This is a genomic window from Phaeodactylibacter xiamenensis (assembly GCF_000759025.1).
GTDB lineage: Bacteria > Bacteroidota > Bacteroidia > Chitinophagales > Saprospiraceae > Phaeodactylibacter > Phaeodactylibacter xiamenensis.
The window spans coordinates 1-57,671 of record NZ_JPOS01000006.1; the positions used below are offsets into that span (position 1 = coordinate 1).

The 57,671-nt window shown below is 51.5% G+C and carries 44 protein-coding genes, 1 tRNA gene and 2 pseudogenes; 26 read left to right on the forward strand and 21 right to left on the reverse strand.

Going from position 1 to position 57,671, the window contains the following annotated elements:
• Positions 1–391 (forward strand): annotated as a pseudogene (locus IX84_RS33225) (hypothetical protein); the annotation flags it as partial.
• A 63-nt stretch (positions 392–454) separates the two neighbouring features.
• Complete coding sequence (locus IX84_RS02230) at positions 455–2,020, forward strand: T9SS type A sorting domain-containing protein (protein ID WP_044216222.1); 1,566 nt, start codon at positions 455–457, stop codon at positions 2,018–2,020.
• 8 nt (positions 2,021–2,028) lie between these two features.
• Here IX84_RS02230 and IX84_RS33230 read toward each other — a convergent pair whose 3' ends face one another.
• Positions 2,029–2,184, reverse strand: a complete 156-nt coding sequence (locus IX84_RS33230; RefSeq protein ID WP_160213623.1) for a cyclodeaminase/cyclohydrolase family protein — start codon at positions 2,182–2,184, stop codon at positions 2,029–2,031.
• Positions 2,185–2,436: 252 nt separating this feature from the next.
• On the opposite strand from IX84_RS33230, the gene IX84_RS02235 reads away from it, so the two are divergent.
• The 3 genes and pseudogenes from IX84_RS02235 to IX84_RS02240 all read left to right on the forward strand — a co-directional run bounded on the left by IX84_RS02235 (position 2,437) and on the right by IX84_RS02240 (position 5,220).
• Complete coding sequence (locus IX84_RS02235; protein ID WP_044216224.1) at positions 2,437–2,943, forward strand: T9SS type A sorting domain-containing protein; 507 nt, start codon at positions 2,437–2,439, stop codon at positions 2,941–2,943.
• A gap of 96 nt (positions 2,944–3,039) precedes the next feature.
• Positions 3,040–3,909: pseudogene (locus IX84_RS34470) on the forward strand (YCF48-related protein); the annotation flags it as partial.
• Between the two features lie 69 nt (positions 3,910–3,978).
• A complete protein-coding gene (locus IX84_RS02240) occupies positions 3,979–5,220 on the forward strand; it encodes a T9SS type A sorting domain-containing protein (protein ID WP_238578219.1) in 1,242 nt (413 codons plus the stop codon).
• A gap of 617 nt (positions 5,221–5,837) precedes the next feature.
• Here IX84_RS02240 and IX84_RS02245 read toward each other — a convergent pair.
• Positions 5,838–7,514, reverse strand: coding sequence for a gliding motility-associated C-terminal domain-containing protein (locus tag IX84_RS02245; RefSeq protein WP_044216235.1), 1,677 nt, complete (start codon positions 7,512–7,514; stop codon positions 5,838–5,840).
• Between the two features lie 92 nt (positions 7,515–7,606).
• On the opposite strand from IX84_RS02245, the gene IX84_RS02250 reads away from it, so the two are divergent.
• Positions 7,607–8,911, forward strand: a complete 1,305-nt coding sequence (locus tag IX84_RS02250; protein WP_044216236.1) for a flavin-containing monooxygenase — start codon at positions 7,607–7,609, stop codon at positions 8,909–8,911.
• Here IX84_RS02250 and IX84_RS02255 read toward each other — a convergent pair.
• Entirely contained in the window at positions 8,871–9,422 is a 552-nt protein-coding gene (locus IX84_RS02255; protein WP_152604886.1) for a 2OG-Fe(II) oxygenase family protein, read from the reverse strand. The two genes, IX84_RS02250 and IX84_RS02255, sit on opposite strands and share 41 nt — an antisense overlap.
• 28 nt (positions 9,423–9,450) lie before the next feature.
• Between IX84_RS02255 and IX84_RS30575 the strand changes: the two genes are divergently transcribed.
• Positions 9,451–12,426 carry a M1 family metallopeptidase gene (locus IX84_RS30575; protein ID WP_052515697.1) on the forward strand — a complete coding sequence of 992 codons (2,976 nt, stop codon included), beginning with the start codon at positions 9,451–9,453 and terminating at the stop codon, positions 12,424–12,426.
• A 23-nt stretch (positions 12,427–12,449) separates the two neighbouring features.
• The gene (locus IX84_RS30580; RefSeq protein WP_052515698.1) at positions 12,450–15,482 is read left to right on the forward strand and encodes a M1 family metallopeptidase; all 3,033 of its coding nucleotides are present in this window, start codon (positions 12,450–12,452) and stop codon (positions 15,480–15,482) included.
• Between the two features lie 68 nt (positions 15,483–15,550).
• On the opposite strand, the gene IX84_RS02270 is transcribed toward IX84_RS30580, so the two are convergent.
• Together IX84_RS02270 and IX84_RS02275 are read right to left on the reverse strand one after the other, a co-directional pair.
• Positions 15,551–17,140: a PspC domain-containing protein gene (locus tag IX84_RS02270; RefSeq protein WP_044216238.1), complete on the reverse strand. Its 1,590-nt coding sequence runs from the start codon at positions 17,138–17,140 to the stop codon at positions 15,551–15,553.
• Entirely contained in the window at positions 17,133–17,495 is a 363-nt protein-coding gene (locus IX84_RS02275) for a PadR family transcriptional regulator (RefSeq protein ID WP_044216239.1), read from the reverse strand. The genes IX84_RS02270 and IX84_RS02275 overlap by 8 nt, the downstream gene beginning before the upstream one ends.
• Before the next feature lie 204 nt (positions 17,496–17,699).
• Here IX84_RS02275 and IX84_RS02280 point away from each other — a divergent pair, with 204 nt between their 5' ends.
• From IX84_RS02280 to IX84_RS02290, 3 genes are all read left to right on the forward strand, one after another.
• Positions 17,700–18,833 (forward strand): T9SS type A sorting domain-containing protein, encoded by a 1,134-nt coding sequence (locus tag IX84_RS02280; RefSeq protein ID WP_044216240.1) that lies wholly within the window; start codon positions 17,700–17,702, stop codon positions 18,831–18,833.
• 79 nt (positions 18,834–18,912) lie between these two features.
• Complete coding sequence (locus tag IX84_RS02285) at positions 18,913–19,410, forward strand: hypothetical protein (RefSeq protein WP_044216241.1); 498 nt, start codon at positions 18,913–18,915, stop codon at positions 19,408–19,410.
• A gap of 8 nt (positions 19,411–19,418) precedes the next feature.
• Positions 19,419–20,333 carry a Ppx/GppA phosphatase family protein gene (locus IX84_RS02290; RefSeq protein WP_044216242.1) on the forward strand — a complete coding sequence of 305 codons (915 nt, stop codon included), beginning with the start codon at positions 19,419–19,421 and terminating at the stop codon, positions 20,331–20,333.
• A gap of 5 nt (positions 20,334–20,338) precedes the next feature.
• Here IX84_RS02290 and IX84_RS02295 read toward each other — a convergent pair whose 3' ends face one another.
• On the reverse strand, positions 20,339–21,304 hold the full coding sequence (locus tag IX84_RS02295; RefSeq protein WP_044216243.1) for a D-2-hydroxyacid dehydrogenase: 966 nt from the start codon (positions 21,302–21,304) through the stop codon (positions 20,339–20,341).
• Between the two features lie 320 nt (positions 21,305–21,624).
• Positions 21,625–22,095 carry a hypothetical protein gene (locus tag IX84_RS02300; RefSeq protein ID WP_044216244.1) on the reverse strand — a complete coding sequence of 157 codons (471 nt, stop codon included), beginning with the start codon at positions 22,093–22,095 and terminating at the stop codon, positions 21,625–21,627.
• Positions 22,096–22,343: 248 nt separating this feature from the next.
• Here IX84_RS02300 and IX84_RS02305 point away from each other — a divergent pair, with 248 nt between their 5' ends.
• The gene (locus IX84_RS02305) at positions 22,344–22,937 is read left to right on the forward strand and encodes a CvpA family protein (RefSeq protein ID WP_044216245.1); all 594 of its coding nucleotides are present in this window, start codon (positions 22,344–22,346) and stop codon (positions 22,935–22,937) included.
• Here IX84_RS02305 and IX84_RS02310 read toward each other — a convergent pair.
• The 5 genes from IX84_RS02310 to IX84_RS02330 all read right to left on the reverse strand — a co-directional run bounded on the left by IX84_RS02310 (position 22,934) and on the right by IX84_RS02330 (position 26,077).
• The gene (locus IX84_RS02310) at positions 22,934–23,752 is read right to left on the reverse strand and encodes a mechanosensitive ion channel family protein (RefSeq protein ID WP_044216246.1); all 819 of its coding nucleotides are present in this window, start codon (positions 23,750–23,752) and stop codon (positions 22,934–22,936) included. The genes IX84_RS02305 and IX84_RS02310 overlap by 4 nt on opposite strands.
• Positions 23,753–23,814: 62 nt before the next feature.
• Positions 23,815–24,204 (reverse strand): hypothetical protein, encoded by a 390-nt coding sequence (locus IX84_RS02315; RefSeq protein WP_044216248.1) that lies wholly within the window; start codon positions 24,202–24,204, stop codon positions 23,815–23,817.
• A 50-nt stretch (positions 24,205–24,254) separates the two neighbouring features.
• On the reverse strand, positions 24,255–25,001 hold the full coding sequence (locus IX84_RS02320) for a tetratricopeptide repeat protein (protein ID WP_044216250.1): 747 nt from the start codon (positions 24,999–25,001) through the stop codon (positions 24,255–24,257).
• Positions 25,002–25,150: 149 nt separating this feature from the next.
• Positions 25,151–25,657: a hypothetical protein gene (locus tag IX84_RS02325; protein ID WP_044216251.1), complete on the reverse strand. Its 507-nt coding sequence runs from the start codon at positions 25,655–25,657 to the stop codon at positions 25,151–25,153.
• Positions 25,658–25,690: 33 nt separating this feature from the next.
• Positions 25,691–26,077 carry a ribonuclease P protein component gene (locus IX84_RS02330; protein WP_160213627.1) on the reverse strand — a complete coding sequence of 129 codons (387 nt, stop codon included), beginning with the start codon at positions 26,075–26,077 and terminating at the stop codon, positions 25,691–25,693.
• 160 nt (positions 26,078–26,237) lie between these two features.
• Between IX84_RS02330 and IX84_RS02335 the strand changes: the two genes are divergently transcribed.
• The 3 genes from IX84_RS02335 (at position 26,238) to IX84_RS02345 (ending at position 29,105) form a co-directional block, all read left to right on the forward strand.
• On the forward strand, positions 26,238–26,480 hold the full coding sequence (locus IX84_RS02335) for a DUF3276 family protein (protein ID WP_052515699.1): 243 nt from the start codon (positions 26,238–26,240) through the stop codon (positions 26,478–26,480).
• Positions 26,481–26,568: 88 nt separating this feature from the next.
• Complete coding sequence (radC, locus tag IX84_RS02340; protein ID WP_044216254.1) at positions 26,569–27,267, forward strand: RadC family protein; 699 nt, start codon at positions 26,569–26,571, stop codon at positions 27,265–27,267.
• Positions 27,268–27,335: 68 nt separating this feature from the next.
• The gene (locus tag IX84_RS02345; RefSeq protein WP_044216256.1) at positions 27,336–29,105 is read left to right on the forward strand and encodes an ABC transporter ATP-binding protein; all 1,770 of its coding nucleotides are present in this window, start codon (positions 27,336–27,338) and stop codon (positions 29,103–29,105) included.
• Here IX84_RS02345 and IX84_RS02350 read toward each other — a convergent pair whose 3' ends face one another.
• Together IX84_RS02350 and IX84_RS02355 are read right to left on the reverse strand one after the other, a co-directional pair.
• Positions 29,106–30,056 (reverse strand): succinylglutamate desuccinylase/aspartoacylase family protein, encoded by a 951-nt coding sequence (locus IX84_RS02350; RefSeq protein WP_044216257.1) that lies wholly within the window; start codon positions 30,054–30,056, stop codon positions 29,106–29,108.
• 121 nt (positions 30,057–30,177) lie between these two features.
• A complete protein-coding gene (locus tag IX84_RS02355) occupies positions 30,178–30,645 on the reverse strand; it encodes a GNAT family N-acetyltransferase (protein WP_044216259.1) in 468 nt (155 codons plus the stop codon).
• Between the two features lie 560 nt (positions 30,646–31,205).
• On the opposite strand from IX84_RS02355, the gene IX84_RS34405 reads away from it, so the two are divergent.
• The 6 genes from IX84_RS34405 (at position 31,206) to IX84_RS02385 (ending at position 37,905) form a co-directional block, all read left to right on the forward strand.
• Entirely contained in the window at positions 31,206–32,990 is a 1,785-nt protein-coding gene (locus tag IX84_RS34405; RefSeq protein WP_044216261.1) for a S8 family serine peptidase, read from the forward strand.
• A 146-nt stretch (positions 32,991–33,136) separates the two neighbouring features.
• Positions 33,137–34,183 carry an oxygen-dependent tRNA uridine(34) hydroxylase TrhO gene (gene trhO, locus IX84_RS02365; RefSeq protein ID WP_044216262.1) on the forward strand — a complete coding sequence of 349 codons (1,047 nt, stop codon included), beginning with the start codon at positions 33,137–33,139 and terminating at the stop codon, positions 34,181–34,183.
• 124 nt (positions 34,184–34,307) lie between these two features.
• Entirely contained in the window at positions 34,308–35,462 is a 1,155-nt protein-coding gene (locus tag IX84_RS02370; protein WP_044216263.1) for an LLM class flavin-dependent oxidoreductase, read from the forward strand.
• A 252-nt stretch (positions 35,463–35,714) separates the two neighbouring features.
• Positions 35,715–35,948: a hypothetical protein gene (locus tag IX84_RS02375; RefSeq protein ID WP_063978244.1), complete on the forward strand. Its 234-nt coding sequence runs from the start codon at positions 35,715–35,717 to the stop codon at positions 35,946–35,948.
• On the forward strand, positions 35,929–36,345 hold the full coding sequence (locus IX84_RS02380; protein WP_044216265.1) for a putative toxin-antitoxin system toxin component, PIN family: 417 nt from the start codon (positions 35,929–35,931) through the stop codon (positions 36,343–36,345). Before IX84_RS02375 ends, IX84_RS02380 begins: the two co-directional genes overlap by 20 nt.
• Before the next feature lie 12 nt (positions 36,346–36,357).
• Positions 36,358–37,905, forward strand: coding sequence for an SLC5 family protein (locus IX84_RS02385; protein WP_044216266.1), 1,548 nt, complete (start codon positions 36,358–36,360; stop codon positions 37,903–37,905).
• Positions 37,906–38,926: 1,021 nt separating this feature from the next.
• On the opposite strand, the gene IX84_RS02390 is transcribed toward IX84_RS02385, so the two are convergent.
• Positions 38,927–39,193, reverse strand: a complete 267-nt coding sequence (locus IX84_RS02390; protein ID WP_044216268.1) for a hypothetical protein — start codon at positions 39,191–39,193, stop codon at positions 38,927–38,929.
• A gap of 148 nt (positions 39,194–39,341) precedes the next feature.
• Between IX84_RS02390 and IX84_RS33885 the strand changes: the two genes are divergently transcribed.
• On the forward strand, positions 39,342–44,222 hold the full coding sequence (locus IX84_RS33885; protein ID WP_081968571.1) for a PKD domain-containing protein: 4,881 nt from the start codon (positions 39,342–39,344) through the stop codon (positions 44,220–44,222).
• 150 nt (positions 44,223–44,372) lie between these two features.
• On the opposite strand, the gene IX84_RS02400 is transcribed toward IX84_RS33885, so the two are convergent.
• Both IX84_RS02400 and IX84_RS02405 read right to left on the reverse strand, forming a co-directional pair.
• The gene (locus tag IX84_RS02400; RefSeq protein ID WP_044216273.1) at positions 44,373–45,497 is read right to left on the reverse strand and encodes a Fic family protein; all 1,125 of its coding nucleotides are present in this window, start codon (positions 45,495–45,497) and stop codon (positions 44,373–44,375) included.
• Positions 45,498–45,677: 180 nt separating this feature from the next.
• The gene (locus tag IX84_RS02405) at positions 45,678–46,598 is read right to left on the reverse strand and encodes an oxidoreductase (RefSeq protein ID WP_044216274.1); all 921 of its coding nucleotides are present in this window, start codon (positions 46,596–46,598) and stop codon (positions 45,678–45,680) included.
• A gap of 115 nt (positions 46,599–46,713) precedes the next feature.
• Between IX84_RS02405 and IX84_RS30585 the strand changes: the two genes are divergently transcribed.
• Entirely contained in the window at positions 46,714–47,481 is a 768-nt protein-coding gene (locus IX84_RS30585) for a DUF3667 domain-containing protein (protein ID WP_052515700.1), read from the forward strand.
• Positions 47,482–47,677: 196 nt separating this feature from the next.
• Here IX84_RS30585 and IX84_RS02415 read toward each other — a convergent pair whose 3' ends face one another.
• Positions 47,678–48,127, reverse strand: a complete 450-nt coding sequence (locus IX84_RS02415; protein WP_081968572.1) for a hemerythrin domain-containing protein — start codon at positions 48,125–48,127, stop codon at positions 47,678–47,680.
• 65 nt (positions 48,128–48,192) lie between these two features.
• Here IX84_RS02415 and IX84_RS02420 point away from each other — a divergent pair, with 65 nt between their 5' ends.
• Together IX84_RS02420 and IX84_RS02425 are read left to right on the forward strand one after the other, a co-directional pair.
• A complete protein-coding gene (locus tag IX84_RS02420; protein ID WP_044216277.1) occupies positions 48,193–48,603 on the forward strand; it encodes a carboxylesterase family protein in 411 nt (136 codons plus the stop codon).
• Between the two features lie 6 nt (positions 48,604–48,609).
• The gene (locus IX84_RS02425) at positions 48,610–49,431 is read left to right on the forward strand and encodes an alpha/beta hydrolase (RefSeq protein WP_044216279.1); all 822 of its coding nucleotides are present in this window, start codon (positions 48,610–48,612) and stop codon (positions 49,429–49,431) included.
• Between the two features lie 66 nt (positions 49,432–49,497).
• Here IX84_RS02425 and IX84_RS02430 read toward each other — a convergent pair whose 3' ends face one another.
• Complete coding sequence (locus IX84_RS02430) at positions 49,498–52,974, reverse strand: fibronectin type III domain-containing protein (RefSeq protein ID WP_044216280.1); 3,477 nt, start codon at positions 52,972–52,974, stop codon at positions 49,498–49,500.
• A 447-nt stretch (positions 52,975–53,421) separates the two neighbouring features.
• Between IX84_RS02430 and IX84_RS02435 the strand changes: the two genes are divergently transcribed.
• A tRNA-Gln gene (locus IX84_RS02435) sits at positions 53,422–53,493 on the forward strand.
• A gap of 539 nt (positions 53,494–54,032) precedes the next feature.
• Here the strand turns inward: IX84_RS02435 and IX84_RS02440 are convergent.
• Positions 54,033–57,140: a type I restriction endonuclease subunit R gene (locus tag IX84_RS02440; protein WP_044216281.1), complete on the reverse strand. Its 3,108-nt coding sequence runs from the start codon at positions 57,138–57,140 to the stop codon at positions 54,033–54,035.
• Positions 57,141–57,255: 115 nt separating this feature from the next.
• Positions 57,256–57,636: a GxxExxY protein gene (locus IX84_RS02445; RefSeq protein ID WP_044216282.1), complete on the reverse strand. Its 381-nt coding sequence runs from the start codon at positions 57,634–57,636 to the stop codon at positions 57,256–57,258.
• Positions 57,637–57,671 lie beyond the last annotated feature (35 nt).

The following is a 57,671-nucleotide window of genomic DNA, read 5'->3' on the forward strand; positions in this document are numbered from 1 at the left end:
CCGCGCGGCGGCCTTCGCCCGTGGCCTGCTCAATACCTTCTACGGCTACGACTACCGCATTGTACCGCAGTCGCCAAATGTGCAGGGGCTCTATACCCTGCCCGGCAGCGGGCCTGCCACGCAGCCGCAGGAACGGGCACAGCCCTTATCGGCACTGCCCAACCCCGCCCGGGAGCAGGTCGCTTTCCGATACCAATTGCCGGACCCGCAGCAGCCTGCACAGTTGCTGATTTACGATATGCAGGGCAAGCATGCCGCTACGCTACGCTGTGGCCTAGGTACCGTCCAGCAAATTTGGCAAACTGCTGGATACCAACGCGGGCTGTACTATTGCATCCTACAGCAGGGGGGCTACCGCTCTCCCGCATTGAAAGTACTGCTGATTGACTAACTATTCTATAGCGCCGGTTTTAGTAAGGCTGCTAAAACCGGCGCTCCAAATTTCCCCTCTATTATGAAAAACTTTCTTTGGCACCTGTTACTGATATTGTGCAGCACTACATTTGCACAAACCACTACTTTTAACAAAAGAATAGATACAGGATACCCTTTTCTGAATATCACAGAAGTTTTGCCTACTGATAGCTGCTACTATGCTACAGGAGTAATTACCCATGAAACAGATAGTATCTTTTCTGTTGGCCATCTTTTTTTAAAACTTAGCCTTGAAGGAGAAATCCTATGGCACAAAAAGCTCGGCACCCCACAGAAATCCTATGAATCCTGGGGGTCAGGCCTTTTTTCAACGGATGAATCCAGTTTCGTTACCATGGGGATTACTAAAGATTCAATCCCCAAAATCGCGCTCATTAAATACAATGGAAATGGGGACACTATATTCACGAAAGAGTACATCAACCCTTTCTATCCGGAAGAATCTTTTATCTCCGCAGCACAAAATGTCAGCCCTTATAAAAACGATGAGATTTCACTTATTTCAGGGATTGATGCCGATCCAGATGGGGGCAATTCCGAGATATACTGGCTACGCCTGAACGCAGCAGGGGAAATAATAAATAGTTTTATTTACGCCGCACCGGAGCACAATACCCCTGAATCACAAACCATAGATGAAAATGGGAATATCACCATAGGCGCCTTTAGCCATAACATCGGCCAAGTCAACCAAAATTTCACCTGCCAGGCTCAAATCCTACAGATAGACAGTTTAGGCAACCAAAAATGGCTGTACAAGACCCCAGCTAACCAGCTTTTTAGCTCCGCACGCTCCCTCCTCCCCACCCCCGACGGCAGCCTCATCGTCGGAACCGGTAAAGGCGTGGAGACGGCCATCAACAGCAGCAGCGGCCGCGTAGACTGGAACCCCTGCTTCTTCAAGCTCAATGCCGATAGGCAGATGGAGTGGACCAGGGGGTTTAGGGGCGAATTCCCGTGGACTAACTTCTCCATGGTCAAAATCGTTGAGGCTACAGACCAAAGCGGGTACCTTGGCATCAGTTGGACCGCAGAGACGGAGTCTATTGGAGAGCTTAGGAAAGGCACCTGGCTCATGAAGGCCTCCCCACAAGGCGACAGCCTTTGGGTGCGCTACTTCACGCTTTTTGATGAGGAACCGCTTGCCCCCGAGCCCATGGACCTCAAAGCCACCCCCGATGGCGGCTACATCGTCTGCGGCGCTATCGACCCGCCCGATGACGGGGGCGTCCACCCATTGCGCTACGGCTGGCTCCTCAAGCTCGATGAGCACGGCTGCCTCGTGCCCGGCTGCCACCTGCCCAACAGCACCGCGCCGGAGCCCGGCACACCGCCACAGCTCGCCCTCTTCCCCAACCCCGCCCGCGATTTTATCAACTTTGAGCTGCGCGGTGCCCGCCCTGCCCCCGATGGGGTGTTCCGCATACTTGATGTGCAGGGGCAGCTTTTGCAGACTATCCCGGCACAGGAAGCCTTGGGTACGGTAGTCGTGCCCGTGCACGATTGGGCGGCGGGGGCGTATGTGGTGCAGTACCTGGAAGGCGGGCAGCTCAGGGCAACGGAGCAGTTCTTGAAGGTGGAGTGATAACCACATCACCCCACATGCCGCTCCACCAGCCCAATTACTTCCTGCTCCAGGGCATCCGCCCTCGCAGCTATAGATTGAGCCGCTGAGAGTTTGGCTTCCACCCAGGCTTTGTCCTCGATATCACCGGCATTGATGCGGACATTGAGCCAGGCACCGTGCACAGCTGCTCTTCCTGCGCATTTTTTTGGGAGCGCTCTCTTCCCTAAAGAAATACATCACGCTATATTTGATTGGTAAAATCAGCTCGTCCGGTATTTTTCACAACCCCAAACAAAGCTAAACCAAACGTTAATTAACCTAAACTTATTCCGCCGGAATTGGCACTATGTCGTTTTTTGCCTACATTGTAATCACAGCGCGTTCCAGCTGCTTGCTCAAATGCGCTCTTTGTAACTAAAATCCCTTCACACTTTATGCAAAATCTATCTTCCATTTATCCCCCCGCGTTAAGTATTATTGCCTTATCCTTTGATAAACTCGTAAGCGGCAGTGCAGATTTATCCGGGTTTAGCCTTGATACTGCTGCACTACAGCCCATTGCTTATATGGCAGACGGGACGAAGCAAAAGATCACGCTTTCCATCCGTTCCGGGGGGAAGCTGGGCAATGGTTTCTTGCAGCAATCGGATAACACTCCGCTGGAAGAAAGCAACGAACAGAAATCAGCATTAGGTGCACAAGTGTTGGTTTCCCCTAACCCTTTCAGTCAAAAGCTGCTGATCGACCTTGGGAGTACTCCTTCAGGCGCACAAACCTCAGTTACTATTTTCAACAGTATTGGCCAGCAGGTCTGGCAATGGCAGGGCTCAGCAGATGGAACACTCGAGGCTTCCACTTCAACCTGGCCGGATGGCGTGTACTACTATCAGGTAAAGATAGGTGAAGACTTGACTTCTGGCAAGGTTATTAAAGGCCAATAAAACTTTAATATAATTTAATTGCCCAGCCCCACGGCACATGCGGGGCTGGGTATATATCCTTTTATTATGCGTACCATATTCCTCACTTTACTGATAATGGCCAGCATAAACAAGGGCAAAAGCCAATGCTGGGAAATCATTTACGATGGAGGTAATAATATTGTTTTTACAAACCTTGAAGTCTTAAATGACTCCGCATTTTGGGTAGTTGCCACACTTGTAGAACAAGGGCAAAGCCTAGGGCTAAGAACAGAAGACAAAGGGGACTCTTGGAGCATCGTGACTTGGCCAAGCTCCATTTCTCACCCATATTCCATTGAACTCATTAATCAGAACTCCGCTTTTATTGGGTCCTTTAAAAATAGCGTATATAAAACAGAAGACAAGGGCTGGTCATGGGATGACGTAGACCTCCCCCAAGAGGGAGGGGGGACTGTAATCCGTTACATTGTTTTTAACAACGAAAACGAGGGGTGGCTAACTGTTGACAAAGGCTCTATTTTTCATACTCAAGATGGAGGGGCAAATTGGGTAGAAAAAGGAAACAATGTAGAATATGGAATTCCTTCTTTCAGAGGTTTTCAGGCTGTAACGGATAGTGTCCTCTATTTTTATGGCTGGCATGCATTCAGCAGCGCTAATTCAGCCCGAATATGGAAAACTATCAACAAGGGGGATACATGGAATACTTTGAATTTAGGACTACCTACAAGTGAACTGGATTTCTTCTTTCTAGATCAAAACACTGGATGGATTCCATGCCAAAACAACACAATCTGTAAAACAATGGATGGAGGGGATACTTGGTCAGAATATACAGTTACAGACAACTCTGAAACTTACGGTTTCACAACCCAATTTACTAGCAATAGTATAGGCTGGGTAGGAGGATGGATAGCTGATTCTCCCAATTTTTTAATCCCGTTTATTGCGTACAGCGGCGACGGGGGCGAAACCTGGGCAAGGCAACATTTATCAATTGATACGTCTTATGTTTTTGACTATGAAAACGACAATAGAATAAGAGAACTCCAAATGGTCAACGACACACTGGGTTACGCTATATCAGGCAGAAGGCGTATCTACCGCTACCGCGGGCGCGCTGCCGAATGCGGGCCTGCCCCCGTATTGCTCGGCACTAACGCCTTGTCCCCCAGCTTCTCCTGGGCTGCCGCCGAAGGCTGCTTCGATGGGTACTATTTCCAAATAGGCAGCAGCCCAGGGGAGGATGACCTCCTGCCTCCAACTGATGTCGGGCTCGACACCTTTTTCCACGCTACGGCACCGCTCCCTGAAAACACCACCGCATACGCCACTGTGCGCCCCTATAACCACCAATTTGGGCCAGCACAAAGCTGCGAGTCTACCGTTTTCCTAACCCCGGACTGCCCTCCAGCCCCTGTCGTCATCGATACCGGCTACTGTGCAGGCAGTCCATTGCTGTGGGGGGACAGCCTCATTAATGCGCCCGGCACCTATACCTTCCCTGCACAGGCGCTAACGGGCTGCGACAGCACCACCGTGCTCAAAGTAGAAGCCTATGCCCCGGATACCAGCTTAATCGATACTTTTTTCTGTAGTGGCAGCGATGGGCTGCTCTGGGGGGACAGCCTGTTGCCACAGCCAGGGACATATATCTTTGCCTACCTCAATGCACAGGGCTGTGACAGTACCGTACAGGTTTCACTAGCCCTTACCAACAGCAGCTTAAGCGCCATAGACACCTTCTTTTGCGAAGGGGAAGCCTTTTGGTGGGGCGATACCCTACTGCCCGGGCCGGGCCTGCACACCCTCGCCTACCGCTCCGCAGAGGGCTGTGACAGTACCCTGCAAGTCACGCTCCAAGCCCGGAACAATAGCTATGTTGAGCTGGACACTGCTCTTGTGCCAGGAGCTGTTTTCATGGGCAGCGCCTTCTATACGGACACTACTTTCACGCAGTTGCACCCTGCCGCTAACGGCTGCGACAGCCTCACCACCATCCACATAGAGATCATCTCCAATACCAGAGCTGCAGCCCAGCCTTCGCCCTGGCGTTGTTACCCTAACCCTGCCCGGGACCTCCTCTGGGCGGAAGGGCCTTCACCTAATGCCCGGCTACAGTTATGGTCTGCCGGAGGGCAGCGGGTTGGGCTTCCCAAGCATAGCCCCCCTACGCCTGAAGGGGCAGGGCGGTACAGGTATGCTTACAACATCTCCCATTTGCCGCCGGGGTTGTACTGGCTGCAGATCACCTGGGAGAGTGGGACAGCTTTGGAGAAGGTGGTGAAGATGTAATAGCCTGGTACGACCAGGGCGCTGACCTGGCTAGTGCGACTAGACCGAAATAGTTGACAGTCTTTTCACGCTTGAGCGCTTACTAGCGTTGGGCGTTAACTGTCAAGTATCTACGGCTCAATCCACTAGAAATATATTATATAGATTGCCCGTTATTTAATACTTGACAGACCACTAAATGCTCCGGGGCGTTGTAGGGCTCAAATGCCTTTAGCTTGCCCTGGCCCGCCTCGTACTGCAGGCCGCCTACATCAAAAAACACTTTCAGCAGCCGGATTTGGGGAATTTGGATGGGATGGAGTTGTAATTATACTGACGATTAAGTGGTTTGCCACAGCAAACCTACTCAATGCTTGCCCGTGTCTCCTCACTTGTGGGCTTTGGCCACTGGAGACTATACTTAAAGGCAGGAGGGTCAGCATTTACGCTGGGAAGTGGCTCGCGCTTGCCCTGACAAGCTGCGCTTCGTCAGTGGCCGATGTCGCAAATCCAAGATCCCAGACGATGAATGTCTGGATCAACGACCCAGACGATGAATGTCTGGATAGTGACCCGACATTTATCGTTCCCCGTGCTGGCCGTCAGCGCCAGTAGGTGACCACTTCGTATTGCGTATATCACCGTACCAACGTCACATCCCCCTGCAAAGTCTGCACTGCTTCCTGCCGCTCTACCTGATACTGCATGAGGTAGAAATAGACCTCTGTGGGCGCAGGCTCTCCGTCCTGTTCGCCATCCCAGGGCAGGGCGGCGTCTGAAGTTTCATAGACGAGATTGCCCCAGCGGTTGTAAATGCGCAGCAGAAAGTTTAGGAAGACCGGTTCTTCACAGTCACTCAGCGGGCCAAAGGTATCGTTGGTGTTGTCGCCGTTTGGGGTGAAGGTATTGGGCAGCGCAATCATACAGATACTGGTGTCACAGTCTATGGTCGCAATGGCGATGGTATCCGCAACCGTCTCGCAGGCTGTGCTGATAGTCAGGGCGTACAGGCTGTCCAGACCCACTTCGATCTCCGTGGCCGTATCGCCCGTAGACCAGGCGTAGTCTGCATCGGGGAATTCCGGGACGGAAAGCGTTGCCGGTTCATCTTCGCAAAGGGTCAGGGTGTCCTGCTCAAAGGCGAATTCGAGTGGCTGTGTAGCAAAAATATGGTCGGAAAAGTTGGGCAGGCCGGAATAGGGGATATCCTCACTACCCGGCAGCATATAAACATCCGGCATAAACAGAGGCTCCTGTGTATCGGGGCATTCCAAAATGGATAGGGTTGGCCCATCGCTCAGAAAAAAATCGCGCTCCAGTAAGTAAATATTACCATCCACCGCCATTTGCATTTGACCGGTCAGGCGTTTGTCCGGTAGGTTGACGATTATTGAACGGCTGTCTTCCACCTCCTCCGATTCCAAATCGTACTGCACCATTACGCGGCCAGCGGGTGTGTTTTCCACAAAATAGAGAAATTGGCTACTTGGCGAGAAAGAAGCGGCGTCCCGGCTGTGGTCGGGCATAGGCGTCAGGTCGATGATATTGGCCGTATCAATTTGCCCGGTGGCATTATCGAAGGGGAAAACGGTGCCCGCACAGTGCAGCCACTGCCCGTTGGGCGAGATATCGAGCTGTCCCGTAATCGTGCCGTCAAAGGGGAAAGCCAGCGTATCCGTAACACCTTCGCTTGTAAGAGGGAAAACCAGGAGCTGATTGTTCTCGGGAACGGCATCCACAATAACGACCCAGTAGTCGGTCCCATTTTGGTGAATAGTGCCCGTGAGGCCTTCGAAAGCGGGTACGTACACCCGTTGGTCGGCTACCGTGACGCCGCCCAGCCCGCCATTGAGCGCCATATCTACCTCAAAGTAGGATAAGCCCCGACCCTGCGGCTGCCCCGGCACGCTACCGCCAATGTCAAACTCCACTTCTTCCATCGTGAACAGGTAGTACACCTCATCTGCCCCCGGCTTTGGCAGTATCAGGGCGGACTGCGCTGCACTGAACCCACCGCCTTCGGTGCCGCCCATATCGTACATAAATTCATTGTTACGGTTCCAGATTTTCCCGGAGGTCTGCCCAGATTGCTCCGGGTCCCGGCCACCCCCATTGGTGTAGAAGAGCACATTGCCCTCCGCATCGGAGACAATAGCGCAGCCTTCAAAGGTTTCCATAGCACCTCCAGGCACCTGTACGGGATTGCCACCGGAGAAGTCCAGCCCGGCAGCTGCACCAAAGTACCAGACCGTACCTGCATTCTGGGCAGAGAGCAACAATGGGGACAACAGAAAAAAGCAGAGTAGTTGTTTCATGGTCATTTTCGCGTTTATGGCCACAAAGCTACGGTATATTCCCGTTGCACTCTTCGAATTCTGCTTATATTAACCGTCAAAAATCAGGCAATATGCCAAAAAGTGTAGCGATTATCGGGGCGGGCTGTTCGGGCCTGGCCGCCATTAAGAATATGCAGGATGCCGGTCTGACGGACATCACCTGCTACGAGAAGAACGATCAAATCGGCGGCAACTGGGTCTTCACCGCCGGGGAGTCCCACTCCAGCGTTTGCGAAACCACCCACATCATTTCTTCAAAAGAACTTTCTGCTTTTGAGGGCTTCCCTATGCCCAGCCACTATCCGGACTATCCTTCGCATAAGCAGGTACTGGCTTATTTTCAGGATTATGCAAGGGCGTTCAATCTGGAACAGTACATACAATTCAATACGGCTGTTGAACAAGCGGTTGAGCTTCCTAACCACCGGTGGCAACTCACCCTTAGCGATGGCACCGAACGCACCTTTGACTACCTCCTGGTCGCCAACGGACACCACTCCGTACCCCGCTGGCCCGATATACCGGGTACTTTTACCGGAGAGTATATGCATTCCCACAGCTTCAAGACCAATAGCCCCTTTGCGGGAAAGCGGGTGCTGGTCATCGGGGCGGGCAACTCGGGTTGCGACTGTGCCGTGGAAGCCAGCCGGGTCGCCGAATCCACGGCCATCAGCCTGCGCCGCCCCACTTACATCATCCCTAAATTTCTCATGGGGAAGCCCACCGATACGTATAACGCTTTGCTACAGCGTATTCCAGGTTTCCTTCGGGCGCCCATACAAAAGCTCAGCCTTCAATTACAAATCGGCAAATATGAGCGCTACGGGCTGAAGACCCCCGAATACCCGATCACAGCTGCTCACCCCACCCTCAACTCGGAACTCCTTTACCGCATCCGGCACGGGCGGGTAAGCCCCAAAGCCGGTGTGGAGCGCTTTGAAGACCAAACTGTCCACTTTTCTGATGGCAGCAGCGCGGAATTTGATACGGTCATTGCCGCAACTGGATACAAAATTGCCTTTCCCTTTTTCGAGCCGGGGCTGTTTGACTTTGAAGATGCCTACCGCATTCCGCTCTACCTGCGCATGATGGCGCCCGGGCACCCCAACGTCTTTTTCATTGGGCTGGTGCAGCCGCAAGGGTGCATCTGGCCCTTGTCTGACTTACAGGCCCAACTGACGGCCTTGCACATCACAGACAGGTGGCCGTTGCCGGACAATCTGGAACAACTTGCAGAAGCCGAGTGCGATGAAATCGAGCAGGAGTTCAAACAAGCCCGGCGACACAGCCTGGAGGTTCATTTCCACCCCTTCGCCGAAAAAATCCGGGCGCAAATCAGAGCCGCCGCAGGTAAGCGACCTGCCGTACCTGTATAGGAAAAGAGTTGACCTCGGGGATGTCCTCCCCTTCGAAGGTTTGGTTGCCGGTAGTACGGATGGCTTCGAGTTTCCCGGAGATGATTTCGTAGGTCATCACGCCCTCTTTTACTTCAGCTGTACTCAGCAATAAGCTGCCCATCACATCAAACCGGCTGTACATTTTGCCATTGAGCAGATATACATCCATTTCAATGGTGTTTTGCTCATCGATTTTATACCAGCCCATTTCCGGGCGGACCGGCTTAAGCAGATAATCCCGAAGCCCTTCTTCTTTATCCGCTCCGTAGATGATACTGTAGGTGTAAAAGGAGTCTCTGGGCAGAATGTGCAGTTCCATCGGCAACTCCTGCTGCTTGCCCTGCAGGCTGTAGATTTCCAATGTGCCTCCCCATTTCCCAATCCATTCCTGAGGCAGCCCCAGGCTATCTGACGTATCCTGAGCGGCAAGCGGCTGACAAAACGCGAGGAACAATAAAACAGTACTGATTGATTTCGCTATCTTCATCATTCATTATTTAATGCCCACAAGATAACGTATGCGTCTCAACTTCCTGATCCCAATCCTGCTCGTTGGTACTTTTAGCAGTGCTGCTCAGGCCCCCTACTTCCAACAGCAGGCCGACTACCGCATTGATGTCCGCCTCGATGATCAGGCGCATGTACTGCAAGGGCACCTCAACCTCATTTACCACAATAATGCCCCGAAAGCACTCGACACCCTCTACTTCCACCTCTGGCCCAATGCCTACCGCAATCAGCAAACTGCTTACGCAAAGCAGGCCCGGCGCATGGGCGAGACGGACTTCCACTTTGCCCGTAAAGATCAGCTCGGCGGCATAGACTCCCTCAGCTTCACCGCGGATGGCGAGGCCGTAACCTGGAGCTACCACCCCGAGCATATTGATATTGCCATTCTGGTGCTTCCCCAGTCGCTGCCCCCGGATGCACAGGTGGAAATCAACACCCCATTCCGGGTGGATTTGCCCTATATCTTCTCCCGCCTCGGCCATGTGGACCAAAGCTACTCCATCACACAGTGGTATCCCAAGCCTGCCGTGTATGACAACGAAGGCTGGCACCCCATGCCCTACCTCGATATGGGCGAGTTTTATTCGGAATTTGGCAACTACGAAGTCAGCATCACCCTGCCGGAAAACTATCAGGTGGGCGCCACCGGTACTTTACAAAATGAGGCCGAGCGCCAACGCCTGCTCGCACTCAGCCGGCAGCCGCTTCCTGAGGATGCAAACAGGGCTTTTCCACCTTCCGCAAAAGCATTCAAAACCCTGATGTACACGGCCGAAAATGTGCACGACTTCGCCTGGTTTGCCGACAAGCGCTTTCAGGTGCGCCACGATACAGCTACCCTGCCTTCCGGCAAAACCGTGGAGGCCTGGGCGTTTTTCGCAGCCGAAGATCAGGACTACTGGGACAAAGGGGCCTTCTACGTCAAACGGGCACTGGAGTTTTACTCCGAAAAGGTTGGGGAATACCCCTATCCGCAAGCTACGGCCGTGCAGACTACCCTGGGCGCAGGCGGCGGCATGGAGTACCCTATGGTCACCAATATTGGCGGGGGGGGCAGTGCCGAGTCGCTGGACATGGTCATCACGCATGAGGTAGGGCACAACTGGTTCTATGGCATCCTCGCCTCCAATGAGCGCGACCACGCCTGGATGGATGAGGGGCTGAATAGTTATTATGAAGAGCGTTACCGACAGGCGTTTTACCCTCAACCGGAAAGGCAGCTACCCCGGCTGTTGATGGGCAACTCCGGTATTCCTGAAGAAGAGCTGCCCTATCTGATTCAGGCCCGGCGCGGGCAGGATCAGGCTCCCGATACTCCCGCAGAGGCATTCAATCCGGTCAATTACTACATTGGGGCCTACCAAAAGCCGGCACAGAGCTTTCGGCTGCTGGAAGGTTTTCTCGGCAAGCCCACCTTCGATCAGGCCATGCAAGCCTACTATAAAACCTGGCAATTCCGGCATCCGAAGCCCGGAGATTTACGAAAAGTGTTGGAAGCCGAGAGCCAAACCGAACTAAGCTGGCTGTTCGACGGGCTGATTGGCTCCAATGCAAAGGTGCGCTATAAGATAAAAAGCATCTCCTCCACCGGTCGGTCTATCAGCCTGACTGTGCGGAACAATGGGCAAAGTGCACCGCCCCTGCCCATAGGGTTAGGCACGCGGCGGGAAAGCATCAGTCAGATTATCTGGAAAGAAGGATTCACCGGTACCAAGACTTTCAGGTTGCCCAACCGCGGTAAGGGGCTGATGCTCGACCCGGAACGGCGCATCCCCATGTACAACCGCAGGCGTACCGCTAACTTTGCCCGGCCATTCCACTTCAAGTGGCTGGCAGGTGTACCCGATGATGAGCGCCCTACGCTTTTCTGGAGCCCCCTGCCGGGGTATAACTATTACGACCAGAGTATGGCGGGGCTGTTGTTGCATAATGTCTCCCCACTCGCCCAGAAGCTGGAGTGGATGGTGATGCCATTTTACAGTACTAAAGGCCAAACAATTGTGGGCCTACTTGGATTACGGTATAACTTTTTTCACTTGAACAACAAATGGCTACAACGTACCTCCTTTGCAATCAATGCACGTCAGTTTGGCCATCAGCCAGCAAATGAATTCATAGGCGTACCCATGTACCAGCGCCTGGCTATATCCGCAAGCCTCAACAGTAAACCACTGGGCCAACGCGGTCTTACGCTCAATTTCAAACCTGAAATTATCTTTCTGGATACCGAAGCCTCACAAATCGATCCTGATTTTGGCTGGTTTGCTCCAGGTCACACTACCGGAAGCGGCTTTTACAGGTTCAGCTTCGAGGCCGTGCAGAAACAGGCTGTCCGTCCATTCAGGCTTTCAGTAATTCACGATGGTGACTGGCGTACCAACCGGCTACACCTCTCCTTTGAGCAAACCCTGCCCTACTGCCGCACCGCAGCGGTTGATTACCGTTTTTTTGCAGGGTACCGCTGGTCCGAGACGACAAGCCCTTTCCTGTCTCTGAACCTCATACCTGCCGCTGGGAACGACTTCTTTTACGATGAGCTCTACATTGACCGGCAAAATTATGCACGGCAGGTCATTCAACAAACCTATACCCGGGAAGGTGGATTCCGGTCCATACCTCCACCGAGATTCTTCCGGTCCACCCCTCCAACACGATTCCACTCGTTTGGACAAAGCAACCACTACATTCTAAGCCTCAATCTGAAAGCCGGACTGCCCCGTAAAATGGCATTCGGTATCCCCATCAAGCCTTACTTTGACATCGGAATTTATGATCCTGAAGGGGAAACGGCTGAGCCGCTCGTCTGGAGTGGTGGTGTTATGCTGGATATTGCCGATGAGACCCTGGCGATCTACTGCCCGCTTGTCTTTTCGGGCAACTATGACGAAGCCCTGCAAAGATGGAGTTTTGGAGAACGCATCTCCTTCCAGATTAATTTACTGCGGCTCAACCCCATGAACCTTTCAGGAATTGACCTATTTTAGCAGTCCACTTGAATACTGAAGCTATGAAAAAAATAATCGTGCTCTTCGCCCTGCTGTGGTGTACTCTGCTGCAAGCCCAGTCCCCCTACTTCCAACAGCAGGCCGACTACCGCATTGATGTCCGCCTCGATGATCAGGCGCATGTACTGCAAGGGCACCTCAACCTCATTTACCACAATAATGCCCCGGAAGCCCTCGACACCCTCTACTTCCACCTCTGGCCTAATGCTTACCGCAATCAGCAAACCGCTTACGCGAAGCAGGCCCGGCGCATGGGCGAGACAGACTTCCACTTTGCCCGTAGAGATCAGCTCGGCGGCATAGACTCCCTCAGCTTCACCGCGGATGGCGAGGCCGTAACCTGGAGCTACCACCCCGAGCATATTGATATTGCCATTCTGGTGCTTCCCCAGTCGCTGCCCCCGGATGCACAGGTGGAAATCAACACCCCATTCCGGGTGGATTTGCCCTATATCTTCTCCCGCCTCGGCCATGTGGACCAAAGCTACTCCATCACACAGTGGTATCCCAAGCCTGCCGTGTATGACAACGAAGGCTGGCACCCCATGCCCTACCTCGATATGGGCGAGTTTTATTCGGAATTTGGCAACTACGAAGTCAGCATCACCCTGCCGGCAAACTATCAGGTGGGCGCCACCGGCACTTTGCAAAATGAGGCCGAGCGCCAACGCCTGCTCGCACTCAGCCGGCAGCCGCTTCCTGAGGATGCAAACAGGGCTTTTCCACCTTCCGCAAAAGCATTCAAAACCCTGATGTACACGGCCGAAAATGTGCACGACTTCGCCTGGTTTGCCGACAAGCGCTTTCAGGTGCGCCACGATACAGCTACCCTGCCTTCCGGCAAAATCGTGGAGGCCTGGGCGTTTTTCGCAGCCGAAGACCAGGACTACTGGGACAAAGGGGCCTTCTACGTCAAGCGAGCACTGGAGTTTTACTCCGAAAAGGTTGGGGAATACCCCTATCCGCAAGCTACGGCCGTGCAGACTACCCTGGGCGCAGGTGGCGGCATGGAGTACCCTATGGTCACCAATATTGGCGGGGTGGGCAGTGCCGAGTCGCTGGACATGGTCATCACGCACGAGGTGGGGCACAACTGGTTCTACGGTATCCTGGCCTCCAATGAGCGCGACCACGCCTGGATGGACGAGGGGCTGAACAGTTATTATGAAGAGCGATATGCCCAAACCTACTACGCAGACAGCGAAGGCGAAGGTGTTCTTGAGTACCTACTGCGCAGCACCCCCATGAATGAGCGGGAGTTTGGCTACCTTTTCCAGGCCCGCCGACACCTGCATCAACCTCCGGAAACCCATTCCGATGCGTTCAAGCCTATCAACTACCTCGTAAGCGCGTACATTTTGCCACCACTGGCTCTGGATTTGCTGGAAGGCTACGCAGGCACTCAAGCCCTGGACAGCGCTATGCATGCTTACTACCAAAAGTGGCAGTTCCGGCATCCGCAGCCCGGGGATTTGCAGCAGTCATTGGAGGAAGCCCTGGAGCAAGACCTGGACTGGCTATTTGCAGGGCTGATAGGAAGCAAAGGGCACATCGACTATGCCATTACGAAGGTTGAAAATCAAAGTCAGTCGTACCGGGTGGAAGTCGCCAACCGTGGCACTATTGAAAGCCCGGTTGCGCTGTCCATTGTAAAGGGTGATACGGTGGTGGCCACGACATGGTCCAAAGGCTTTAGCGGCAAGCGTATGCTGCGCATTGATAAAACAGCCGGCGATTTGCTGGTCATTGATGCGGAGCGGCATGCCCCGGAGCTCTACCGCCGCAACAACTACTACCGGCTGGATGGCCCGCTGAAAGGGATCCGACGCCCGGATTTCACCTTCCTTCCCGCAGCCACCAATGACACCCGTGGCAATATCCTTTGGAGCCCCGCCCTGGGCTGGAACAACTATGACAAGCTCATGGCGGGCCTCGTGCTGAGTAACCACACCCTGCCCGAACAGCGGCTGGAATGGCGGGCAGCGCCCATGTATGGCTTTGGTAGCCGTGATCTAACTGGCCTGGGGGCGCTGCATTACAATATTTATCCCCGAAAGCAGCGCTCACTGCACCGCATACGCCTGGGCATCACCGGGCAGCGCTTCCATACCGATATCCTTTCCCGCTTCAATGAGGAGGAGCCTATCGGTTACGAGCGCCTTCAGCCTTACCTGCGCTTTGATTTTGCGCCCGACCCCACAGACAATACCTACGCCCGCCTTCAATTGCGCGGCATTTGGTTGCGGTCGGAGACCCTGGACTTCCGAAGCCCTACCGAACCGCTGGCAAGAGACTATGAGACGCAGTGGCTGCAGGAGGCCCGGTTCACCTATGAGCAACGCCGGAAAATCAATCCCTATCAGTGGTCCGCTGCTTTGGAGCATCAGGCCTTTGAGAATGTCTTGGGAGCCGATGACCGCTATGTGAAAGCCGCTTTTGAGATCGACTGGAACTTCAATTACAGTAAGCGGGAGGCGGTGCACCTCCGTGTGTTTGCCGGCTACTTTTTGTACAGCACTTTCCGGGAATCGCAGGTGGTTAGCCCGGTCGCTTTCAACCTATCCTCTAACGGAGGGAACGATTACCGCTTCGACGATCTCTACCTGGGCAGAAATGAGACAGAAGGCATCTGGTCACAGCAGATTAGCCGCAGAGACGGTGGGTTCAAGGTGCCGTTGCCTCACAATCCAGGACTGGGCCGCAGCAATAACTTCATCCTTGCCGCCAATTTCAAAGCAGACCTGCCCAGTCAGGCGATGCTGGGGATCCCGCTCAAACCCTATCTGGATATCGGCTACTTTAGTGACCAGCATTCCATTGGAGGCGACCCTTCTTTTTCCGATCAATTCATGTGGAACGGAGGCCTGATGCTGGAACTGTTTGACGAGCGCCTGGCGGTCTATTTCCCGCTCATTAGCTCTAAGAATATCGCTGATCAGCTTGAGGAGCGGGGCAATTACTTCACCCGCATCGGATTTCAGCTGGACCTACAGCGGATGAACCCCTGGAAGATGCTGGACCGGCAGGAGCTGTAGCAAAAATACCCATTGCATCCCTTCACGGGGCAATGGGTACTCGGTTTCAGTCGGGTGACTTATATTTGTTATTCTTCTGTGCAATCCAGGCACTGCAGCCCCGCTTCGGTCATTTGCCAGGTGCTGCCGGGGTTGTCGTAGATGCGGGGGCGATAGTTCTCTTTGTCCGCATCGTCGATGTAGAAGCGGGTTTCCCCATCAAAGCGGATGAATTTGCCCACCGGTATTTCCAGGATAGCCCGCACGCCCTGCACGCGCCACTTCGTACCGCGCGAAATTTTGAAATAAGTCGGTACGGTAAGCGCATCAGCCGTTACCCGCTCCTGGTAGTTGATGGCAGCAGCGAGTTCTTCGGCCATCGCCAGGTTAGTGCCGCGGGACTCCAGCCGCTCTTCGAGCACAAAGCCTTCGCTCTCGCCCTTCCGGATTTCAATGTCCACATTATCGCTGATCAGGGCATCGTGGTAAAAGAAAAGTTCGCCATCAATATTGAATTCATCATTGCCCGGCACCGCTTCATCAATCCGGAAATTGAGGGTATCGGTGGTGATAGCAGTGAGCTCAACTCGGCGGTCCAGGTGAGCCTCGTTGCTGAAATCACGCGCCATAAAGGCCATGACCCCGAAAAAGCTAACAATATTCAGCACCCAGAATGCGGTAAGCCCGATTTGCCAGGGCCGGCTCATACGGGTTCCGTACAAGGTGCGCACTATGGAAAGCCCGGCACTAAGGAGCACCACACCGATAATCATCAGGATGTTGAAGGCGCCCAGCATCGTCACCATAGGCCACTCCGGCGCAAAGTAATCCACATAAGGCCAGAAGAAGACGCCGCCAGTAAACATGGCGATCCAGGAAGCCAGCAAACCCAGTGCAATCAGCGCACCAAACAGGATAAGCAAAGGCTTCCAAAGGTTACTGATCAACTTAATCAGTATGGCTACAACTTTACCAATGAAAGAGACGATTTGCCGTAAAACCTCACCTAGCGTTCCACCACCGGTTGCGCCTTTTTTTTTACCGCCAAACTCATTGCCAAATTCAGAGACCTTACTGGAGATATGCTCAATCTCTTCCTCTATGATGCGGCCGATATTGGAAACATTGATCGGTTCTCCGCGCATGGCGAGGCGGTCGCTGGCCGTTTCCGCTTTTGGCAAAATGGCCCAGAGGATAATATAAGCTGGTATGCCAAAACCTCCTGAAATAGTCACAACGATGAAGACCAGCCGGATCCAAAGCGGGTCACTGATACCAAAGTAGGCGGCGATACCAGAACACACCCCACCGATTACTTCATCCTCGGGATTGCGGAACAGGCGGCGCCCGGTCCGGTAATCATGCGTACGGCGGTGCGCCCGCTCGGAGCCTTCTTCTGACAGGGTTTCATCGATAGGCTCTGCGCCGAAGTCTTCGGGCGTGCCCATGATGACTATAGCATCCCTGACATCCTTCAGCGTGACAATCTGCCGTTGCCCCATGCCTTCCTGAAAAAGCTCTGCCATGCGGGCTTCGATATCCTGAGTGATTTCTTCGTACCCGTCAGATTGCCTGAAGTGGGCGTGTATGGTATCGAGGTACCGGGTAAGGTGTTCGAGGGCATCCTCATCAATAGTAAATGGTACACCGCCCAGGTTGATTTGCTGTACCTTATTCATCGTGGTTGAAGTTTTGCGTGGAATGATCGACCGCCTGCACCAGGGAGCCCCAGGTCTGCAGTAATTCGGCAAGGAATGTACGGCCGGTTTCGGTAATGGAGTAGTATTTGCGGGGCGGGCCCATATTGGACTCCCGCCAGTTGTACTCCAGCAGCCCCTGATCTTTCAGGCGGCTGAGCAGCGGATAGAGTGTCCCCTCCACGACGATGAGTTCTGAGGCTTTGAGCTCGGCGATGATGTCAGAAGGATACGCTTCCTTCTTCGCTGCGATCGCCAGTACGCAAAGCTCCAGAACGCCACGCCGCATCTGCCGGACCAGCTGCTGTCGGGTTTTATTCAGATCTTTAGCTTTCATGTCCACAAATATACAACCTAACCAAGTACCATGCAATACAAGGTACCTGCCAACACCTAGTATCTTCTATGAACGACTACTGCTTATCGATGAAATAAATAGCCCTTTCCGACCGGGCGGCCAAAAATCAGGGCCGGCGGCCGCTTTCGGCGTATTGCTTTAATGCTTACCTTTGCAGTTCCGGACCACTAAGAAATCATCCTTATGAAGCATTCTGTACTATCCACTATACTTGCTGTTTTTAGTTGTATTGGACTGGCCGCACAGCCCGTCATACAAAACGGCACCTTTCCACAGGTTGGGGATTCCCTGCGTGTCTCTGTGGACAACCTTCCCTCCGGCATTGACCTGGAGGACGCTGCGGCTAACCAAAGCTGGAATTTCACCACGCTGCAATCCGCTTTTGTCAACACCACTCCTGTAGTGACGGTGCAGCAGGCGGATGGCTACTTTGGCTTCCCCGGAGCAGACTATGCGGTGGTGGGAGATAATGCCAACTTTTTCTACCGGACCACCGCCGGTAAAGTGGAACTGCTGGGCTTTTACGGAGAAGACCCTGCTGGGCTGGGCATAGAAGGCATTTTCCGCTACGAGCCCCCCCTCATTGAACGGCGGGCACCTCTACAGTACCTGGATGTCAATACGTCAGGCACCAATATCAGCTTTGCTTTCTCTGCCGATGATTTGCCGGATCAGATAACGGACTTACTGCCCATTTCTCCGGATTCCATTCGTATACGCCTTAATTCCGAGCGCACCGAAGAAGCAGATGCCTGGGGTACTTTGACCATTCCCGGAGGCATCTATGATGTACTGCGTGAGAAGCGGACAGAAGAACAGCAGATCCGCCTGGATGCCAAGATTGGTTTCTTCAACTGGTTTGACATTACGGATATTGCGCTTGAATTACTACAGCTGGAAGCGCTTGAGCCCCGCACCACGATCAGCTATCGCTTCTTCAGCAATGAAGCGGTAGAGCCTATTGCTGAAGTACAAACGCTAAACGAAGGAGCCACCATTAGCAGCGTCACTTATAAGGCGGGAACGACCTCCAGCCTGCGCCCGGTAGAAACCGCTCTGCCTGGCGTCTACGCCTACCCCAACCCGGCGATTGTGAATGTCCGTTTTGAGTTTGCCAACCTGCCAGCCGACAACTACACTGTGAGTATCTTCAACATTCTGGGTGTGAAGGAATGGTCCCGGCGTTATTACGTAGACGGCGGGCGCACGGAGAAAGTGGATATTTCTGCATTGCGCAAAGGCACCTATTTTTACAGCATCGCGGATAGCCGCGGCAAGACACTTGTTACAAAACGGCTAATCGTTGTACGCCCCTAGACTTTAGCCTTTTTGTATACTTTTGCCCCACCCTGAAATACCTCCGGGGCAGAGAAGCAACTTGAAACCAACAAAGCTTATGAATAAATACCTTTTTATAAGTTTACTGCTGACAAGCCTGCTTTACAGCTGCGGCAGCGATACCGCAAGTGAAACAGATTCCGCTACAGCGAACACTACTCCGCCTCCTGCCGAAACCACTCCGGCGCCTACCTACCCCAGCATACCCGCTGATACGATCAGAGCGCTTTACAATGAGTGCGACTACATCGATTATGTGTTCTATTACACCAATTTTAGCGTTAGCCAAAAGGAGCAACGGGATATTCAAACGGCGATCACCTATATCGCTTCGGAAACCCCGCAAATCAACACCAACTGCCAGCCGGTTGGGCGGGTGTTCTATCAGGTGAATGGTGAAAACCGTTTAGAAGCCGACCTGTATTTCAACCCCAATCAGGGCTGTATCTATTACCTCTTTTTCCAGGATGGGAAGCCCGCTTATGCCAACCGCATTATGCCTGCCGGGATCGATTTTTATACCAAAATATTCCAAAGCGCGCAATCGGCGCAGTAAACCCGCTTATGGCCCAGGAACAGTATGCCGTTATTGACCTCGGCACCAACACTTTCCACCTGCTCATCGCGCAGCCTGGTACCCGTACACCCATAAAGGAAGTTTACCGGGAGCGCCAGTTTGTACAGCTGGCAGAAGAGGGGATTGCTACAATTGGCGCTGCCCCTTACCAACGGGCGCTGCAGACCCTCCACCACTTCCGTGCCGTACTGGATCAGCATCAGGTCCCCGTTGAGCAGGTCAAAGCCTTTGGTACTGCTGCGCTGCGCACAGCCAGCAACGGGCCGGACCTGGTTCAAAAAATAAAAACAACCACCGGCATTACCGTCACTACGATCAGTGGGGATGAGGAAGCCAGGCTGATCCACAAAGGCGTTCAGCTGGCAGTGCCTGATGTGGAGGACCGCCTTTTGATCATGGATATCGGTGGAGGCAGTGTAGAGTTCATTATTGCCGAGCAGGACCGCATACTGTGGGCGCAAAGCTTCCCTATTGGTGTGGCTGTCCTGTACCGCGATTTTCACCGGAGTGAACCGATCAGCTCTTCCGAGCGCGAGCAGCTATGCTCCTTTTTGCAGGTAAAACTTCAGCCGCTACGCACTCATTTGTCTGAGTGGCCTACCCCTTTCCTCGTGGGGGCCTCCGGCACTTTTGATGTACTGGAACAGTTTGTGGGGCAACGCCCGGAGACCGGCTACAGCAGCCGGGTTTCAAAGGGGGCGGTTCAGCCCTTTTACGAGCAGGTAACTGGTATGACTCTGGAAGAACGTTATGCCCTGCCGGGGATGCCTAAAGCCCGCGCTGCCATGCTCAGCGTTGCGCTCATCTTGGTAGATGAGGTAATAAAAATGGCGAATACAGAGGAAATTATTATCTCTGCATTCGCCATGAAGGAGGGGATGCTCAGTGAACTAATGCAATAGCAACCTTACTTATCATCTCCAAAGAAGGCCAGAATTTTATCCGCCAGCTCCAGCCCGATATTGGCCCGTGCTTCCAGGGTGGAAGCGCCGATGTGAGGGGAGCAGGAAATTTTAGGGTGTTCCATCAGTTCCTGCCGGGGCATGGGCTCATTTTCATAAACATCAAGGCCGGCACCGCTTAGTTTGCCACTGTTGAGTGCATCAAGCAGGGCATCTTCATCAATAGCACCGCCGCGTGCGGTATTGATGAGCACGGCTCCGTCCTTCATCTGGGCAATTTCCTCTGCGCCGATGATTGCCTTACCGCCTTTGAAAGGCACATGGATGGTGAGGTAGTCTGAGTTAGCCAGCACTTCCTCCCACTCGTAGGTATCAAGGCGGACAGAAAGACGGACATTGCCGGAGTTGTAAACATTAATGCCGATATCGGCTTCATCTACAACAAGGTCCACTGGCATAACCTTCATGCCCAGCCCGACTCCAATACGTGCCACTTCCCGGCCAATCCGGCCAAAGCCGACGATTCCAAGCGTGCGGTTATTCAGTTGCAGGCCGTGGGAACAAGCCTCTTTCATTTCCTTAAATTCACTGCCTCCACGCTGCTTCATTTCCCGGTGTGCCAAATGCAGGTTGCGGCTAATGGAAAACATATGTGCGAAAACCAGTTCTGCGACAGACTTGGAAGAAGCCGCAGGAGTGTCCATAACAGTAATGCCTTTCTCACGGGCATATTCTACATCTATGTTGCTCAGTCCAACCCCTGCCCGAGCAATAATTTTGAGATTCGGGCACTGATCGATGAGGGCCTGCCGGATTTCCGTAGCACTACGCACAATCACAACATCGTAGTCAGGCATCACGTTTGGCAATTGATCGGCTTCTACTTTTTTGACGTCCACCGTGTAGCCGGCTTCATGCAATAGAGTTATGCCATCCTGGTGCAGCCCATCCGTAGCCAATATCTTTACCATGTATTTTCAACATTTAGGTGATTGAAATAGGGTTGTTACCTAAGGGGATCCACGCTGATGAAAGCATAGGCCCCATTGAAACCAAAACCACCCGAAAACGGGGGTGGTTTTGGACACCCCGCCCGGGTTTAGAATACACCGAATAATAGGTCTTTTTAGGGAAAACAACTAGTGTTTGCCCTAAATTCTGCCTTACAGCATCCAATCTGCTAAGGCTATTGGGCAATTTTAACCACAGCAGCACCCTCTCCGGCGCCGGAGAGGGTGCTGCAAGAAGTATTTTTGCTGATTCCTTGAGGCACCACGCAACGGGAGCCCGGTTAATTATCGACCTTTTCGCTGTAGATGGGGAAGTTCGCCCCGGTATAATGGCTGAATTTTTTTCCGGAGGTTACCGGAAAGGAGTACTTTTTCATAAAGGTTTTGAGGACGGCTGCCAGTTCAAGCTCATCCACATTACGGCTGTCCGGGCGCAACAGGTAGCCCAAATGGTCAATACTGCCATCGGTATTCCAGAAGGCATGCAACCAGATTTTCACGCCTTTAAGGTCAATATCCAGTTTGTCGGCATGCTTTTGCAGTTCCTGCATCATGGACATCCAATGGTTAAAAGCGTTTTGTGTGTCATAATTAGCTACTTCAAGGAGTGTTTGCTGGTATTCCTGTTTGGCAACTTCGTACCCTTCTTCATTTTGCCCTAAGCGGAACACCGCTGGCAAATCAGCAGATTGCGCCGTGGCTGCAGCAACCCAAAGAGAGGATACCAGGAGAAATGAGCATAGCAATTTCATACGGTAAGTAATTTTTTGGCGCCCCGTCAAACCGGAACTCCATTTGTTTAAGTTTTTGAATTATGATTACTTTGAGACATAAGTGTAAAGTTAGCAATATATAACAGTCGAAAGGCTTTTCAACCTGTTAAAATCACTTCAGCACCTTCCCTCTGACCGGGCATCAGGCGCAGTATTTTATCGATTTTGGCAGGGTTGTGGTCTAAAAAACAGGCACGCAAACCAGATAATGCCTTTATTTGCAGCTTATGGTAATTGATGTCATATTCGCGGTATTTGCCCTTTGGGGGTTTTACCTTGGGTTTTCCCGGGGTATCATCAAAACGGTCTTTACGATCCTTTCGGTCGTATTTGGCCTGATGATCGCATTCCGTTTCGGGCCGGATATGACGAAGTTCCTGGAGTCTGCCGTTAATGACAACGCGCTGATGTTCCTGGCTGGTTTTCTGCTCACTTTTGTGCTGACGATGGTCATCATCCGCCTGTTTGCCAGTTTTCTGGAAGGCGCCCTCGAGTCTGCCAATATCAATTTTATCAATCAGGCGGTTGGGGGTGTTGTCATGGCCGGGCTTATGGTATTACTGTACAGTGTGCTCCTTTGGTTTGGTGACCGTTCCCACCTCATCAATGAGGATGCCAAGCAGGAATCCATGACCTACACTTACCTTGAGGAGTATCCGGAAGTCGTTTGGTATTACGGTGGAAAAGCCAAGCCTATTTTAGAAGATTTCTGGGACCACTCTGTGGATTTCATGGACCGGCTGGAAGACGCCAAAGTGCAGCGGGAAGAAAGCGACCCGGTCATTTATGACTTGCCAGACGAGGACGAACCAAGGCGTTAAGAGCCAATCTTCCCCATTTCCACCCCTTCGGAGTAAGCTACGCTGATATTGTGGCTGTGAAATGCAGCTTTGATCCGGCGGTAAACCTCAAACTTAACTTCCCAAAAATCATCCGGCACCACATACGGCCGTACGGCCACGACAATACTATGGCTGTCGTATGCTTCAATGCCTACCTCCGGCGCGGGGTCTTCCAGCACTTTCGGTATGGATAGCAACTGCTCCATGATAATCTGTTCCACCCGCGGGAAGCTCTCGCTGTACGGCATCGTCACACTCAGCTCAATACGGATGTAGCCCTTTCGGGAGTAATTGGTCACAATATTGTCCACCACCTGCGCATTGGGGATGATGAGGGTTTTGCGGCCCGGCGTCACCATGAGCGTATTGAAAATCTGGATTTCCTCTACCTTCCCGAATTTGTCGTCCACCTCAATCCAGTCTGCTACTTTATAAGGTTTAAACAGCAGGATGATAATGCCCGCCGCGAAGTTGGACAGGCTTCCCTGCAGCGCCAGTCCTACAGCAAAACCAGCCGCTGCAAGAACAGCAAGGAAGGAAGCCAGTTCCACTCCTATTAGGCCAGCAGCCGAAAACACAATCAGTACTTTCAGGGAAACACCCGCGAGTGAAGTCAGGAAAGGGATCAGGCTTTTACTCAGGCCAGCCTTTTCCATAGCCAGTGCGAGGCCTTTTGTCATACGGTTGACCAGCTTGAAGCCGATCCAAAGCACCAGGCCCGCCAGTGCAACTTTGGGCAGGTAGCCAATGAGCAGGCGCCCGCCTTCTTCCAAATAAGCAGCAATCTTTTCCATAGGAGCTCAAATTAAAGCCCCAAAAATAGTTGTGCGATTTGGAAAATCAGTATTCCCGGCAACTAATCTTCCTTAAATTCTATGGAAATGGATTCGGGCACTGTATCGCCACTGATTTGCACCAGATAAGTGTAAGCGCCGCTGTCATAGGCAGTCGCCCCCACGTAGTCAATAGGCTGAAGAACCAAGGTATCTCCCTCCACAATGGCTTCCAGGTAGGCGTAACTGTAAATAAAATCGAAGGGAAGATAGGCTGTGGTTGCCCCCGGAGCGATGTTTTCAAACACCTGACTACCACCACCTCCGGGGATCACTTTCAAGGCTGTAATGACAAAATCACTGATATTGGTGATGCGCAAGGCGGCACCATCGTGCCCTGGCAGCACGCTGTCTTCCGATGTATCGCAGGCTGTGATGGTTGCCAAAAGGGCGAACGCTAGCACTTTTTTCATCTTCAGGTTCTTTTACTGGCAAAGAAGAAAGATAAAAAAAATCAGGACTGCTACTTCAGTTTGGACAACATTTCCCGTGCATTGGCATTATCGGGGTTAATTTCCAGAGAGCGCTGATAACATTCTCTGGCTTTAGCTTCCAGCCCGTTTTGGTAGTAGGCCTCTGCCAGGCTGTCGAAGGCATTGGCGGAACCGGGGTGTTGCTCTGCATTGTAGGCCATTACCTGCAGTGCCTCTTCCTTATGCCCTTCACTCAGGAAAAAGTACCCGATTTGATTGACTTCCCATTCTCCAAGGTAAGCCTCTCCGGAATCGACGAGGTCATTAAAATGCTTAATGGCAGCTTTGGCACCTTCCTGCTGCAGGGTTTCCCGTACAACACGGGCGCCATCGGGCAAAGATGGCAGCAACTCAAGCAATTCCATCTCCCAGGTCACTTCTGTTCCGGGAAGGTTGAGGGCTTTTTTGGTCCGCATCGCTTTTTCGAAATCCTTTATCGGGATGTGGAACCGGTACTTACCCCCTTCGCGCATCACCGAAAAGGCTTGCTGAAGCTCAGGAGAAAGAGCGGAAATACGCTGATAATCCGGCACTCCAATCTGATAGGTGGAAACGAGCACCTGCCCGTTGGAAGCAAGGAGCTGATTATGCGTCAGTGCTCCGTGCCCGGAGGTCAGAGCAGGGCCACTGCCCGGTTTAAGTTCGTCATATACCCAGCCGTTGGGCGTTTGTTGCTGGGCATGCAGCCCAAGGCTCAGGAAAAAAAACAGGCATAGGGGGGATAGCCAATTCTTCATCGTGTTGCTTTTTGGTGTTGGTTCTGAAAATGACTGGATTTGCCAGACATATTATAAATTTTCCTATAAAAATAGACTAATTATACAGCCTTCGCCATTTTTTGTTCAACTTTAACATACAGAACCCCACAAAAGACTTTTATTCAATGTTAGGCACGTGGATCTACACTGAAGCGCAAATCCAGCAAACGCAAGCGGTAGCGCCTGCCTATACGTACTTTCCTGTACCGCACTAATTTGGCAAGGGCATACCCCAATCCCGCAGAAATGACTGTGACAGCAGCATCCCTTCCACTGTAACTTGTTTCGGGGTTGCCATCGGTAGCATAACCCAAAAGTGCGAACCCCGACCAGGAGCCTCCGAATATCATAAGTGATGTACCCACTGCTTTTCCCCATCCCCGGGCAAAGCGCAACTCCGCGATATCATGAACATTCACATACCGGTCGCCAAAAACGATCAGGCTGTCTTCTACCCTGATGTCTTCAATATAGCCTTCTCTGAAGGACTCCTCTCCTGCCAGCCGGTAGTCAATGACGGACCCAATGTGGATTTTCTCCGTTTTCGGGCTTCCGTATTTCTCAATCTGCAGTACCTTCTGTGCGGACAGGGCACCGGTGGAGCAGAGTATTAACATCAGGGTAAACAGACGCATATCAAAGAGTTCAGTTTATCAAAAGAACATTTATCAGGCACTTGGGTTGGCTGGCCGCTGTTTTTTAAGAAACCGCCGGATCATAATCTGAACGGACTGCTCAATATGTGCGAAAGGTAAAGGCTCCCGGGCCACGTAGAGCAGTACGAAGTCATAACCTGCCGTATCTGATGGCAGCTTTTGATAGAGCCGGTGCTTGTTGAGCCGCCAGGCTTCCCTGACCTGCCGCCGGATGCGGTTGCGGTCCGTGGCTTTAGGGAATTTGCGCTTAGGCACACTAACGGTCACACGGACCGGCAATTCGCCTCTTTCCTCGCTTTCGCGAAAAATCAGGCGCACGGGGTACTGTGCAAAAGAGGGCGACTTTCCGGAAAACAGCCGTTCAATGGCTTTTCGGCTCTTGAGTCGCTCGGCTTTCAAAAATTTTTTTTTCGGTTTCATTGCCTGTAATTACTGGGTTTTTCCGGGTTTATTAAAATTTTTTTTCGCTCCGGTTATGGAATTTGTGCCTTTCTCCGACAAATAAGTAGAAGCCCTGCTGAAACGGGCTGCATTTTTCACCCATTAAACCAAACCACTTATGGAAAAGCAAGTATTATTTACGGAAACTGTCAAGGGCGCAAGCCGTACCTACTTCTTCGACCTGAAGGAATCCAGCAATGGCAACCCTTACCTCTCGATTACAGAAACTTCCCGGAATCAGGAGGGAGAATTCCAGCGCCACCGTACCCTGGTGTTCGAAAAAGACTTCGAGAAGTTCGCTTCTGCCGTAGCCAATACCATGAAGGCTTACGCCGGTCTGGAAAAGGCTGAAACGGCCTAAACAAGCGAGCTCTCTAACGCGAAAAACGCTGTTAACACTTAGTGCCCTGCTTCCTATTTTTGAAGCAGGGCCATCAAAAACACCCCAAATGACTTACCCTCCTCAAAACCTATCGATCAAAAGCTGGGCGGAAGCGGACCGCCCTCGCGAAAAATTGCTGCATCAGGGCAAATCAGCGCTGTCTGATGCTGAATTACTTGCCATTCTCATTGGCTCAGGTACCCGGGAAGACTCCGCCGTTAACCTTGCTAAAAAGGTACTAAAGTCCGTTGGCCACAACCTCAATGACCTGGGGCGCCGCAGTATTGCCGAGCTATGTACCTTCAGAGGCATTGGCGAAGCAAAAGCCGTTACAATCGCTGCCGCCCTGGAACTCGGCCGCCGCCGACAGCTTTCGCGTATTGCGGATAAGCCGCAGGTAAACTGCAGCCGCGATGCGTTTGATGCCATTGCCCCGATTCTGGTCGATTTGCAGCATGAAGAATTCTGGATCCTTAACCTCAACCGGGCCAACCGGGTCATGGGCCGCAGCCGCATCAGCACCGGTGGCATGGCAGGCACGGTGGTGGATGCCAAAATTCTGTTTCGCAAAGCGCTTCATGCGGAGGCCAGTGCCATCATCCTTTGCCACAATCACCCCTCTGGCAACCTGTTCCCCAGCCAGGCCGATCTGGACCTCACTAAAAAATTAGTAAAGGCCGGAAGGGCGGTAGATATCCCAGTATTGGACCACCTTATTGTTTCGGAACGCGGCTACTACAGCTTTGCTGATGAAGGTAAACTCTAACCCGCTGCAACTTATCGCCTACTGCCGTGTTTTTAAGACTATCCTGAAAATAATGTGACAACACCGGAATGGCATCAAGTGATAAGAATAAGGTAGACTACAAATTACTGGGCAGGGTCTTTGCAATGGCGAAGCCCTACCGGTCGGTTTTCATTACCGCAGCAACCCTCGCGGTGCTCCTGGCTCCAATATCAACGGCACGCCCTTACCTGATTAAAGTGATGGTAGATGATTATATCTTCGCCAGCGATATCCCGGGCCTTTCCAGGATGGCCATGGTCCTGGTGGGGCTGTTATTCCTGGACTCCCTGTGCCGGTACTGGTTCATCTATTCAACTAACTTGCTCGGGCAGTCCGTCATTCGGGACCTCAGGGTTAAGGTCTTCCGGCATATTACCAAGCTCCGGTTAACTTACTTTGACCGTACGCCAATCGGGACGTCAACCACAAGGACGATCAACGATATTGAAGCCATCAACACCGTATTTTCTCAGGGGTCCATCACCATTATCGCGGACTTGCTAACGCTGGTGACCGTACTTGGTGTGATGTTTTACACCAGCTGGAAACTGACACTAATCTGCCTGACAACGATGCCCTTTCTGATTCTGGCAAGCTACATCTTCAAAGAGAAAGTCAAAAAGTCTTATCAGCGGGTCCGCTCCCATATATCTGCCATGAATGCCTTTCTGCAGGAACGCATCTCAGGAATGCGGATCGTGCAAATCTTCAACTCGGAACGGGAAGAGATGGGCAAATTTAAAACCATCAACCGGGACTATACTCAGGCTAACCTGGACAGCATCCTGTATTATGCTGTATTCTTCCCGGTGGTGGAGATTATCTCAGCGGCCTCCCTCGGCCTGATGGTATGGTGGGGCGCTCAGGATGCCCTGAAAGCCAGTGGCGTCACTTTGGGAGCGCTGATTGCCTTTCCGGTTTACCTCGACATGCTGTTCCGCCCTATTCGTACAGTAGCCAACAACTTCAACAACCTGCAAATGGGCCTCGTCGCTTCGGAGCGGGTCTTCAACCTCATTGATCAGGATGACCGGATTGAGGATCAGGGGGAAATCAAACCTGAGAAACTGAAAGGCCATATTGAGTTCGAAAAGGTGCATTTTGCCTATCAATTGCCAGAGTACGTGCTTAAGGATATCAGCTTCGAAGTAAAGCCGGGGGAGACGCTCGCTATTGTTGGCAGCACTGGCTCCGGTAAGTCTACAATTATTAATATCCTCAACCGGTTTTATGAGATACAAAAAGGGCGAATCAAAGTTGATGGCACGCCCATTGAGGATTTTGACCTGGAGGCGTATCGCAAGCGTATCGCCATTGTCCTGCAGGATGTATTCCTTTTTTCCGGTTCCGTTATGGAGAATATCACGCTCAGGGACGACCGTTTCTCCCGGGAAGAAGTCGTTAATGCTGCAAAGCTCATCGGTGCGCATGAATTCATAGAAAAGCTGCCGGGTGGATATGACTACAAAGTAATGGAGCGGGGCGCCACGCTCTCTATGGGTCAACGGCAACTCATATCATTTGTCAGGGCGCTGGTTTTTGACCCGGATATTCTCATTCTGGACGAAGCCACTTCCTCTATTGACCCGGAAACAGAGTCTGTCATTCAATACGCCATCGAAAAGCTGATAGCCAGACGGACCTCTATCATTATTGCGCATCGCTTATCGACGATACGGCACGCCAATAACATTATGGTGCTCAGCCGGGGAGAGGTTCAAGAGTTTGGGCCGCACGAAAGCCTGCTGCAAATCGAAGATGGCAAATACCGGAATCTGTACGAGATGCAGTTTCTGCAGGTCGCCGAAGGAGAATAACTATTGGAAAACAGCCTGTGATACTGCCCTGATCAGGAAGAAACCATCCTCTCCCTGCTTTTGATAGAGTGGCATTAGGATCAGCCCGTCTTCAATCGCTTCGATAGGCCCGTTGCGGTCGAACGCAAGAATTTCACCCTGCTTTACCTTCTGGAAATTTTTGTAATCCGGAACCATACGGAAATGGTCCTCCGGCTCAATGGAGTGGGTGGTGATCAGTTCAGATACTTTCGGTAAGCCCCGGGCGTACTCTATGAGCAAAGCATCGTGCCGGTTCTCCACATCCTCAGAGCGCACGCAGCCGATGGTACGCATACAATTGATGATCGCTGCAATAGCCCGGTTTACTGATAAGGTTTCTTCATGCTGGCCGGACTCAAAACAAACGGTAGTGGTTTCCACGCCTATGTTCTCCGTATTAAAGTAGTGAAGGGTCGTCCCCTGAATACCTTCCAGCAATCCTGTGATAACCGGGGCATGCAGTTCAACAGCAATATTTACACTTTTAGGGTCGTCGGTAGCGATAGAAAAAATCCCCCCGTAGGCTGTGGTGGTGTGGAGGTCGAGGATGATAACTTCATCGGGCTGATAGTCCTGAATTTCCTCCATAACAGCTGTATGCAGCTCCAGAATTTCGAGCTCTTCGTGCCGGAGCTTACTGACCGGGGTATTGAGCACATACTCCACGACTTCAGGACGCCACTGACGATTGAGGTCCCGGTTAAGAAAGCGGACACCATTCTCAATCGCCCGCAGGTTGCCTTTAAACCCAACGATCCGGCCCCGGAAACGGAAGTCAGGGTTTGATTCGGGCTCCAGTTCCAGTAATTTGAAAAGAATACTAAGCGCCTGAATGCCTGCCGGCTCATTGCCGTGCATGCCGCCGAAACAAATCAAAAGCGGCCCTTTTTCCTGCCCGGTATGCCTGCCTATTAATCGCTTTTCCTTCATTGCTTCTTGGTCTCGTATTCGTTTGCCGGCACCCACCGGGCCCAATCACCCGCCCGGCAAACCTGTTTTGGCAATATACGAGAGTTCGCTAAAAAAAGGAAGGCTTAGGCTGATTGCTATTTCAGGAAGCTACAGCAGGTGAAGATTTGGGGTTGGGGAGCCGGAGTTCCAGGTATTGCGCTTTAAAGCCAAGCTTCTGATAGATGGCAAGTGCCGGATTGTCGGATTTGACATGCATAGCGATATCACCGTCAGCATATTTTACGCCCTGATCAATCAGCTGCTTCACAAAAGCTTCCTGTCTTCGGTAACTGGCTTCAACGGTCACAAAAACAAAAATATTTTTGGGATTATAGGCTTCCATACCGGTGCGATTAGCAATAATGGCCCCGATGATCTGCTTGTTGTGCCGGGCTACCAGTACAAAACCACCAAAGGAAGGTTTGAGCTTCATAGCATACTCTATCGCTTCCCGGATACTGTCACACTCACTATGCCCCTCCTGCTCCGTAAGGAATTGGACCACCTGGCTTTTCTCCATTGGGCTCATACCTGAAAAGGCGTCGTACAACTGATACTGATAATCCATTTTAAATCGTCTTTTCGCTCTCTCAAAGCAGTAAATAAATAACTGTTGAACCTGTTTTCCCGGAGCCGACCGATGCATAACGCAAAGATCAGGCGATAGATTGTCAACCGTTAGCGAGTGTTGGTCCTACCAGGGTTGCTGACCTGACTACGGGGAAGTCCCTGTTAGAGACCGTTGGAAATAGGTTCCGCTACAAAAGGGATTATAGTCTTGCCTGAAAGTTTTTGGGGAAGTGTTTGCAAGCCACTTGGCCTACATCACTAATAAGTGCTCTGTTTGGGGCTCCGTTGAGGAGCAGATAGCGTAGATAGTTAGGAATGTTCAGGGTTACCTTAATTTGACAGAGGTCTTTATCTGCCATTTCGCTGCCTAAGTTCACAGACCTTTGCGGAAAAACAGCAATAACCGGTGTCGAATCAGTTAAACAGAGTGTTGATCATAAAGTGAAGTTTTGTCGCTCTAAGAACGAACAGTAGACAAGTTAAAGATTATCTTTAGGATTTCAAATTTTCAGCTTGCTTCTTTCTGATTTTCAGCAGAGTATCAAAACAAACAATAATATGAAAGCGATTTTAAGCCTTCTTGTCCCTACCCTCAGCCTTTTCCTGCTGCTCCCGGCCTCCCCTCCTACTCGATGGCAAGACAAGGTGGAGCCTGCGCTGATGACAGACCTGGAACGCGATGGCTATGCTTCCTTCATTGTATTGTTTGAGCAGCAGGCAGATGTATCCGCCGCCCGTCAGCAAGGCAGCAAGGTGCAAATGGGAACTTATGTATTTGAGCAAACCCGGGCCGTAGCCACTGCTGCACAAAAAACAGCCATCGGTCTCCTCCGGGCACAGCAGTCCCCTTACCGTAGCTTTTACATTGTTAATGCCATTCAGACCAAAGGGAGCTTGTCGCTCGTGAAGGCTCTCGCTGCACTGCCGGAAGTCAGGGCCATTCAGCCGAATCCTACAGTAGCGGTGGACTTGTTGCCCGAAGAGCGCGAACAACAAGCCCTCGATTTCCGCGAGGGGGTGGAATGGGGCATTGCCGCCATCGGTGCTGATCAGGTGTGGGATATGGGCTTCACCGGGCAGGGTGTAGTCATTGGAGGACAAGACACCGGGTATGAATGGGACCACCCCGCTATCAAAGAGAGCTACCGCGGTTGGGACGACACGCTTTCCCAGGCCGACCACAACTACAACTGGCACGATGCCATACACGAAATCGACTCCATGAACGGCCCGCCCTACATCGCTGAAGCCAACCCCTGTGGGTTGAGCAGCCTTGTGCCCTGCGATGACCACAACCACGGTACTCACACGATGGGTACGATGACCGGTACCGTTAGCGATGAAGGCAAAAGCATAGGCGTGGCGCCCGGTGCCAAATGGATAGCCTGCCGCAACATGGAGCGTGGCTATGGCAGCCCGGCTTCCTACATTGAATGCTTTGAGTGGTTCCTGGCCCCCACGGACCTGAATGGAGAAAATCCGGACCCTTCCAAAGCACCGCACGTTATTGCCAACTCGTGGAGCTGCCCCGAAATTGAAGGCTGTACGCCTGCCAATTTTGAGACCATGCAGATTGCCGTGGACAACCTCAAGGCTGCCGGTGTAGTTGTGGTGGTTTCTGCGGGCAACAGCGGCAGCCAGTGCCATACGGTAAGTACCCCCGCTGCTATTTTTGAGAACAGCTTTACCGTTGGTGCTACCCGGCAAACAGATACGATTGCCAATTTCAGCAGCCGGGGTACGGTCACCGTGGATAGCAGCAACCGGCTGAAGCCCAATATCGCCGCACCGGGCGTAGGTGTTCGTTCCAGCATCAGGAACGGCGGCTTTGCCACCTTCTCAGGTACAAGCATGGCAGGCCCGCACGTAGCCGGCGCCGTTGCCCTGCTGATTTCTGCCAATCCGGAACTGGCCGGTCAGGTAGAAGCTATTGAAAGCTTATTGGAAAGTACGGCCCGCCCCATGCTTAGCGATCAGGACTGCGGTGGCGTATCCGGTATGGAAGTACCCAATGCGGTCTACGGTTATGGGCGGATGGATATTTTGGCTGCTGTACAGGAAACGGTGAGTACTTCCAGCCAGGAAACCATTTCAATTGAACAGGCTTTGCAAGTCGCCCCCAACCCTGCCCGGGAAACGGTGTTGCTAAACAGTGTTATGCCCCCTGCCGCTACGGCAACGGTTCAGTGGTTCGATACCCAAAGCCGCCTTATTAAAACAGTGAACTGGCCTGCAATGACTACACAATTGGAAGTGGATATCCGCGATTTGCCGAAAGGCGTTTATATCGTACAAGCCCGGATGGGCACAGAGCTTTTCAGCACGCGGGTCGTGAAGCAATAGGGTTTGGCAGGGTGTGCAGAAAGTTATTACCTTTGCATCCGCAAAAAATCAGGTAAAGCCTGATCTTTTGCATAGTATGGTTAGCAGCCGGGAGCAATCCCAGCAAGCCTGCAACTTGTGATTCGTTAACGTACTAACAAAACAACATGCCGATATTACACAACCGCGTCAACAACGACGAGCTGAAACGCCGTATGCTGGAAAGTGACGAGGCGCGCGTCACCCTTTCTTTTTACCAATACCACAACCTGGAGGACCCGAAGCAGTTCCGCAATGAGCTATTCCTGCGCTGGAGCAAGCTGGATGTTTTTGGCCGGATCTACGTGGCGAAAGAGGGCATCAACGGGCAGATTTCCGTACCGGAGTCCAAATTTGAAGGCTTCAAAGCGGATATGTATAGCATTCCCTGGCTGAACGGGGTGCGCCTGAATATTGCCGTAGACGATGACGGCAAGTCCTTCTACAAGCTAAAGATCAAGGTGCGCGACAAGATCGTAGCCGATGGGCTGGACGACGAAAGCTTTGATGTAACCAAGCGCGGCAGCCACCTGAGCGCCGAGGAGGTCAATGCGCTGATGGATGACCCAGACACGGTGGTAGTCGATATGCGCAATCATTACGAAAGCGAAGTCGGTTACTTCGAAGGCGCAATCCGCCCGGATGTGGAGACCTTCCGAGAAGCCCTGCCTCTGGTGGAGGATATGCTGGAGGATCAAAAAGATAAGCCGATCATCATGTACTGCACCGGTGGCATCCGCTGTGAGAAAGCGAGTGCCTACTACCTGCACAGAGGCTTCCAAAAAGTGCACATGATTGATGGCGGCATCATTGAATATGCCAGGCAGTGCGATCAGAAGGGGCTACCGAAGAGATTCATCGGCAAGAACTTCGTCTTTGATGAGCGTATGGGCGAGCGCATCACCAATGATGTGATCTCCCGCTGCCATCAGTGCGGTGCCCCCTGCGATACGCATGTCAACTGTGCGAATGACGCCTGCCATATCCTGTTCATTCAGTGCCCGGCCTGCGCCGAAAAGTATGATGCCTGCTGCTCTAAGGCCTGCAACGACTTTAAAGCGTTACCCGAAGAAGAACGGGAAGCCCTAAAAGGCAAGGTGGAATTTAACGGTACTAAGTTTGGAAAAGGCCGATATAAAGCACTCCGGAAGGATGAGCCGCTGGATGTGAGTTAAGTTCTGCCTTCGCATAAAGCTATGGCGGAGGGACGGAGTTTAGAGGTGAGGGATTAGTGTTTAGGGGTGAGGGGCTTGACGTACGGATAGAAATACTTAATTTGGAGGCTCACAAACGAAGCCAATGAGTATCAACGTCCGTTCCCGCCACCTCGAAGGCGCTGAGGTCGCCTGGTTCGCCCCGCTTTGCAATGGGGATGATGAGTTTTTGAGCCGGCACGACTTCCGCTACAAAAGCAACTGGAGCAATACCTCCAACGTATTGCTAACCACCGACCGGCTTGGCTACCGCAACATCCTCTGCCCCTCTTCCTATCAGGTGGGGCAGGATGTGTGGACTTTTGCCAGTGCGGTTGCCCCCCTCACTCAGCAAATCAATATCCTGACGGCTATCCGCTGCGGGGAGCTGCACCCGCCCATGCTGGCCCGCTCTATCGCTACGCTGGACCACATCCTGCGCGGCCGGCTCACCATCAATATCATTTCCTCCAATATGCCGGGGGAAGAGCTGGAATCCGCAGCCCGCTATCAGCGCTCCCGGGAGGTGATCGAAATCCTGAAGCAGTGCTGGACGCAGGACCACATCGACTTCAAAGGCGAGTTTTACAACATCCAGCTGCCGACCACCGAGCCGGTAAAGCCCTATCAGCAAAACGGCGGCCCTCTACTCTACTTCGGCGGTTACTCCCCGCCCGGTGTGGACCTCTGCGCGGAGCACTGCGATGTCTATCTCATGTGGCCGGAAACAGAAGACAAGCTTCAGCAGCTCATGCAAAATATGAGTGACAAAGCTGCTGGTTATGATCGGGAAGTCGACTTTGGGTTACGCGTGCACGTCATCGTTCGGGAAACAGAGGCTGAAGCCCGCGCTGCCGCCCGCCGCCTTATGACTTATGTGGACGACCAACGGGGTGAAGAAATCCGCCTTCGCGCCCAGGACGGCAAATCCTACGGCGTCTCCCGCCAAACCGCCGTGCGCGAGCAAGCCGATGACGAAGGCTTTGTGGAAGACCACCTTTGGACTGGGATTGGCCGGGCGCGTTCCGGTTGCGGCGCGGCTATCGTGGGCGACCCCGATCAGGTATTGGCTAAGATTCAGCGGTACGTGGATATGGGCATCCGCGCCTTCATTTTCTCCGGCTACCCGCATTTGGATGAGTGTAATCTGTTCGGGCGCTACGTTTTGCCGCGGATCAAGACGTTTTCTATGCCTGTGGTGCAGGGGCGGCAGCCGATGGGGATGCCAGGAACACCGCTGGGGGCTGGGGCGCGGGGGTGAGTTGGCCGTAGCTGGTACGACCAGCGGGGGGGATTTTCGAATCTGTATAGAAAGCTCAAAAAGCTTTACATTGATTTTTTACATAGAGTATGATGTTAAAACGGCACGATGACAATCGATATTCAATGGTTTATAGGGTAGAATACTGGAACTAGATTGTCTAGCGCCACGTTTATTCATATATTCAACAAGGATTACGATTTCGGAACCCTGTTTATAAACATCCTATTTAGAAATAAAAAAGCAGTAGCCATGAAAACAGTAACCTTAAATATTGAAGATCAGGATTTCGTGGATTTGGGACTAGAGCCCAAAGCAAAGCAAATAGACTATGAAGATTTGGTACAAAAAATCAAAGCTAAGCTTGCAAAAGAAGGAATGTTGAAAAGTCTTGAGCTAGCGAAAAAAGCTGGACTATCTGATTTGACTATTGACGAAATTAATGCAGAAATTGATGCCGTAAGAAATGCAAAAAGTAATTCTTGATACAAACGTCATTGTCTCTGCATTGATTTCTAAAGGACCGCCATGGGAGATTCTATTTGATATCGTGCTTGAGCATAAAGTGAAAATCTGTATTTCTGATCTTGTGCTGGAAGAATATGTTGAGGTGTTGTCTCGCGATAAGTTTGCTAAGTTTAAGGATTTCAAGGCTAACTCAGACTTCATAATTGCAATTATCGCGGATTTAGCTATTGTCAAGCAACCCGACGTAGAGATAAATATCTTGCAAGATAAAAACGACAACAAGTTTTTAGAACTAGCGGAAACAGTAGATGCCGACTTTATTATCACAGGAAATACAAAACACTTTTATATTGATAGTTTTAGAGAAACTAAGATTGTTACTCCGAGTGAATATTTAGAAAACTACCGACCCTAGCAATCTTTCCCCGTGACCGACCTCCTAATCGTCCTGGCCTACTTCACCCTCATTTTCCTGGCGGCGCTCAGCGGCCGTACCGGGGCAGATGTTACCACCGAGGAGTACTTCCTCAGCAACCGCAACCTCCGCTGGCCCTCCGTCGCGCTCTCCACCATTGCCACCAACATCAATGGCTATCAGTTTTTGGGAATGATGGGCTCGGCTTACCTGTACGGGCTGGCGCAGGCGAGTTTGGAGATCAACGCCATTCAGGGCATACTCATGGCTGCCTTCATCTTTGTGCCTATGTACCTGAGTGAGCGGGTGGTGACCATCACGCAGTTTATCAAAAAGCGGCTGGGGGAGCGGGTGGCACTGTTTTACACCGGGGCTAATATTGCGCTGTTTTCCACCATTACCCTGGGGGCGGCGCTGTTTTGGGGGGCGTACGCGGCAGATTTGGTGTTTGCGGAGTACATGAGTTACCTGCATCCGGACCGTATCACGCGGATTGCAATACTGGTCATTGGGCTGGGCGTTTTCTCCGCCACTTACACCTATCTGGGTGGGCTGAACGCGGTAGTCAAAACCGACATCATTCAATTTACCATACTGCTGCTGGGTGGTTTTGTGGTGCTCTTTGTGGCTATTCATCATTTGGGCGGCTGGCGACAATTGTATGTCAAAACACCGGAACTTATGCACCTGCACCTCCCAGCTGACCATGAGAAGCTCCCCTGGACGCACATCTTCGGCCTCTTTCTGCTCAACATCAACTACTGGTGCGCTAATCAAACCGTCATGCAGCGCTCCCTGGCCGCCAAAAACCTGAAGCAAGCCCAAATCGGCCTGATGGTGGGCGGGCTGACCAAGTACGTGATGGCGGTGCTGATCGTTATTCCGGGGATCGCCCTGGTGGGCATACTGGGGGAGAATGGCCTGGCAGAGCCTGACCTGGCCTTTCCGTATTTGGTGAAAACCTACCTGCCGGTGGGCGTAAAAGGCATTATTCTCTGCGCCCTCTTTGCCTCCCTCATGAGTACGGTGGACTCTACGTTCAATTCCCTCGCCACGCTATGGTCGATTGATATCTACAAGGCTTACATCAAGAAAGGCGCGACCGATTTAGAGGTGGTCAATGCCGGGCGGCGCGTTATCCTCGTCACTCTTTTTACCGGCGTGTTGATGGGATTGGTGCTGCTCTACGTCAAGTTTGAAAACCCACAGGCTGCCTTCACCCACACCCTGAACGAGCTGCGATACTACATCAACTGTGGCATCGTGGTACTCATCTGTGGAGCGGCTTTCCTGCTGCTGCCCAACCACCGGTTTGCATTGGTTGCCTTTTTGAGCACGATTCCGCTGCACCTTATCTTCCAATACTTCTTCCCGGAGATGAACTACTTCGTGCGGGCGGGCTGGGTGATTTTTATTGCCTTTGCCCTGCTTAGCCTCAGCAGCTGGCGGGGCGGGTGGCGCTCCTGGCGTGCGTTACTGTACCCCGGCTCGCGCCGTATTCGGTTGATTGGCTGGGGGTTGCTGGGGTCTTTGGTGGTGTTGCATGTGGTGTTTCATTAGGTTTGGGTAAACACGTAGGCACATAGGTTAGCGGTTTTTGATTGAATGGGTTTGAAAAGAATACTCCTTGAAGCTGCCGCTGAGTGGAAACACATAGGCACAGAGGGTACATAGTTTTGCAGCCTCCGCATGGATAATACACGCCTATGTGTGCTATGTGCCTATGTGTTTAAAAAGAATGCTACTTGTTGCTGCCGCTGAGTGGAAACTCATAGGCATATAGGGTACATAGTTTTGCAGCCTCCGCATGGATAATACACGCCTATGTGTGCTATGTGCCTATGTGTTTAAAAAGAATGCTACTTGTTGCTGCCGCTGAGTGGAAACACATAGGCATATAGGGTACATAGTTTTGCAGCCTCCGCATGGATAATGCACGCCTATGTGTGCTATGCTCCTATGTGTTTAAAAAGAATGCTACTTGTTGCTGCCGCTGAGTGGAAACACATAGGCATATAGGGTACATAGTTTTGCAGCCTCCGCATGGATAATACACGCCTATGTGTGCTATGTGCCTATGTGTTTAAAAAGAATGCTACTTGTTGCTGCCGCTGAGTGGAAACACATAGGCATATAGGGTACATAGTTTTGCAGCCTCCGCATGGACAATACACGCCTATGTGTGCTATGTGCCTATGTGTTTAAAAAGAATGCTACTTGTTGCTGCCGCTGAGTGGAAACACATAGGCATATAGGGTACATAGTTTTGCAGCCTCCGCATGGACAATACACGCCTATGTGTGCTATGTGCCTATGTGTTTAAAAAGAATGCTACTTGTTGCTGCCGCTGAGTGGAAACACATAGGCATATAGGGTACATAGTTTTGCAGCCTCCGCATGGACAATACACGCCTATGTGTGCTATGTGCCTATGTGTTTAAAAAGAATGCTACTTGTTGCTGCCGCTGAGTGGAAACACATAGGCATATAGGGTACATAGTTTTGCAGCCTCCGCATGGACAATACACGCCTATGTGTGCTATGTGCCTATGTGTTAAATGAGAAAGCCCCGACAGGGCTGCTAAGCCCCATCCCGCCCTGCCAGCTCCGCCCGCACTGCCTTCAACTTCGCCTGAAGGCTTTGCCCATTTTTCGCCACAACGGCAATTATCAGCAGGGGGATGGCCGTGTAGAGCAAGCCAAAGCCATTTTTCACCAGTCCGTAGATCATTACTCCAGCTAAGAAGCCGGTAAACACATTGCCTGTGAGGTTTTGTCTTTTCAGTTTTTGCTCCTCTGTACGCAGCGCTTCCAGCGTCAGCTGAGCGTAGTCCTTTTGATCTTTCATAATGCTCCGATTTGTCAACATTTGGGCAATCTAACGTTATTAAGTGGATTTTGAGAACCTACAAATATTTGGCTCGTTATCCAGTTGTTAAAATTATACAAAAGATCAATTTTCTAATGTTCACCTACTCTTTTACAACACCCCTGGTATGAAAAATATGTACTTGCTTCTAGCCCTTATGTGTACAGTTGCCCTTACGGCGCAGAATACCTACAATGCTCCTGAATTCGGAGACCTGGAAATCAATGATTGTAATGGCATTCTTTACGACTTCGGTGGGCCCGATGCGCCATACACCGATGACAATGAAGCCTACATCTACATCAATGGCACCTCCGGTGACGCGCTGTCCCTTACTTTTACTCAATTTGATATAGAGGACCACTTTGACTTTCTTACCATTTATGACGGCTCTTCGACGAACAGCCCTTTGGTCGGCACCTATACCGGCTTGAATCTACCCAACAACGGTAACCCTATATTGCTTTCGGGCACCAGCTGCCTGCTGGTATTCACCAGTGATTTCACCATCACCGGCGCAGGGTTTGCGATGAATTTCGATTGCATCGACTTTACAGAGCCTCCTGTGGCAGCCGCAGCCTTCCCGGCCCTGAGCTGTACAGGCACTGTCGCCTTCTCGGATGCCTCTACTTTTTTCCCAACCAGTTGGACATGGGACTTCGGGGATGGCAACACTTCAACGGAGCAAAACCCGGTTCATACCTACGATGAGCCCGGCACCTACGATGTGCAGCTGGAGGTTTGTAATGATAATGGCTGCGATACCTTCTCTGCCAGTCAGGCGATTACCTTCGACCCGGAAAGTTTTGCCTGTACCAATGGCATCAGTATGCCCACCCACGGACTGGAAACTACTACGCTTTGTAATGGCGTTTTGTACGACGATGGCGGTCCCGATGGCAATTACACCGAAGGTAGCAACGGACAGTTCCTGATTGCGCCTCCGGGAGCAACGAGCATCACGGTCACTTTTACGGCTTTCAATTTAGGCGCTGCTGCCACCAATAATGATCAGTTGTCACTGTTTGCAGTGAATAATGGCACCTACACGCCCCTTGCTACCTACCTAGGTGACAACCTGCCCAACAACGGGCAGCCCATTACTTTTCAGGCCCAGGCGCTGGGACTGTTCTTTTTTGCCGACCACCAGGGCAATTTCCCTGGATTTGAAATGATTTGGGAAGCCAATGGTATCGCTAATCCGCCTTCCGCTTCCTTTACCACTAATGCCACGGAAGTACCGTTCGGTACGGCCATTCAGTTTACGGACAGCAGTACCGAAAACCCCGGCGCATGGTTCTGGGATTTTGGTGATGGGAACACCTCAAATGAGCAAAACCCGAGTTATGTTTACCCGGAAGCCGGCACCTATAGCGTTGTCCTGACCGTAACCAACTGTAATGGTTCTGATACGAGCATGTCGTTGGAAGTCATGGTACAGGAGCCGCCCGCGCTAACGGTTGACCCGGATAGTTTTTCCATCGAACTCGACGCTGGCACCACCACTACGGCAACACTCAACCTCTGCAACATCGGGCAGGGAGATTTGCTTGCCACGATGAGCAGTCAGGATGAGATGAACCAAACCGGTTACCGCTTTGACTTTACCACCTCTGATCAGGGCGCGGGCTTCAACTGGCAGCTTTTCAATCAGGACTTTGAAGTCATTGCAGAAAACAGCCAAACGTACGCTGCCAACTCTACCTATACAGAGATCATCAACGGGCTGGAGCCTGGTACGGAGTATTTCTTTTGGATTGCGGGCGTGCCGGAAGGGACTTCCGTTTTTGAAATTTTCACGCTTACCGATTTAGGGACAGGTGAGCAACTATTTTCCGGATTCTTTGAGTTTATCATCGATCAGGTATACATCCTGCCCCTGCCACTCAGTGGTCCCGGCGGAGCGCCAACCTGGCTTTCAACCGGCACAAACAGCAACCCGCTTCCTGCCGGGGACTGTGAAGCCATAACGGTTACTTTTGATGCTTCGGAACTGGTGGACGGCACCTACGAAGGTTCGATCATCATCAACAGCAATGACCCGGATCAGCCAACGGTGACCATCCCGGTGACGCTGATTGTAAACGGGACGCCGGAGCTGAGTATTTCCACCAATGACCTCAACTTTGGGGAAGTACAAATAGGTGCTACTGCCACCCTTAGCTTTACTTTAGAGAATACGGGTACCGCCCCCACCGAAGTAAGTGGGTTAGAGGCTGCCCTGGCTGGTTTTGAAGTAGCAAGCCCTAACAGCCTTACCCTGGCCCCATTTGCAGCACAGACCATCAGCGTTTCCTTCACGCCGGGCGAGCTGGGTGCTTTAACCGAAACCCTGACGCTTGCCAATAATGCCGGAGATGACCTCCTGGTTAACCTTACCGGCACGGGCATAGCTGCTCCGAGCCTGACCGTCAACCCTACTGCGTTCACTGTTGAGCTGATTGAAGGGCAGGATACCACTTTGACCGTAGATGTAGGGAACGTTGGAGAAGCGCCCCTTGATTTTACGATCAATACACAGTCCGGCAATACCGGTTTTGTATTCAACTTCACCACCGACAACTGGGGCGAGGAGTTTTCCTGGGTACTCATGGACAATGGAAACAACACGGTTCAAAATTCTGAAGGCATCGTATATCAGTCGAATACAGCGTACAGCGTAGAACTGTCCGGGCTATCTGCGGATGAGTCATATACGCTTCAACTGCTGGACAGCTGGGGAGATGGCGCACTGCCTAATTACAGTGTGGTTGACCTGGTTTCCGGGCAGGAAGTAGCCTCCGGTACCTTCATCGGGGATGGGTTACTGCAGGAACTGGTTCCTCTTGGCAGCCCGGCTGCGGCTGATTTCTCAGGTATTTCGCCCACAAGCGGTACTGTAGCGGTCAACGGGAGCACTGCGCTACAGATTGATCTGGACGCCACGGGCCTGGCCACCGGTGTTTACAATCTGGTGTACGAGTTGGAAACCAATGACCCACTTCAGCCTATGGTGCCCATCAATGTGACGCTCTTTGTCATTGCTCCGGTGACTGCGGGTATTGAGGCGCCCGCATTCATCTGCGGCACAATACCGGTGCAGTTTACGGATGTCAGTACTAATCAGCCTACAAGCTGGACCTGGAACTTTGGGGACGGTACTACCTCCACCGAACAAAACCCGGTGCACACCTATACCGAAAGCGGCACCTACACCATCACGCTGGAAGCCTGCAATGCGCTGGGCTGTGACGTCATCACGCTTGTCGATTTTATTGCCGTAGAACTTGATTGCTTTTCCCAAAACATACCAGCAGAACCGCACGGCTTTGAGACCGTCACGGTCTGCTCTGGCAATCTGTACGACTCTGGCGGACCCAATGGACCTTACCAGGAAGGCAACCTGGCTGCTGTTACCATTGCACCACCCGGAGCCTCTACAGTCAGCATCACCTTTAGCGAATTCAATTACCAGGAGCACGCAGATTTTGTGTTTGTATACGATGGCTTTCCCGGTACAGGCACGCTCCTAGGGTCATTCACCGGCAATGAATTGCAAGGGCAAACTTTAACTGCCGCCTCTGGTGTACTCACTGTGCAGGAATATACCGATCACTTTGTAAACTTGAGTGGTTTTGTTGCCACCTTTACCTGCGACGCAGTGCCAGCACAGCGGCCTAAGCCTCAGTTTTCGATAGCAGATACGCTTGTTTGTGCCAATGAGCCCATCGTGTTTATTGACGAGAGCCTGCAACTTCCCACTTCCTGGTTCTGGGAGTTTGGTAATGGCGGCGTCTCAAATGAGCAAAATCCTGTCTATTTCTACCCAGAGAGCGGAACATATACCGTAACGCTCACCGCCTGCAATGCCGAAGGCTGCAACACGATTGTGCAGAATATTACCATAACGGTAGACCCCGACTGCGTGATTGAAAATATGCCGGTGAACGGGCAGCAAGTGATCCAGGGTTGTTTTGGAAGCCTCTATGATTCAGGTGGACCGGACAGCAACTACGTAGACAACAATACGGGAATAACAACGATCATTAGCCCGGTCGGCCCTATCACTTTAGAGTTTGTAGCTTTCAATTATGAAAATGGGTTCGACGGAGTAGCTGTTTTTGATGGTGCGGATACCGATGCACCGTTACTTGGCTACTTTACGGGCAATGAGCTGCCGGAGCCTATCACTTCCTCCGGTACGGTGATCACTATTGTGGAAAATACAGACTTTTTCGAGAACGAGAGCGGCTTCCAGATTGACTACAGCTGCCAGGGCACGTTGAATTTTGCCGGGTCTCAGATTACAGCAGCTAATGCAGAAATGTGCGATGGTGTACGCTCTTTCGGTGTGAATACCTCATCTAATATCGACAGCTGGAGCTGGGACTTTGGAGATGGGCACACTTCCACGGAGGCCAATCCAGAGCATACACTCGGGCACAACGGCATTCACCACATCGAGGTAACGATTTGTAACGGGGAAGGCTGTGAAACACTCGAGACCATGATCTACTCCAATAAGCTCACTCCTGAAATTGATGCCCCGGATACGGTGGCACCAGGCCAGGAAGTCCACTTCCACGGTCTAACCGAAGAAGCCACGCACTGGAACTGGGACTTTGGCAATGGAGAGACTGCCGATCATGCGACGCCAATGACCATCTACGAGGAACCGGGATGGCACGAGGTACAGATCAGCCTCATAAATATGGATGTCCATGAGACTTGTGATGCCAGTCATACCCACTCCATTTATGTAGATCCCAATCTGACCAGCACCAGCGATGTTGCCGCGCGGAACTTCACGGTATTCCCCAACCCTACCACCGGGCAGCTCAATATTCGTGGCCTGGAGGCGCTGGGAGATGGCTATGAAATCCGTATCCACTCGGCAGTCGGGCAATTGGTGAAAGCGCAGCCTTTGACACCAGCGCTATCCATAGCGGAGCTCCCTTCCGGCATCTATGTCCTGGAAGTGGTCAGCGGACAGGAGGTGATCGACCGGCAGAAGGTGATCAAGGAATAAAAGGCAGGAGATCGAAACGGGCTTGATAAGAGACAGCATCCTGTTGGGGTGCTGTCTTTTTTTCAGCTCCTACTTTGAAGCGCTTACCGATACCTCCCTGATAAAAATCAACATAAATGGCCAGGCGATTGCGGCTCACCTCTAGACGCTCTATTCGTTGAACAAATCCAAATATGCTTTAAAGGCGTACATTTTGGCCCGTCCGCCATTTGGCAGCTGAACAAGTATACCTGCTTCTTCCAGGTCCGACATCAGCTTATAAGCACTTACTTTTGACTTGCCGATAATCTCTGCAATTTGGTCCGCATCAGTGACAGGACGTTTAAAGAGCTGCTCCAGGACCTGCTTCGCGCCCTTCGAACGCCCTCCCAAGCTCTCGAGGCGTTCGTCCATTGCTCTTTGCAACCGAAGGATGCCATCGAAGGTTTTTATGCCACGCTTGGCGGTTTCGATCATGCCGGTCAGAAAAAACTTGTACCATTGATTGATGTCATTGTGCGTCCGGACCCGTGTGAGGTTATCGTAGTACAACAAGCGATGCCGTTCGAAGAAGTCTGACAGATATAGGATAGGTTTATGTAATATCCCCTTACTTACAAGGTAAAGCGTAATCAACAGGCGACCAACTCTGCCATTCCCATCGAGAAACGGATGAATTGTTTCGAACTGATAATGAATGAGTGCAATTTTTATAAGATCAGGGATCGGAGCTAGTTCATCATTGGCAAACTTTTCAAGATCACTCATTAGTTCAGGAATGTAAGTATGGGGAGGTGGCACGAAGGTGGCATCATCCAAGGTTGCCCCACCAATCCAGTTTTGACTGGTACGAAAGGTACCGGGCATTTTTTTACTTCCTCTGACGCCTTGCATAAGCGTTCTGTGGATTTCTCTTATTAATCGGCTGGAAAAAGGCAGCTCTTGAAGTAAGTCGACCGCAAGATTCATCGCCTTTATGTAATTTTGAACTTCTTCCCAGTCATCTTTAAGACCGGGAGAAACATCCGATTTTTTCATGAAAGCCTCCTCAATATTCGTTTGCGTGCCCTCTATGCGCGAAGACTGAGTGGCCTCCTTGGCAATGTGCATGCTTATGTAAAGGTCAATATCAACATAAGCTGAATACATGTCCAGTCTGCCGAGGTGGCGGTCAGCTTTACTCAGCAGCTGTATCACCTCCATATCTGCTATCTCCCAATTTATGAATATAGGCTTAGGGATGAAGGCTTTGTAGTACCCCTGATTGACATAGTGCCCTGCTTTAAAATCTTTCATGTAGCTTAAAACACCCAACCCTTTAATTAAGTTTCCACGGTAAAAACTTAACTCAATAGAATTTTAGTTAAGAAAATAGCCCTAAAACTTAACTGAATAAGATTTCAGTTAAGAAGAACGCCTCAAAACTTAACTCAACACTTTTTCAGTTAAGCACCGGGCGGGCAGCCTCTCCCCTACCTATACCGTTTGGGAAAGGAATGACACCCCAGTCAGTTCCTCCGAAGCCACCCACAGAGCAGAGCAGCCGGCCGGCTGCCCGATGGAAGGAGGAAGCTCAACGCGTTTGGGCGGGCCGGCGATTTCCCCCCACTTGCCGGGGCCGTAGTAATGATCGGAGTCTACGGTCTCTCCGACAGCGGCGAAGAGTTGAGGGCGGGCATTTTGATCGGGGGTGGGCAGCAGAGGCAGGAGTACCTTTTCGGCGATGAACCGGAACACGGCATTGCTCTCCACATTGCGCCCCAGGTTGGTGGAAGCACCGCCCGGGTGGGCTGCCACGGCGATGGTCTGGCCTTCCGGCAGGCGGCGGTTAAGTTCCAGGGTGAACATCAAGTTGGCGAGTTTGCTTTGCCCGTAGGCTTTCCAGGGCTGATAGTTGTTGGGGTCCTTGAAAGAAGAGATATCCATCTGACCATTACGCGCGGCCAAACTGGAAACATTAACAATACGGCTGCCGGAGGTGCCCAGCAAAACCGGAAGCAGGTGGCCCGTCAGCGCAAAGTGGCCAAGGTGATTGACACCAATTTGCTTTTCGAAACCATCCTGAGTAGTGCCGTAGGGCGTGGCCATGATGCCGGCATTATTCATCAGGACATCGAGCTGCTGGTATTTAGCTTTGAAGTTTTTGGCGAAAGCCTGTACCGACTCCAGGCTGCCCAGGTCCAGCAGCATAAGGCGGGCAGGTGTCGTTTGTACCGCTTCCACCTCCTTCAGGGCCACAGCACCCCGCTCTTCCGACCGACAGGCGAGAATAACCTCAGCGCCCTTTCGAGCCAGCGCTTTGGCGGAAGCGAGCCCCAGCCCACTGTTGGCTCCGGTGATGATGACGACTTTGCCTTCGAGGTTGGGCATATCGGCGAGTGTCCAGTTCTTTTTCATGGTGTTTGATTTAACGGTTAAAAGGCAGACCGTGATTGATTGTTGAGTTTTTACTTCGATTATTAGTGTAGCGCCTTCCAAAGGCTTAATTATTAGTATTTTTCGGACAAAAAGAATGCCCACCTGTCTGAACTGTAAGCAGCCTATCCTCGAAGACGGTCAGTTTTGCCACCACTGCGGCGCTAAAATCATCAGGGAAAGGCTGACCCTTTGGGTATTTTTCGCACAACTTGGCCAAACGGTATTCAATGTCGATTCCAGTATCTGGCGAACGGTGGGGCATTTGTGCTATGCGCCAGGAAGGGTATGCCGTGGCTATATAGAAGGCGTCCGGAAGCGCTACCTCAGGCCAGTAGCTTACCTGTTCTTTGTCGCCAGCCTTTACGGATTAACGCTTTTGCTGTCGGATGGGGATATCCGCTATTTCCATGAAGATTTTGCGCTGGGGTTTACCAGCTACGATGATGCCACCGGGCTGTCAGAAGAAGAGCGGGCACGGCGATTACGGCCACTGGCATTGGTGTTTATCTTGCTGTCGATCCCAATTTTATCACTCATCAGCCGGTTGATCTACCGGCGGGCAGGGTTTAATTTAGCAGAGCACCTGGTAATCAATGCCTATTATATGGGGCAACTCCTTTTCCTGAACTTAGTGCTTAACCTTGTAAAGGTACCTTTCCCTTCCCTTGAGGAGAACACGATTTTTTATTACCTGTTTATGATTGTATTTCTGGGCTACGCCTGGGTGCTGCAGGTTCCGGCTTTTCGGCTTCGCGGGGTTTGGACGGTTATTAGCCCGTTGTTGTTCCTGCTGGTCATGCTTTTTATTTTGGGGCTCTTTTATGGGTTTGGCGCTGAACTGCTATTATCAAGAGCAGGCTAGTGGTCTGTCAAGGCTAAAACTAGGGGTTGCCTGCGGCGACTTTTGAGGCTACTCTTCGTTGGACAACCCCTTACGTAGCGCTGCTATGCGCGGGAACATCCGCCTTGATTAGCCTCAAAATTCGCTCCCACTCAACCCATAAATTAACACTTGACAGACCACTAGTCTGGACGTGCGATGATCGTCGGCCAAAGTATCAGGCTTCCAGCGGTGGCAGTTGGGATAGCACGGTCTCCGGAACTTCCCGCTGTATGGCAGCAAACCAGACTCTTTCCTCAAAGCGGATGTGCTGCTCCAGCAGACGGCCGAGTTGATCCAGGTCATCGGGCGTGGCTGTATCAGAGAGCTGTTGGATTCGCGCCGAAATTTGCCGGTGTTCCGCCTGCACCTGATCGCTCATAGCCTGCAGCTGTTCGTGGTAGGCGCGGGTGGCGGGGATCAGCACGGTGGCTTCCCAGTCAAAATGCCGGCTCAGCCGTTCTTCCAGCTCCTTTTTGACGAAAGCTACCTTGCCGGGCATGTCCGTAGGCAACCCCTTGTAGTCGGGCACATCGCTCTTAAGCAACTGCGCCAGTATCAGCCCTTTGTGGTGCTGCCGGGACAAAGGGACTAGAGCGGGATGGCGTTTGAGTGGTTTTCGGTCCATGGAGGTAAAATACAAATTTTCTTACCTTTCGAGGTAGAACCCATATACCGCCTAAATTAATTTACATGAAGCCCTACCTTGTACTTTTTCTGCTTGTCGCAACGATGCTGCCGCTACTGGCGCAAAGCAGTCTGAACTATGAAGCGCGATACTTTGTCAATTCAGCCGGGGATAGCCTCCCTTACCGCATTCTGTTCCCGGAAGGATATGAGGAGGGTAGGCAGAACTACCCCTTACTGTTGTTCCTGCATGGTGCGGGGGAGCGAGGGCAAGATAACAAAGCGCAATTGACCCACGGTGCCCGGGATCAGGTGGTGCCGGTAGCAGAATCCAGGGAAGTGTACGAGGCTTTGAAACAAGCAGGCGCTGCTGTGAAGTATACAGAGTACCCCGAAGCCCGGCACAACAGCTGGGACAATGCTTTTGCGGAGCCCGGGCTTTTCAACTGGCTGTTTAGCCAACGGAAAACAGACTAACTAAACATGCTGATTTACCTGCTTTACGGTGTTGGAGTTTACTTATTCATTTGCATTGTCTTTTACACCATGCAGGACTACTTCTTTTTTCGGCCGGAGATTTTGCCGGGTAATTTCCAGTACGAGTACCCCTTCCCATTTGATGAAGTGCACTTTGAAATGGAAGATGGCGGCTACATCAACGGGCTGCACTTCCGGGTGCCCAATGCTAAGGGAGTGGTCTTTTACCTGAAGGGAAATTCCCGGAGTCTGAAAGGCTGGGGGAAGTTTGCCAAAGATTTTCTGGGCAAGGGCTATGACTTTTTCATGATTGACTACCGGGGCTTTGGTAAGAGTGCCGGTAAACGGACCGAAGCGACGCTGTACAACGATGCGCAAACAGTTTACAAATGGCTTAGTGAGCGCTATCCCGAGGACCAAATTGTGCTTTATGGCAGATCCCTTGGCAGTGGCATTGCGGCGCGGATTGCCGCCTGGAACAAGCCATACCTGCTCATTCTGGACTCGCCTTATTATTCCTTTTTGTATCAGGTGCGGCAATATGGGTTCTGGCTGCCCCTGAAGTGGGTGCTGCGGTACCAAATTCGTACGGACTTTTTCATCAAAAAGGTCACCTGCCCTATTTTCATCCTGCATGGTACGAGTGACCGGCTGATCCATTTCCGCCAAGGCAAAATGCTCCACGAAGATGCGCCCAACAGCGAGCTCATTGCATTGGAGGGGGGCGGGCACAACAACCTGCCCGACTTCCCGGAATACCACGAAGCCCTTTACGAAATCCTCCACGATGAAGATCGCTACGCCCGGCTCGTGCCCCCCTCAAAATGAAAAACGCACTCGCTCACGAAGAACGAGTGCATTTCCAAACAAACGTGCTAAGACCAGGCCCCAGAATTAACGGCTGATCACTAACCTTTGACTAACAGGCTGTTGCCCCTCTGAGTAGATAGTCACCAACAATACCTGATTATTGCCCCACTCATTAGTATTCAGGGTGAGCTGACCGGCATCACGCATCATATAGGTACCAAGCGTTTGCCCCATCATATTGCGCACCACTACGGTGGAGGCGACAGTTGGGTGACTTAGAGAAACCGTCACCTGATCCCGGGCTGGATTAGGGAACAAGCTAAACTGAATATCCGTATCGAAAACTTCAGCACCGGGAGCGCCCATCGGGAGGCTGCCCGCCAGCGTGACGGAAGAACCGTTGGTGAAGCCGGAGTTTTCGTTGCTGCAAAGCGCTCTTACCCGCCATTGTACCGTACTTCCAGCCGGCAGGTTATCATCGGTGTAGGTAGCCGCTGTAACATCTATCGAAGTCGGGCTGAAGCCAATTGGCCGGTACTGAAGGCGATAAGCATTTGCATTGGGCACAGGGTCCCATTCGAAGGTTGCGCTAGTAGCCGAGTTCGCAAAGGCATTGAGCCCTGTTGGGTCAGAGCAGCCCTCGTCCAGATCGCAGATATCGTTGTTGTTGGTATCAATCAGCGTACCGGCACAGTTGCAGTCGGCGCCAATCACATCATTCTCCGTACAGTTATCGCCATCATCACAAGGCGTGCCAATGAGATCATCATCCATTCCGGGGCACTGATCGTCGCTGTCGCAAACTCCATCGTTGTCTGAATCCGGGCAGGCGTCATCCGTGGTGGTGAAGTTTTCAACAGATGAATAGGGAGAATCTTCGTTACTGCAGATTGCCTTCACTCTCCATAGGTAGGTGGTGTTTGCGCTCAGTACAGTCAGCTGTTTACTGTTGCCAGCCACGGAGAGCGTAACGATGCTATTTATAGGCATCCCCTGCTGCAGGTATTGGAGTTTATACTCATTAGCCCCTGAAACGGCACCCCAACTCAGCAGTGCTGAATTAGTGGTGAGGTTGGTAGCCTGAAGGCCGGTTGGCGCCACACAATCGTCTACCTCATCCAAATCACAGATGTCGTTGTTGTTGGCATCAATCAACGTACCGGCACAGTTACAATCTGCACCATACACATCATTTTCCGTACAATCGTCCCCATCATCGCAGGGCGCACCAATGAGGCTGTCATCCATTCCGGGGCACTGATCGTCGCTGTCGCAAACTCCATCGTTGTCTGAATCCGGGCAGGCGTCATCCGTGGTGGTAAAGTTTTCAACCGGTGAATAGGGAGAATCTTCGTTGCTGCAGATTGCCTTCACTCTCCACAGGTAGGTAGTACTGGAAGCAAGTGCAGTCAGCTGCTCACTGTTGCCACTGATGTAGAGGGTAACGACGCTATTCATAGGCATCCCCTGCTGCAGGTACTGCAATTCGTACTGATTAGCGCCTGCCACCGGGCTCCAGCTCAGCAATGCGGTATTGGCCGTTAGGTTGGTAGCCTGAAGGTTGGTTGGGGCTGTACAGGGCGGTGTGGCAGGCAGGCAAAAAGCGGTAGTCTCCTGGCTATCGAAGCTACCCCCACTGGCTAACACGGTATTTGTGGCGTTGTCGGTGAGCACGTAGCTGCCGTTACCATGCCCGCAGCAAATACCATCGCCATAGGAATCGAATATATTGAAGCTGAAGCATCCATCTGTCAGACAGATTTGCTCGTTCACGGTGGTATTTTGCTGACCGCTGTAACTGCCTCCTGATGCCAGGACAGTATTGCTGTTGTCCGTTACTGTCCAGGTGGTTTCAGCCGGATAGCCATCCAGCGTGATTGAAAGTGTAAGGGTATTGTCGCCCGTCGAGAAACTGGAAGTAGCCTCATTATTGGCAGGCTCATCGTCTGCCCCACCGTTGGGTGAGCTGGTGGATACGGTGAAGGTATGGCTGCCGTTAGAGAAATTGACCGCGGGAAGGGTAACTTCTTCCCCCTGATTGCTGGCCAGGCTCCCCGTCCAGTTGTAGTTTTGGGCAGGGTTGCCATCCAGCGAATAGTTGATTGATACCGAGGTTAAGGTTTCGGAACCATAATTAAATAGAGAAACGACCGGGCTTACCGTATTTCCACAGACCACGCCTTGGGGCATTTCCACGGATGCAATGCCGGCATCGGTGGTACTGACTGCACTGCAGGGGTCAAGACAGGAAGCGTTGTAGACCTCGCTCCTAATCAGGTCGCCGGGCTGCGGGCCAAAATTTTCTGTAAAGGAAACACCTACACTCCCCAGCAGGTGGCAGTAGCTCATGATAGTGCCCTCATCAGGCGTTTGCCCGTTATCATAACAGCCATCAGGTGTATAGCCTGCTGCCGGACCACAGTTGTCAATAGGCGTATTATCTCCATTCCAGGCACAGTCGTGCGTATGAGGAGAGCCCAGGTTGTGCCCGATTTCGTGGGTCACTACATTGACGGTCCAGCTATAGGTAGGTACGGTACTGTAACTGGAGTGAATATCGCTATAGGCTACACCGAATGTGGAGCTGCATATTACATCAAGGTAGGCAATTCCGCCGCCGCCCTCATACCCAACAAGGTGAGCCAGGTCCGCACCATTGTAATCGCCGTTGAGGTGCTGCCGGAACTGCACCAGATAATCAAGCGTGCCAGGACCGGTGTAGGGGTCGGTGATATCCCAGACAAAAATTTCATTAACGACCAGGTTGATACTCTCATCAGCATATAATGTACTTACCTGGCTGAAGACTCCGGAGACATAGTTTGCAGCCTGCGTTACCCCTCCTTTGCCATCGTGGATATCCTTATCTACCTCTACATACATCTTCACGCAGTTATTCGGATTGGGTGAACGGGTGCCCCCCGGCTCTCCCCCACCAGGGCGGTAACCGGGCAATTCTTCGGCATAGCAACCTTTCAGAGGGGGCTCCGCCAAAGCCTCCGAAGGGTAAAGGATGTGAACGCCCGCTGCATTTTCCACCTGCCCGAGGTTGTACTGTTGCCCCCGGAATTCAATGACTCCCAGGATTTCGTCAGGCAGGATCAATAGCATGGCCAGGGAGTGGGTTTCTCCATTGACGATACCCCGGTAATGCAGCCCCGGATCAAAAGGTACTGCCCGGTTGGGGTCAGAAGCTTTCCGCAGTTTGAAATCGGGAGACAGGTATTCCGCCTGATACAACTCAAGTAAAAGGGGCTGCCCGTTGTGGTCTTCCAGCCGGAGTTTCAGTTCCTGCGGTTCGTCCCGCCTGACCTGATGCAGGTTTTTCCGGTGCAGTGAAAAGTAAGCCGCCTCTTCGACTTGCTCTTTGACCCTTGCTGCCCAGGGGCCGCCGGGGACCTGGGGCAAAAGCAGTGGTATTTCGGGTACGACCGCAAATGAGGCTTCACGGCGAGCGACCTCATCAGCGATAGGGTGGTTGTGATTTTGCGCAACAACAGAAGTGTACGACAACAGAGCGCTAAGCAATACCCAGCAAAGGTTAAAGGAGATTCTGTGCATCTTTGTTTTGTTTAGGTTAAGTAGATTTTAAGGCTTGCCTGCCGGAACTTCGTCACACACGGCCCAAGCCTTTCATCCATTATATTAAGCTATACCAGATTGTTAAATTTTGCAAGCCAATCTCTGAAAAAAAGCAATCTCAGAAGCTCATTTACGATAATTCAGGCTTCCCGTGCACATTATACCCTGCCGGGGATTAGTAGGATAGAGCCTGCACAGAAACCCTCAGATATACGGCTCTACTGCCAATCAGGTTTCACCCTGTCACAATTTTATCGTTTTCTACGGGAACTTCATTCCAATCTCCTCCGTTATACTCATCACAAATGGAAATGCGGTAACAAATGATTCACTAAAAAAAATTCACGTTTTTTCTTGCACATCAATTTGAAGCCGATTATCTTTGCAATCGCAATTGAGAAAAACACTTCTCAAGCTGGTTTTTAAAGACCCATGGTGTAATTGGCAACACAGCAGATTTTGGTTCTGTCGTTCTAGGTTCGAGTCCTAGTGGGTCTACTAACAAATACTGCAAACCGCTGTAGGTTAAATACTTACAGCGGTTTGTTTTTTTATATGCGTCGTTTAAGGTGTCGTTTTTACCCCGTAGCACAAAAAATCCGTTGGGGTAACGGCAAAAAGTGTTGATGTTTTTACTATCCCAACGGCGGTAATATCTTCAAAGGTAAAAAAAGTGTGGCGGCTTTAATCGTCTCCCTCATCCATCCACTCCGGTAAATCCCCTATAATGATCTGGGGCGGTTGCCGGGCCAGCGGGATGGATAGTGCGAAGCTGGCTAAGAAGCTTGGTTTTTTTGATTGAGTTTTGGAGGTGATGGGATGGCCGTAGATTTATGGCATGGTTTCGCTTTTGTATATTGGATAAGTATTCCGGTCCCATTGGTTCTTCGTCAATTTAGGTGGAGTTCATAAGCACCCGCTTTCGCAATAGCTAAAAGCTTGCCCGTCCATACATTTGGCGCTTGATCATCTTTAAACGGTTCACCTGCCCCTCTACTTGACCGTTGTGTATATTCCGGAGCGGAATACACATTAATTCATATCTCCCCGCCAATCCCCTTAAACTTCTCCACAAAGGCAGACATTTTTTGGAAGACACGCTGCTTGAGGGTCAGGTATTGAGGGTTCAGGGGGCTCATTCTCGGTAGAAGTGCGTTGAGCTCTGTCCCGTTTTCACTGGCATAGCTGCGCCTCAGGGAGGTGGCGATGTAACGCCTGGCTGCCTCTACGTTCAGGTTTTCCTCAGTTATCAGCTCGGTGGCTTCACTTTTCTGCCTTTCCTGTGCGTAGGTAAAGAACGATTCCATGATGCCCGCCTTGTCCGGAATGGAGTCCAGGTTGGTTTCATTGATGTAGTCTACGATGAGGCTTTCCTTTGCTCTGTTGCCTATGCTCGCACGGATGATGCGTCGGATTTCATCCACTAACGAAGCTTTGTCTTTCGTTTTCTTGTTGTGCTCAAAAATCAGCTCCAGGATATAATCCAGGTTGATCTCTTGTGATTTGAGCAGGTCAACCTCAAATACGACATCATCCCAGTCGATGCCTGATTCTTCTGTTTCTTTACCTTTTTTCTCCCGGCGCAGCCAGTCGCGGATATCGTTGTAGGTGGACCGGTAGTCTTGTACGGTACGCTCTGGCAAGGTTTCTATCGTTTGCATGATGGCGATGTCCTCATCGGTCACGAAGTAGGTTTCCTTGAAGGCCTCAACGGCTTCCGTATCGTTGAGGTCAATGTCTTGCAGTGCGTTTAGGTGGGTGAACTCATCGTAATTCTGAAGGATATTTTCTACCCGTAGATACTCGCCGAAGAGCTTGACAAACTCTTTCTTATCGCTCTCCCTGATGATCTCGTCCGGGTCGGGGAATTTTTCATTCAACTCGTTAACCACTTCTATATACCCCCGGCGGGCTTTGCCGGTAGCGATGTCTGTGAAGCCTTCCAAATACTCTTTGTAGCTCTTCTCAAGCACTACATTTTTGGTATTCCGGTCTCCAAACAGCGTAATAGCATCGATGGTAGCTTTTTCTAAATCCCGGAAGGTGACAATATTGCCGAAGGTTTTAGTGGCATCATATATCCGGTTGGTGCGTGAGAAGGCTTGCATTAAGCCGTGATACCGCAGGTTTTTATCCACAAAAAGGGTATTCAGCGTAGGCGCATCAAAGCCGGTGAGGAACATGCCGACGACAATCAGCAAGTCCACTTCTTTGTTCTTTACCCGTTTGGCAAGGTCCCGATAGTAGTTTTGAAATTCCTTGCTTTCCACTCCAAAGCTGGTCTTGAACAGGGCATTGTAGTCGTTGATAGCCGCCGTCAAGAACTCTTTGGCACTCAGTTCCATGGCAGAGGGCTCGAAGGTTTCGTCGGCTATTTCCCCTATGGCTCTTTGCTCTTCGTTGGCGGCGAAGGAGAAGATGGTGGCTATTTTCAGTGGCTTTTCGCTATCGGCCTGCAGCTTGTTTAAAGTCTCATAGTAGCTTTTTGCGGCATCTACACTATTGACGGCAAACATGGCATTGAAGCCTTTGTTGCCCCCTTGTGTCCGGTGGGTCTTTATCCTGAAATTTTGCAGGATGTACTCCGAAATCTCTTTGATCCGTGTGGGGTGCAGCAAGGCGGTTTTATTCTCCGCTGCCGTCAGCTTCTTTTCATCCAATTCTGTTTCAATGCCTTTGAACTTCGGCCGTACATCATTATAATCGACTTTAAACTTGAGCACTTTCTCGTCTCTGATGGCGTCGGTAATGACGTAGGAGTGCAGTTCGCGCCCAAATACACTGGCTGTGGTATCCGCACCCAGTGCATTTTGCGGAAAAATAGGCGTGCCGGTAAACCCAAACTGATAGTACTTTTTGAACTTTTTCTTCAGGTTCTTTTGGGCTTCGCCAAACTGCGAACGGTGGGCTTCATCAAAAATGAAAACGACTTGCTGCTGGTATACCGGCAGATCGCGCTCGCTCTTCATCAGGTTATTCAGCTTCTGAATGGTCGTGACGATGATCTTGTTGTCGTCTTTGTTGAGGTTTCTCTTTAAGCCCGCCGTGCTATCGGACCCATTCACGCTATCCGGAGAAAAGCGCTGGTACTCTTTCATGGTCTGATAATCCAAATCTTTACGGTCTACCACAAAGAATACCTTATCAATAAAATCCAGCCCGGTAGCCAGCCTGGCGGCTTTAAAGCTCGTCAGCGTTTTGCCCGATCCGGTCGTGTGCCAGATGTAGCCGCCCCCTTCTGTGGTTGCCCATTTTTTGGCTTCATAGGCACTCCTGATCTTCCATAAAATCCGCTCAGTAGCGGCAATCTGATAGGGGCGCATGATCAGCAGGACATCATTGACGTCAAAAACGGAGTAATGCAGCAACACCTGCAGCAGCGTGTTTTTCTGGAAAAAGGTAGCCGTAAAATCCTTCAAATCCCTGATCAGCTTATTGTCTGCCTTTGCCCAGTTCATGGTAAAGTCGTAGCTGTTCTTATTGCGCTCCACGGTATTGGCGAAGTACCGGCTGTCGGTACCGTTGGAGATCACAAACAGCTGCAGGTATTTGAAGAGGGAGTTTTCCTTGTTGAAACTCTCTTTGGTATAACGGTGTACCTGATTGAACGCTTCCCGGATGGCCACGCCCCGCTTTTTTAGCTCGACTTGCACCAAAGGCAATCCATTGACCAGTATCGTGACATCATACCGGTTGGCGTGGGTGCCCGTTTGTTCAAACTGTGAGATCACCTGTACTTTATTCCGGGCAATCTGCTGCTTGTCTACGAGGTATATGTTCTGTATGTGCCCGTCATCGAAGACGAAGTCATGTATATAATTATCGTGTATTTTCCTGGTCTTATCAATCAGGTTTTCTCCGGGCCGGTCCAAATATTCCTCCACGAAACGAGCCCATTCATTATCCGTAAAGGCCATGTCGTTCAACTCCTGCAGCAGGGCCCTGACGTTGGCCAGCATGGCTTCAGGGGTGTTGAGTTTGGGCAGGTATTCATAACCCTGATTGACCAGATCCTGAATTAGCTCCCGTTCCAGTGAGGCTTCTGATTGATACGTTACAGGGGCTTCATGCACTTCTGAGTACTTGGTGTAGTGCTCAAGTACGATGAAGTGGTTGGATTCTGCAATGGTGTTGTAGTTTGGCATGTTTTGTTGGTTAACTACGAAAGATACGGCGTGTTTTTTTCTTTACTACGAAAGACACGGAATGCACGGCGTGTTTGTTTCTTTACCACGAAAGACACGAAAGACACGAAAAGGCTTACAGGGCGAGTCTGACGATGTCTGCTTTGGGGTAGCTTCCAAAGTTGACAAGTAACCCTAATTTCATGTTCGTTGCTTTGAGATAATTGAGGAGTTGCGCCTGGTGTTCCGGAGCGATTTGCCTCACGGCTTTTAGTTCTACGATGATTTTTCCGTAACAAATCAGGTCGGGCCGGTATCTTTGTTGCAGCGCCTCACCTTTATAGGACAATTGCAGCTCTGCCTGGGCGATGAAAGGAATTTGACGTGAGGTCAGTTCTCTTTCCAGGCACTCCTGATAAACCGTCTCCAGGAATCCGCAGCCCATTTCCCGATAGACTTCAAATATGGCACCCTGTATTGCATAACCTTCTGCTTTGTATATGATTCGGTCACTCATAACGTGTTAGATTATTACCCCTAATAAGGCAAAAT

What these genes read in the sequence shown, in the direction of transcription:
- IX84_RS02230 (WP_044216222.1), top strand. Translation starts at nt 455, where the DNA reads ATGAAAAACTTTCTTTGGCACCTGTTACTGATATTGTGCAGCACTACA.
- IX84_RS02235 (WP_044216224.1), top strand. Translation starts at nt 2,437, where the DNA reads ATGCAAAATCTATCTTCCATTTATCCCCCCGCGTTAAGTATTATTGCC.
- IX84_RS02240 (WP_238578219.1), top strand. Translation starts at nt 3,979, where the DNA reads ATGGTCAACGACACACTGGGTTACGCTATATCAGGCAGAAGGCGTATC.
- IX84_RS02245 (WP_044216235.1), bottom strand. Translation starts at nt 7,514, where the DNA reads ATGAAACAACTACTCTGCTTTTTTCTGTTGTCCCCATTGTTGCTCTCT.
- IX84_RS02250 (WP_044216236.1), top strand. Translation starts at nt 7,607, where the DNA reads ATGCCAAAAAGTGTAGCGATTATCGGGGCGGGCTGTTCGGGCCTGGCC.
- IX84_RS02255 (WP_152604886.1), bottom strand. Translation starts at nt 9,422, where the DNA reads ATGATGAAGATAGCGAAATCAATCAGTACTGTTTTATTGTTCCTCGCG.
- IX84_RS30575 (WP_052515697.1), top strand. Translation starts at nt 9,451, where the DNA reads ATGCGTCTCAACTTCCTGATCCCAATCCTGCTCGTTGGTACTTTTAGC.
- IX84_RS30580 (WP_052515698.1), top strand. Translation starts at nt 12,450, where the DNA reads ATGAAAAAAATAATCGTGCTCTTCGCCCTGCTGTGGTGTACTCTGCTG.
- IX84_RS02270 (WP_044216238.1), bottom strand. Translation starts at nt 17,140, where the DNA reads ATGAATAAGGTACAGCAAATCAACCTGGGCGGTGTACCATTTACTATT.
- IX84_RS02275 (WP_044216239.1), bottom strand. Translation starts at nt 17,495, where the DNA reads ATGAAAGCTAAAGATCTGAATAAAACCCGACAGCAGCTGGTCCGGCAG.
- IX84_RS02280 (WP_044216240.1), top strand. Translation starts at nt 17,700, where the DNA reads ATGAAGCATTCTGTACTATCCACTATACTTGCTGTTTTTAGTTGTATT.
- IX84_RS02285 (WP_044216241.1), top strand. Translation starts at nt 18,913, where the DNA reads ATGAATAAATACCTTTTTATAAGTTTACTGCTGACAAGCCTGCTTTAC.
- IX84_RS02290 (WP_044216242.1), top strand. Translation starts at nt 19,419, where the DNA reads ATGGCCCAGGAACAGTATGCCGTTATTGACCTCGGCACCAACACTTTC.
- IX84_RS02295 (WP_044216243.1), bottom strand. Translation starts at nt 21,304, where the DNA reads ATGGTAAAGATATTGGCTACGGATGGGCTGCACCAGGATGGCATAACT.
- IX84_RS02300 (WP_044216244.1), bottom strand. Translation starts at nt 22,095, where the DNA reads ATGAAATTGCTATGCTCATTTCTCCTGGTATCCTCTCTTTGGGTTGCT.
- IX84_RS02305 (WP_044216245.1), top strand. Translation starts at nt 22,344, where the DNA reads ATGGTAATTGATGTCATATTCGCGGTATTTGCCCTTTGGGGGTTTTAC.
- IX84_RS02310 (WP_044216246.1), bottom strand. Translation starts at nt 23,752, where the DNA reads ATGGAAAAGATTGCTGCTTATTTGGAAGAAGGCGGGCGCCTGCTCATT.
- IX84_RS02315 (WP_044216248.1), bottom strand. Translation starts at nt 24,204, where the DNA reads ATGAAAAAAGTGCTAGCGTTCGCCCTTTTGGCAACCATCACAGCCTGC.
- IX84_RS02320 (WP_044216250.1), bottom strand. Translation starts at nt 25,001, where the DNA reads ATGAAGAATTGGCTATCCCCCCTATGCCTGTTTTTTTTCCTGAGCCTT.
- IX84_RS02325 (WP_044216251.1), bottom strand. Translation starts at nt 25,657, where the DNA reads ATGCGTCTGTTTACCCTGATGTTAATACTCTGCTCCACCGGTGCCCTG.
- IX84_RS02335 (WP_052515699.1), top strand. Translation starts at nt 26,238, where the DNA reads ATGGAAAAGCAAGTATTATTTACGGAAACTGTCAAGGGCGCAAGCCGT.
- radC (WP_044216254.1), top strand. Translation starts at nt 26,569, where the DNA reads ATGACTTACCCTCCTCAAAACCTATCGATCAAAAGCTGGGCGGAAGCG.
- IX84_RS02345 (WP_044216256.1), top strand. Translation starts at nt 27,336, where the DNA reads ATGGCATCAAGTGATAAGAATAAGGTAGACTACAAATTACTGGGCAGG.
- IX84_RS02350 (WP_044216257.1), bottom strand. Translation starts at nt 30,056, where the DNA reads ATGAAGGAAAAGCGATTAATAGGCAGGCATACCGGGCAGGAAAAAGGG.
- IX84_RS02355 (WP_044216259.1), bottom strand. Translation starts at nt 30,645, where the DNA reads ATGGATTATCAGTATCAGTTGTACGACGCCTTTTCAGGTATGAGCCCA.
- IX84_RS34405 (WP_044216261.1), top strand. Translation starts at nt 31,206, where the DNA reads ATGAAAGCGATTTTAAGCCTTCTTGTCCCTACCCTCAGCCTTTTCCTG.
- trhO (WP_044216262.1), top strand. Translation starts at nt 33,137, where the DNA reads ATGCCGATATTACACAACCGCGTCAACAACGACGAGCTGAAACGCCGT.
- IX84_RS02370 (WP_044216263.1), top strand. Translation starts at nt 34,308, where the DNA reads ATGAGTATCAACGTCCGTTCCCGCCACCTCGAAGGCGCTGAGGTCGCC.
- IX84_RS02375 (WP_063978244.1), top strand. Translation starts at nt 35,715, where the DNA reads ATGAAAACAGTAACCTTAAATATTGAAGATCAGGATTTCGTGGATTTG.
- IX84_RS02380 (WP_044216265.1), top strand. Translation starts at nt 35,929, where the DNA reads ATGCAAAAAGTAATTCTTGATACAAACGTCATTGTCTCTGCATTGATT.
- IX84_RS02390 (WP_044216268.1), bottom strand. Translation starts at nt 39,193, where the DNA reads ATGAAAGATCAAAAGGACTACGCTCAGCTGACGCTGGAAGCGCTGCGT.
- IX84_RS33885 (WP_081968571.1), top strand. Translation starts at nt 39,342, where the DNA reads ATGAAAAATATGTACTTGCTTCTAGCCCTTATGTGTACAGTTGCCCTT.
- IX84_RS02400 (WP_044216273.1), bottom strand. Translation starts at nt 45,497, where the DNA reads ATGAAAGATTTTAAAGCAGGGCACTATGTCAATCAGGGGTACTACAAA.
- IX84_RS02405 (WP_044216274.1), bottom strand. Translation starts at nt 46,598, where the DNA reads ATGAAAAAGAACTGGACACTCGCCGATATGCCCAACCTCGAAGGCAAA.
- IX84_RS30585 (WP_052515700.1), top strand. Translation starts at nt 46,714, where the DNA reads ATGCCCACCTGTCTGAACTGTAAGCAGCCTATCCTCGAAGACGGTCAG.
- IX84_RS02415 (WP_081968572.1), bottom strand. Translation starts at nt 48,127, where the DNA reads ATGGACCGAAAACCACTCAAACGCCATCCCGCTCTAGTCCCTTTGTCC.
- IX84_RS02420 (WP_044216277.1), top strand. Translation starts at nt 48,193, where the DNA reads ATGAAGCCCTACCTTGTACTTTTTCTGCTTGTCGCAACGATGCTGCCG.
- IX84_RS02425 (WP_044216279.1), top strand. Translation starts at nt 48,610, where the DNA reads ATGCTGATTTACCTGCTTTACGGTGTTGGAGTTTACTTATTCATTTGC.
- IX84_RS02430 (WP_044216280.1), bottom strand. Translation starts at nt 52,974, where the DNA reads ATGCACAGAATCTCCTTTAACCTTTGCTGGGTATTGCTTAGCGCTCTG.
- IX84_RS02440 (WP_044216281.1), bottom strand. Translation starts at nt 57,140, where the DNA reads ATGCCAAACTACAACACCATTGCAGAATCCAACCACTTCATCGTACTT.
- IX84_RS02445 (WP_044216282.1), bottom strand. Translation starts at nt 57,636, where the DNA reads ATGAGTGACCGAATCATATACAAAGCAGAAGGTTATGCAATACAGGGT.